The organism is Streptomyces sp. NPDC048462, from assembly GCF_043200175.1.
Classification (GTDB): domain Bacteria; phylum Actinomycetota; class Actinomycetes; order Streptomycetales; family Streptomycetaceae; genus Streptomyces.
Map to the genome: position 1 here is coordinate 520,817 of NZ_JBICXG010000002.1, position 57,112 is coordinate 577,928.

At 70.8% G+C, this 57,112-nt stretch carries 51 protein-coding genes and 1 pseudogene (1 of these 52 only partly in view); 28 read left to right on the plus strand and 24 right to left on the minus strand.

Features of this window, described 5'->3' with window-relative positions:
* Positions 1-134: 134 nt before the first annotated feature.
* The 4 genes from ACGFU6_RS05475 to ACGFU6_RS05490 form a co-directional block, all read right to left on the minus strand.
* On the minus strand, positions 135-2,423 hold the full coding sequence (locus ACGFU6_RS05475; RefSeq protein ID WP_393608192.1) for a glycosyl hydrolase family 18 protein: 2,289 nt from the start codon (positions 2,421-2,423) through the stop codon (positions 135-137).
* A 170-nt stretch (positions 2,424-2,593) separates the two neighbouring features.
* Positions 2,594-4,123, minus strand: a complete 1,530-nt coding sequence (locus ACGFU6_RS05480; protein WP_393608193.1) for a YfcC family protein — start codon at positions 4,121-4,123, stop codon at positions 2,594-2,596.
* A complete protein-coding gene (locus ACGFU6_RS05485; RefSeq protein WP_393608194.1) occupies positions 4,120-5,472 on the minus strand; it encodes a M20/M25/M40 family metallo-hydrolase in 1,353 nt (450 codons plus the stop codon). Before ACGFU6_RS05485 ends, ACGFU6_RS05480 begins: the two co-directional genes overlap by 4 nt.
* Positions 5,473-5,562: 90 nt before the next feature.
* Positions 5,563-6,555, minus strand: a complete 993-nt coding sequence (locus tag ACGFU6_RS05490; RefSeq protein ID WP_393608195.1) for a fibronectin type III domain-containing protein — start codon at positions 6,553-6,555, stop codon at positions 5,563-5,565.
* A gap of 160 nt (positions 6,556-6,715) precedes the next feature.
* On the opposite strand from ACGFU6_RS05490, the gene ACGFU6_RS05495 reads away from it, so the two are divergent.
* From ACGFU6_RS05495 to ACGFU6_RS05505, 3 genes are all read left to right on the plus strand, one after another.
* Complete coding sequence (locus ACGFU6_RS05495; RefSeq protein WP_393608196.1) at positions 6,716-7,321, plus strand: TIGR03086 family metal-binding protein; 606 nt, start codon at positions 6,716-6,718, stop codon at positions 7,319-7,321.
* Between the two features lie 89 nt (positions 7,322-7,410).
* Complete coding sequence (locus ACGFU6_RS05500; protein WP_393608197.1) at positions 7,411-8,247, plus strand: chitosanase; 837 nt, start codon at positions 7,411-7,413, stop codon at positions 8,245-8,247.
* Positions 8,248-8,390: 143 nt separating this feature from the next.
* Positions 8,391-9,251 carry a chitosanase gene (locus tag ACGFU6_RS05505; protein ID WP_393608198.1) on the plus strand — a complete coding sequence of 287 codons (861 nt, stop codon included), beginning with the start codon at positions 8,391-8,393 and terminating at the stop codon, positions 9,249-9,251.
* 78 nt (positions 9,252-9,329) lie between these two features.
* Here ACGFU6_RS05505 and ACGFU6_RS05510 read toward each other — a convergent pair whose 3' ends face one another.
* The 10 genes from ACGFU6_RS05510 to ACGFU6_RS05555 all read right to left on the minus strand — a co-directional run bounded on the left by ACGFU6_RS05510 (position 9,330) and on the right by ACGFU6_RS05555 (position 18,803).
* Positions 9,330-10,778: a nucleobase:cation symporter-2 family protein gene (locus ACGFU6_RS05510; protein WP_393608199.1), complete on the minus strand. Its 1,449-nt coding sequence runs from the start codon at positions 10,776-10,778 to the stop codon at positions 9,330-9,332.
* Between the two features lie 226 nt (positions 10,779-11,004).
* The gene (locus ACGFU6_RS05515; protein WP_393608200.1) at positions 11,005-12,402 is read right to left on the minus strand and encodes an 8-oxoguanine deaminase; all 1,398 of its coding nucleotides are present in this window, start codon (positions 12,400-12,402) and stop codon (positions 11,005-11,007) included.
* A gap of 42 nt (positions 12,403-12,444) precedes the next feature.
* Positions 12,445-13,842, minus strand: a complete 1,398-nt coding sequence (locus ACGFU6_RS05520) for a nucleobase:cation symporter-2 family protein (RefSeq protein ID WP_393608201.1) — start codon at positions 13,840-13,842, stop codon at positions 12,445-12,447.
* Positions 13,843-13,909: 67 nt separating this feature from the next.
* On the minus strand, positions 13,910-14,833 hold the full coding sequence (gene pucL / locus ACGFU6_RS05525; RefSeq protein WP_393608202.1) for a factor-independent urate hydroxylase: 924 nt from the start codon (positions 14,831-14,833) through the stop codon (positions 13,910-13,912).
* A gap of 7 nt (positions 14,834-14,840) precedes the next feature.
* Positions 14,841-15,233 (minus strand): hydroxyisourate hydrolase, encoded by a 393-nt coding sequence (gene uraH / locus ACGFU6_RS05530; RefSeq protein WP_393608203.1) that lies wholly within the window; start codon positions 15,231-15,233, stop codon positions 14,841-14,843.
* A gap of 28 nt (positions 15,234-15,261) precedes the next feature.
* Positions 15,262-15,771, minus strand: coding sequence for a 2-oxo-4-hydroxy-4-carboxy-5-ureidoimidazoline decarboxylase (gene uraD, locus ACGFU6_RS05535; protein ID WP_393608204.1), 510 nt, complete (start codon positions 15,769-15,771; stop codon positions 15,262-15,264).
* Positions 15,772-15,948: 177 nt separating this feature from the next.
* The gene (locus ACGFU6_RS05540; RefSeq protein WP_393608205.1) at positions 15,949-16,326 is read right to left on the minus strand and encodes a helix-turn-helix domain-containing protein; all 378 of its coding nucleotides are present in this window, start codon (positions 16,324-16,326) and stop codon (positions 15,949-15,951) included.
* The gene (locus tag ACGFU6_RS05545; protein WP_363071400.1) at positions 16,323-16,574 is read right to left on the minus strand and encodes a hypothetical protein; all 252 of its coding nucleotides are present in this window, start codon (positions 16,572-16,574) and stop codon (positions 16,323-16,325) included. Before ACGFU6_RS05545 ends, ACGFU6_RS05540 begins: the two co-directional genes overlap by 4 nt.
* 85 nt (positions 16,575-16,659) lie before the next feature.
* On the minus strand, positions 16,660-17,829 hold the full coding sequence (locus tag ACGFU6_RS05550; RefSeq protein ID WP_393608206.1) for a lactonase family protein: 1,170 nt from the start codon (positions 17,827-17,829) through the stop codon (positions 16,660-16,662).
* 134 nt (positions 17,830-17,963) lie between these two features.
* Entirely contained in the window at positions 17,964-18,803 is an 840-nt protein-coding gene (locus ACGFU6_RS05555; protein ID WP_393608207.1) for a GntR family transcriptional regulator, read from the minus strand.
* A 256-nt stretch (positions 18,804-19,059) separates the two neighbouring features.
* On the opposite strand from ACGFU6_RS05555, the gene ACGFU6_RS05560 reads away from it, so the two are divergent.
* The 15 genes from ACGFU6_RS05560 (at position 19,060) to ACGFU6_RS05630 (ending at position 36,797) form a co-directional block, all read left to right on the plus strand.
* Positions 19,060-20,328 (plus strand): extracellular solute-binding protein, encoded by a 1,269-nt coding sequence (locus tag ACGFU6_RS05560; RefSeq protein WP_393608208.1) that lies wholly within the window; start codon positions 19,060-19,062, stop codon positions 20,326-20,328.
* A gap of 41 nt (positions 20,329-20,369) precedes the next feature.
* Positions 20,370-21,353 carry a carbohydrate ABC transporter permease gene (locus ACGFU6_RS05565; RefSeq protein WP_393608209.1) on the plus strand — a complete coding sequence of 328 codons (984 nt, stop codon included), beginning with the start codon at positions 20,370-20,372 and terminating at the stop codon, positions 21,351-21,353.
* On the plus strand, positions 21,350-22,189 hold the full coding sequence (locus tag ACGFU6_RS05570) for a carbohydrate ABC transporter permease (protein ID WP_393608210.1): 840 nt from the start codon (positions 21,350-21,352) through the stop codon (positions 22,187-22,189). Before ACGFU6_RS05565 ends, ACGFU6_RS05570 begins: the two co-directional genes overlap by 4 nt.
* Before the next feature lie 30 nt (positions 22,190-22,219).
* Positions 22,220-23,812 (plus strand): beta-N-acetylhexosaminidase, encoded by a 1,593-nt coding sequence (locus tag ACGFU6_RS05575; protein WP_393608211.1) that lies wholly within the window; start codon positions 22,220-22,222, stop codon positions 23,810-23,812.
* 40 nt (positions 23,813-23,852) lie between these two features.
* Positions 23,853-25,286 (plus strand): cellulose binding domain-containing protein, encoded by a 1,434-nt coding sequence (locus ACGFU6_RS05580; RefSeq protein ID WP_393608212.1) that lies wholly within the window; start codon positions 23,853-23,855, stop codon positions 25,284-25,286.
* A gap of 167 nt (positions 25,287-25,453) precedes the next feature.
* Positions 25,454-26,293 (plus strand): TIM barrel protein, encoded by an 840-nt coding sequence (locus tag ACGFU6_RS05585; protein WP_393608213.1) that lies wholly within the window; start codon positions 25,454-25,456, stop codon positions 26,291-26,293.
* A 61-nt stretch (positions 26,294-26,354) separates the two neighbouring features.
* The gene (locus tag ACGFU6_RS05590; protein WP_393608214.1) at positions 26,355-27,254 is read left to right on the plus strand and encodes a 2-hydroxy-3-oxopropionate reductase; all 900 of its coding nucleotides are present in this window, start codon (positions 26,355-26,357) and stop codon (positions 27,252-27,254) included.
* 257 nt (positions 27,255-27,511) lie between these two features.
* Positions 27,512-28,969, plus strand: coding sequence for a catalase (locus ACGFU6_RS05595; RefSeq protein WP_393608215.1), 1,458 nt, complete (start codon positions 27,512-27,514; stop codon positions 28,967-28,969).
* 969 nt (positions 28,970-29,938) lie between these two features.
* Positions 29,939-31,138, plus strand: coding sequence for an ATP-binding protein (locus ACGFU6_RS05600; protein ID WP_393608216.1), 1,200 nt, complete (start codon positions 29,939-29,941; stop codon positions 31,136-31,138).
* Positions 31,135-31,533 (plus strand): roadblock/LC7 domain-containing protein, encoded by a 399-nt coding sequence (locus ACGFU6_RS05605; RefSeq protein WP_393608217.1) that lies wholly within the window; start codon positions 31,135-31,137, stop codon positions 31,531-31,533. The genes ACGFU6_RS05600 and ACGFU6_RS05605 overlap by 4 nt, the downstream gene beginning before the upstream one ends.
* Positions 31,530-31,919, plus strand: a complete 390-nt coding sequence (locus ACGFU6_RS05610) for a DUF742 domain-containing protein (RefSeq protein ID WP_393608218.1) — start codon at positions 31,530-31,532, stop codon at positions 31,917-31,919. The genes ACGFU6_RS05605 and ACGFU6_RS05610 overlap by 4 nt, the downstream gene beginning before the upstream one ends.
* Positions 31,894-32,499, plus strand: coding sequence for an ATP/GTP-binding protein (locus ACGFU6_RS05615; RefSeq protein WP_393608219.1), 606 nt, complete (start codon positions 31,894-31,896; stop codon positions 32,497-32,499). Before ACGFU6_RS05610 ends, ACGFU6_RS05615 begins: the two co-directional genes overlap by 26 nt.
* Complete coding sequence (locus tag ACGFU6_RS05620; protein WP_393608220.1) at positions 32,496-33,842, plus strand: cytochrome P450; 1,347 nt, start codon at positions 32,496-32,498, stop codon at positions 33,840-33,842. Before ACGFU6_RS05615 ends, ACGFU6_RS05620 begins: the two co-directional genes overlap by 4 nt.
* A 352-nt stretch (positions 33,843-34,194) precedes the next feature.
* Positions 34,195-35,451, plus strand: coding sequence for a tryptophan dimethylallyltransferase family protein (locus tag ACGFU6_RS05625; protein ID WP_393608221.1), 1,257 nt, complete (start codon positions 34,195-34,197; stop codon positions 35,449-35,451).
* Positions 35,424-36,797, plus strand: coding sequence for a tryptophanase (locus ACGFU6_RS05630; protein WP_393608222.1), 1,374 nt, complete (start codon positions 35,424-35,426; stop codon positions 36,795-36,797). The genes ACGFU6_RS05625 and ACGFU6_RS05630 overlap by 28 nt, the downstream gene beginning before the upstream one ends.
* Positions 36,798-37,162: 365 nt before the next feature.
* Here the strand turns inward: ACGFU6_RS05630 and gcl are convergent, their stop codons facing one another.
* On the minus strand, positions 37,163-38,947 hold the full coding sequence (gene gcl / locus ACGFU6_RS05635; protein ID WP_393608223.1) for a glyoxylate carboligase: 1,785 nt from the start codon (positions 38,945-38,947) through the stop codon (positions 37,163-37,165).
* A 301-nt stretch (positions 38,948-39,248) separates the two neighbouring features.
* Between gcl and ACGFU6_RS05640 the strand changes: the two genes are divergently transcribed.
* Positions 39,249-39,983 (plus strand): hypothetical protein, encoded by a 735-nt coding sequence (locus tag ACGFU6_RS05640; RefSeq protein WP_393608224.1) that lies wholly within the window; start codon positions 39,249-39,251, stop codon positions 39,981-39,983.
* Between the two features lie 182 nt (positions 39,984-40,165).
* The gene (locus tag ACGFU6_RS05645) at positions 40,166-40,408 is read left to right on the plus strand and encodes a hypothetical protein (RefSeq protein WP_393608225.1); all 243 of its coding nucleotides are present in this window, start codon (positions 40,166-40,168) and stop codon (positions 40,406-40,408) included.
* 30 nt (positions 40,409-40,438) lie between these two features.
* On the opposite strand, the gene ACGFU6_RS05650 is transcribed toward ACGFU6_RS05645, so the two are convergent.
* Positions 40,439-42,046 (minus strand): AMP-binding protein, encoded by a 1,608-nt coding sequence (locus tag ACGFU6_RS05650; RefSeq protein WP_393608226.1) that lies wholly within the window; start codon positions 42,044-42,046, stop codon positions 40,439-40,441.
* Positions 42,043-43,719: an AMP-binding protein gene (locus tag ACGFU6_RS05655; protein WP_393608228.1), complete on the minus strand. Its 1,677-nt coding sequence runs from the start codon at positions 43,717-43,719 to the stop codon at positions 42,043-42,045. Before ACGFU6_RS05655 ends, ACGFU6_RS05650 begins: the two co-directional genes overlap by 4 nt.
* A 137-nt stretch (positions 43,720-43,856) precedes the next feature.
* On the opposite strand from ACGFU6_RS05655, the gene ACGFU6_RS05660 reads away from it, so the two are divergent.
* Positions 43,857-44,699, plus strand: a complete 843-nt coding sequence (locus ACGFU6_RS05660; RefSeq protein WP_393608230.1) for a response regulator transcription factor — start codon at positions 43,857-43,859, stop codon at positions 44,697-44,699.
* 113 nt (positions 44,700-44,812) lie between these two features.
* Here the strand turns inward: ACGFU6_RS05660 and ACGFU6_RS05665 are convergent, their stop codons facing one another.
* A complete protein-coding gene (locus ACGFU6_RS05665) occupies positions 44,813-45,967 on the minus strand; it encodes a winged helix DNA-binding domain-containing protein (protein WP_393608231.1) in 1,155 nt (384 codons plus the stop codon).
* A gap of 146 nt (positions 45,968-46,113) precedes the next feature.
* On the opposite strand from ACGFU6_RS05665, the gene ACGFU6_RS05670 reads away from it, so the two are divergent.
* Entirely contained in the window at positions 46,114-46,995 is an 882-nt protein-coding gene (locus ACGFU6_RS05670; RefSeq protein WP_393608233.1) for a DMT family transporter, read from the plus strand.
* A gap of 65 nt (positions 46,996-47,060) precedes the next feature.
* Here ACGFU6_RS05670 and ACGFU6_RS05675 read toward each other — a convergent pair whose 3' ends face one another.
* Both ACGFU6_RS05675 and ACGFU6_RS05680 read right to left on the minus strand, forming a co-directional pair.
* Positions 47,061-47,645: a TerD family protein gene (locus tag ACGFU6_RS05675; RefSeq protein ID WP_123527449.1), complete on the minus strand. Its 585-nt coding sequence runs from the start codon at positions 47,643-47,645 to the stop codon at positions 47,061-47,063.
* Between the two features lie 221 nt (positions 47,646-47,866).
* A complete protein-coding gene (locus ACGFU6_RS05680; protein WP_123527448.1) occupies positions 47,867-48,097 on the minus strand; it encodes a DUF6296 family protein in 231 nt (76 codons plus the stop codon).
* 272 nt (positions 48,098-48,369) lie between these two features.
* Here ACGFU6_RS05680 and ACGFU6_RS05685 point away from each other — a divergent pair, with 272 nt between their 5' ends.
* The 3 genes from ACGFU6_RS05685 (at position 48,370) to ACGFU6_RS05695 (ending at position 50,255) form a co-directional block, all read left to right on the plus strand.
* A complete protein-coding gene (locus tag ACGFU6_RS05685) occupies positions 48,370-48,822 on the plus strand; it encodes a DUF5709 domain-containing protein (protein WP_393608389.1) in 453 nt (150 codons plus the stop codon).
* 93 nt (positions 48,823-48,915) lie between these two features.
* Positions 48,916-49,758, plus strand: a complete 843-nt coding sequence (locus ACGFU6_RS05690; protein WP_393608234.1) for an alpha/beta fold hydrolase — start codon at positions 48,916-48,918, stop codon at positions 49,756-49,758.
* Positions 49,759-49,886: 128 nt separating this feature from the next.
* Positions 49,887-50,255 (plus strand): nuclear transport factor 2 family protein, encoded by a 369-nt coding sequence (locus tag ACGFU6_RS05695; protein WP_393608236.1) that lies wholly within the window; start codon positions 49,887-49,889, stop codon positions 50,253-50,255.
* A gap of 78 nt (positions 50,256-50,333) precedes the next feature.
* Here the strand turns inward: ACGFU6_RS05695 and ACGFU6_RS05700 are convergent.
* A pseudogene (locus ACGFU6_RS05700) lies at positions 50,334-50,747 on the minus strand (hypothetical protein); the annotation flags it as partial.
* A gap of 81 nt (positions 50,748-50,828) precedes the next feature.
* On the opposite strand from ACGFU6_RS05700, the gene ACGFU6_RS05705 reads away from it, so the two are divergent.
* Positions 50,829-53,285, plus strand: a complete 2,457-nt coding sequence (locus ACGFU6_RS05705) for an endonuclease/exonuclease/phosphatase family protein (RefSeq protein WP_393608237.1) — start codon at positions 50,829-50,831, stop codon at positions 53,283-53,285.
* A 35-nt stretch (positions 53,286-53,320) separates the two neighbouring features.
* On the opposite strand, the gene ACGFU6_RS05710 is transcribed toward ACGFU6_RS05705, so the two are convergent.
* From ACGFU6_RS05710 to ACGFU6_RS05720, 3 genes are read right to left on the minus strand one after another with little or no spacing between them, the layout of a single operon-like run.
* The gene (locus ACGFU6_RS05710) at positions 53,321-54,241 is read right to left on the minus strand and encodes an alpha/beta fold hydrolase (RefSeq protein WP_393608238.1); all 921 of its coding nucleotides are present in this window, start codon (positions 54,239-54,241) and stop codon (positions 53,321-53,323) included.
* A gap of 28 nt (positions 54,242-54,269) precedes the next feature.
* Positions 54,270-55,517: a beta-ketoacyl-[acyl-carrier-protein] synthase family protein gene (locus ACGFU6_RS05715; RefSeq protein ID WP_393608240.1), complete on the minus strand. Its 1,248-nt coding sequence runs from the start codon at positions 55,515-55,517 to the stop codon at positions 54,270-54,272.
* Positions 55,514-55,747 (minus strand): acyl carrier protein, encoded by a 234-nt coding sequence (locus ACGFU6_RS05720; protein WP_393608242.1) that lies wholly within the window; start codon positions 55,745-55,747, stop codon positions 55,514-55,516. Before ACGFU6_RS05720 ends, ACGFU6_RS05715 begins: the two co-directional genes overlap by 4 nt.
* Before the next feature lie 245 nt (positions 55,748-55,992).
* On the opposite strand from ACGFU6_RS05720, the gene ACGFU6_RS05725 reads away from it, so the two are divergent.
* Both ACGFU6_RS05725 and ACGFU6_RS05730 read left to right on the plus strand, forming a co-directional pair.
* Positions 55,993-56,724: a nitroreductase family protein gene (locus ACGFU6_RS05725; protein WP_393608243.1), complete on the plus strand. Its 732-nt coding sequence runs from the start codon at positions 55,993-55,995 to the stop codon at positions 56,722-56,724.
* A 202-nt stretch (positions 56,725-56,926) separates the two neighbouring features.
* A protein-coding gene (locus ACGFU6_RS05730) for a peptidoglycan-binding protein (protein ID WP_393608245.1) crosses the window boundary here: on the plus strand, positions 56,927-57,112 show its beginning. It continues 1,368 nt past the right edge of the window; 186 of the gene's 1,554 nt are visible here — the first part of the coding sequence; it begins with the start codon at positions 56,927-56,929; its stop codon lies beyond the right edge, outside the window.

A 57,112-nucleotide genomic window follows, 5' to 3' on the forward strand; every position in this document is an offset into this window, starting at 1 on the left:
CTCCCCCCCGCGTTTGGCTTGTGCCTCCCCCCCCCCCCGGTCACCTTTCCGGCCCGCGGGCGCCCCCCCCCCCCGGGGGCCCCGGCGCCCCCCCCCCCCCCCCCCCCCCCCCCCCCCCGGCCCGGTCCCGGTTCCTACTTCAGCCCGGTATCGAGCGCTCCCAGCAACGTCCCCTGCGGAGTGTCGCCCGACATCTCCCAGACCATGACTCCCAGCAGGCCCCTGTCCTTCACGTAGGCCGTCTTCTTGCCGATGGACCAGGTGTCGTCGAAGGACCACCACTGGTTCCCGGTGTAGCCGTACGTGGACACGGACTGCTCGTCGTGATGGACCGTCATCGTCGGGTAGGCGCCGATGAGGTTGGAGTAGCCGCGGGTGCCGGCCTCCTCTGCGAACTGGCCGGGGGCGGCTCCGCCCGCGGACTGCCATTCGCCGGCCGCGCCGCCGTCGGTGACGTTCTGCCAGCCCCGGCCGTAGAACGGGATGCCCAGGGTCAGCTTGCGGGGTTCGACGCCCGCGTCGGTGTACGCCTTGATCGCGGTGTCGGCGCTGAAGTGGAAGCCGTACGGGTCCTGGTCGTCGTTGTAGAGGTTGGCCTGGTGGCCGGTGCGGTTGGGTTCCCAGGAGTTGTCGCTGCCGGAGCCGTGGAAGTCGTAGCCCTGGACGTTGGCCACGTCGAGGGAGTCGAAGACCTTGCTCAGGTCCCAGCCGTCACCGATCTTCTGGGGGTCGGCGGGGGTGAAGGCGGTGAGCAGACGGTGGCCGCCGCCCAGCGCGTCCAGTTGCTTGCGGAACTCGGCGAGGAGCAGGGTGAGGTTGCCCTTGTCGTTCGGCGAGTAGTGGTTGCCGGGGTGTCCGGTGCCGGTGCCCGGCCACTCCCAGTCGATGTCGAAGCCGTCGAAGATGCCTGCCGCGGTGCCGGGGCCGCCCGCGCCGCCGTACTCGGGCAGGTTGCCCTTGATGTACATGTCGATGCAGGACGAGACGAACTTCTTGCGGGCCGCGTCGGTGGCGGCCACGTCGGAGAAGTACTTCGAGTACGTCCAGCCGCCGAGCGAGACCACGATCTTCAGGTTCGGGTGGAGCTTCTTCAGCTTCTTCAGCTGGTTGAAGTTCCCGCGCAGTTTGCCCCAGCCGTCGTCCGCGACGCCGTCGACCGACTGGGCGGCGCTGAAGGGGCGGGTGTAGTCGGCGTCCGCGTCACCGGCGCCGGTGCCCTGCTCGGGGTCCTCGGGGTCGGCGGTGGTGCCCTTGGTGACGCCGTTCAGGCAGGTGAGGTTGTTGGGGTCGATGTTGGCGAAGGCGTAGTTGACGATGTCGAGCTTGCCGGCGGCCCCGGAGTCCTGGAGGTTCTTCACGAAGTACTGGCGGCCGTAGATGCCCCACTGGACGAAGTAGCCGACCTTCGCGTAGTTGCCGGCGCCGACGATGTCGTCGGTCTTCACCGTGAGCGTGTTGCTCGCCGCCGAGGCGTTGTCCGCCGGGTCGCGGGCCTTGACCGTGAAGGTGTACGGGGTCGAGGGGGACAGTCCGCCGATGGTGGCGGTGGTCGTGGTGCCGGAGACCGTGGTGGCCAGGGCGGATCCCTTGTAGATGTCGTACGCGGCGACCCGCTGGTTGTCCGTGGCGGCGGTCCAGGCCAGGGTGACGGACGAGGAGTCGGCGGCCGTCGAGTGCAGTGCGCCGGGGGCCGTCGGCGGGGAGGTGTCGGAGGCCGGGTCGACCGTGGTGACGGTCAGCGGGGCGCTCTCGGCGGAGGTGTTGCCCCGGGTGTCCTTGGCCCGGACGGTGAAGGAGTACGCGGTGGCGGGGGTCAGGCCGGTGACCGTGGCGGAGGTCGCGGCGGTGGCCGAGCCCAGCACCTTGCCGCCCGCCAGGATGTCGTACGAGGCCACGGGGAAGTCCCCCGCCATGGCGGCCGTCCAGGACAGCGAGGCGGTACGGGCGGTGACATCGGTCTTCTTCAGGCCGGCGGGCGCGCCCGGCGGGGCGTCCGCGGAGCCGTCGCACTTGTCGCCGTTGATCCGGCAGCCGGTGGGCGAGGTGATCGGCCCGGTGGCGACGAACCAGAAGCTGTACGGCTCGGTGGTGCTGTGCGCGGCGACCGTGCCGTTGTAGTGGGCGTTGACCGCGGTGATGTGCTTGCCCTGGGTGGTGACGGTGCCGTTGTAGGAGCTGCTGATCGCGACCCCGGCCGGCAGGTCGAATTCGAGGCTCCAGTTGGTGACGGCGGTGTCGGTGTCGTTGTGCAGGATGTATGTCCCCTTCCACCAGGGGCCGTTGTCGGCCGAGGTGAAGGTGGCCGTCAGCTTGCCCGCCGCGTGCGCGGGCGTGGCCTGGAGGGACAGCAGGGCGAGTAGGAGGGCGAGGGCGGCGACCAGCGCGGTCGCCGTTCTCCGTCTGAGAGGCATGTGCTCGAACATGGTTCTCCCTTGTGGCAGGGACCTGTGAGGAGGTCCTGAGGGGGGAGCTGGTGTCCTTCGTTCCATGGAGCACAGCGGAAACTAATTGGTCTGGACCATCCCGTCAATAGGTACAGACCAATTACGGTTCACCGGTCGGCCGCGCCCTCGGCCCCGCCTCGGCCCGCCCCTCACGTCCCCACCGCTCCCAGCGCGACGAACGCGCAGATCAGCACCGCGAGGACGGCGAGCAGCGGCCAGACGAAGCGCAGGTACTTGTCGTAACCGACCTTGGCCAGCGCCACCCCGCCGATCGTCACCGCCGTCGTGGGCACCCACAGGTTCATCCAGCCGCTCGCCGCCTGCCAGGCCGTGACGGCGACCGCGCGCGAGACGCCCGCGAAGTCGGCGAGCGGGGCGAGGATCGGCATGGCCAGGGTCGCGTGGCCGGAGGTGGACGGGATGAGGAAGGCCAGCGGGAGGTTGACGACGAACACGACGACCGCGAACACCGCGGAGGAGGTGCCGGAGACCAGGCCCTCGATGGAGTGCAGGACGGTGTCGGTGATCCGGGAGTTGTTCATGATGACCGTGACCCCGCGGGCCAGCACGATGACCAGTGCGGGCGAGATGAAGTCGGCGGCGCCCTGGACGACCGTCGCGCTGATCTTCTGCTCCCCGAACCGGGCGACGATGCCGACGAGGACCGCCGCGACCAGGAACAGCGCGGCCAGCTGCGGGAAGGACCAGCCCAGCTCGAAGCCGTACGGGGTGGCGTCCGCCTCCCCGGTCAGGGCGCTGGACCACGGGACCACCGAGAAGATCATGAAGGCGAAGGTCAGTCCGACCAGCACCAGGACGACCCGGTGGAGCGGGGTGAGTTCGGGCGGTTCGCCCGCGTCGGCCGCGGCGTGTTCGCGGTCGCCGGGCAGGAACCCGGACAGCGAGCGGCCGGGGTCCTTGCGCACGCGCTTGGCGTACCGGATGACGTAGCCGATCGTCACCGCCGTCAGGACGACCCACATCACCGCGCGCAGCGCGATCCCGTCGCCCAGCGAGATGTCGGCGGCGGCGGAGGCGACACCGGTGGCGAACGGGTTGACCGTGGAACAGAGCACGCCGACGCCGGCGCCGAGGATGATCGTGCCGGTGGCGACCATCCGGTCGTAGCCGAGGGCGAGCATCAGCGGGACGATCAGCCCGTAGAAGCCGAGGGTCTCCTCCGCGAAGCCCTCGACCGTGCCGAGCAGCGAGAAGACCAGCATCACGCCCGCGATCAGCAGTGCGCCGCGCTCGCGCAGCCGGTGGGCGAGGCGGCCGATCCCGAGGTCGAGCGCGCCGGTGGCGAAGACGACGGTGATGAAGGCGCCGATCGCGATGACGAAGAGGAACACGCCCGCGCTGCCGTACAGTTCACCGGCCAGGTCCGGGCCGACCTGGCCGGTCGCGCTGTCCTGCACCCCGTACAGGCCGTTGACCGGGGAGAGGAAGAGGTCGTTCAGCCGGTCGACGACGCTCTGCCCGGACGGGACGCGGTGGTACGTGCCCTGGATCGGCGCGCCGGCCCCGGTGCGGTCGTACGCGCCGGACGGGATCAGGAAGGCCAGCGCCCAGACGGCGAGCGTGACGACGACCAGCACGGTCAGGGCGCTGGGGAAGACGAACTTCCGTCCCCGCGACGGCTTCTCCTTCGGCGGGGTTCCGGTGTCCAGGGTGCTCACGCGGCGCTCCCGCCGAGGTGCGCCGCGGCGTACTCCCGCAGGAACGCGGCCTCCGCGATGACGGCCGAGCGGAGCTCCGAGAAGAGGACGCGCTCGTTGGGTGCGTGCAGGTTGCACATGCTGTCCTGGGCCCCGAAGAGCAGGATCTCGGCGTCCGGGACGGCTCTGGCCAGGCCGTTGACGAGCGGGATGGAGCCGCCGCTCGCGACGAAGGCGGGTTCCGCGCCCCAGCCCTCGCGCAGGGCAGTCCATGCGGCCCGGTAGGCGGGGCCGCCGGTCGCGGGCTCGAATCCGGGGCCGGTGTCGCCGGGGGTGACGGTGAGCGGGATTCCGAAGGGGCGCAGTGCCTCCAAGTGGGTGACGAGCAGCCCCAGCGCCTCCTCGGGGTCCTGTCGAGGATGGAAGCGCAGGTTCAGCTTGGCCCGCGCGTACGGGACGACGGCGGATGCGGCCTCGTCGACGCCCGGGGCGTCGATGCCGATGACCGTGACGGCGGGGCCGCTCCACAGCCGCTCGCCGAGGCTGCCGGAACCGGTCAGCGGTACCCCGTCACGGACCCCGGCCAGGGTGCGGAACTCCTCCTCGGTGTAGGTCGTACCGCTCCACTCCTCGCGGCGCAGGCCCTCGACGGCGACGTCCCCGTACACGTCGTGCAGGGTGGCCAGCGCGTTGACCAGGGCGAGCAGCGCGTCGGGGGCGGCGCCGCCGAACTCGCCGCTGTGACGCGGTTCGTCCAGGGTCCGCACCTCGACCACGAGCTCCGCGGCGCCGCGCAGGCCCGTGGTGAGGGTGGGGCTGCCGGGGCGGAGGTTTCCCATGTCCGCGATGACCATCGCGTCGCAGGCGAAGCGGGCGGGGTCGGTGGGCGGGTAGTCGTCGAAGGCGCTGCCGTACTCCTCCTGGCCCTCAAGGACGATTTTGAGGCCGGTCGGCGGCCGGCCCCCGTACGCCCTCAGTACTCCGAGGTGCACGATCAGGTTGGACTTGTCGTCCGCGATGCCCCGGGCGCGCAGCCCGCCCGCCACGGGGGTGGGTTCGAACGGCGGCGAGAGCCACAGGCTCTCGTCGCCGGGCGGCTGCACGTCGTAGTGGCCGTAGAGCAGCACGGTCGGGGCGTCCGGCGTCGGTGGCGGGACCTCGGCGACGACGACCGGTGCGGTGTCCGGCAGGTCGAGCCGTTCGATCCGTTCGACGCCGGCGCCGCGCAGCAGGTCCACGAGGAGGTCGTGGGCCTGCCGCACAGGTTCGGCGGGGAAGCCGGGGAACGCGACGGACGGGATGGCCGTCAGCCGCTCCAGGTCCGCGGTGAGCCCGTCCATCAGTGCGTCGACGCGGGAGCCCAGGTCCATCGCATCCCCTGTTCCTCGTGGAGTCCGTTCAATGAGGTTCTGGGGTCAAATGGATCATATGGGGCGCTCTCCCGCACGACTGAGGGGCGGTCAGCCTCCCAGTACCACCGTCCGCGAGGCGGAGAAGTCGCCCCACTTCCCGTCGGGGAGCTTGGCGCGGATCTTCATCGCGTAGCGGGTGCCGCGCGGGTCGCTGACGGTCAGCCGGTAGCTCGCCCGGCCGGTGGGCGGCTTGCCTCCCCAGACGATCGTGGTGGTCAGCCGGCCGTCCAGGTAGAGCTGGTAGGCGGGGATCTCGCCACCGGTGCGCGGCTGCTTCCAGCCCAGGTCGACCGCGTACTCCTTGCCCTGGGCGGTGCTGGTGATCCGCAGGTCGGTGGGGGCGGTGGAGGCGGGTGCGCCGGGGGCGGTGGCGGTGGTGAGGTCGAAGGCGTTGCTGTCCTTCGACGACGTGTCGGCGGCGTCGCGGGCGCGGACGGTGAAGGTGTAGACGGTGCCGGGCCGCAGCCCGGTCAGGCGAGCCGTGGTCTGCGCGCCGGGCACGGTGTGGATGCGCGAACCCTCCTGGTAGATGTCGTACGAGGTGACGCCGACGTCGTCCGTGGACCCACCCCAGGACAGCGTCGCCGCCCGGCTGCCGTCGGCCTTGCCGCGCAACTGAACCGGCCGGGTGGGGGCCTCGTGGTCGGCCGGGGTCGGGGCGGGCGTGGTGACGGACGCGGCGGCGCTCGGCGCGGAGAGGTTCCCGGCGGCGTCGCGGGCGCGGACGGTGAAGCTGTAGGCGGTCGAGGCCGTCAGCCCGTCGATGTCGATCATCACCCTGGCCGCCGGGACGGTCTTGACCTTCTTGCCCTTGCGGTAGATCTCGTACGCGGTGACGGCCTTGTCGTCGGTGGCCGCGTCCCACATCACGTGCGCGGAGGTGGCGCTGCCGGCCTGGACCGTCACCCCGCGCGGCGCCGTGGGGCTGCTGGTGTCGGCCTCGGCCTCGGAGCCGCAGGCGGTGAGGGTGGCGAGGAGCAGGGCGGCTGAGCAGGCCAACGCGGCCGTTGCGTGGGGGCGTTGCACGGTCTTGCCTTCCATCCGGCAGCAATGGTCCAGACCTGTATCGCACGGCGCGGGGGTCCGCGACAAGAGGACGGAGCGGAACCTTCCGCAATGTGCCGGTGTGCACCTCGGCCGGGCCGGGAAGTCCGCGTGTCCCCGGCCGATGAGTTCGGGGCGGCCGGGGAGTCTGCACTGTATGGACAACGAGACGAAGACCGCTCCCCCGCAGGACATGGAACCCGCGGCCAGGCAGATCGCCGGGCTGCTCGACGCGGTCGACGACACGCGGCTGTCGGCGCCGACCCCCTGTCCCGGCGTGACGGTGAGCGCGCTGCTCGCCCACATCGGCGGGCTCGCCGTCGCCTTCCGCGATGCCGCGCACAAGGAGCTGGGGGCGACGACGGACACGGCGCCCTCGGTGGCCGAGATGGTGCTGGAGGACGGCTGGCGCGACACACTGCCCTCGGCGCTCGACGCCATGGTCACCGCATGGCGCTCCCCCGAGGCCTGGCAGGGCATGAGCCGGGCGGGCAGCGTGGACCTGCCGGGCGAGGTCGCGGGCATGGTCGGGCTCAACGAGCTGGTGCTGCACGGCTGGGACCTGGCGAGGTCGACCGGGCAGCCGTTCCGGGCCGAGGAGGCGCACCTGCGCTCCACGCTGGCCCTGCTGGCCGAGCTGGGTGACAGCCCGCCGGCCGGTTCGCCGTTCGGCCCGCCGGTCCCGGTGCCGGAGGACGCGCCGCTGCTGGACCGGGCGGTCGCCCGGAGCGGCCGGCGGCCCGACTGGCAGCCGGGCGACTGACGCCCCCGGCGCCGGCGCGCGCTCACCTGACCAGCTGACGAACGCGTGGAACGGGCGCCACCGCTCCCTCGGCCTGGCAGGCTGGAGCGGTGAAGCTCAGCACGCGTTCCCTGATCGCATCGGCCGCCGCCCTCGCCCTGGCCGCGGCCGTCCTCTCCGGATGCTCCGGGGGCGGGCCGGACACCGCGTACGGCAAGGGGGCGGCGGCCGGACTGGACGATCCGGCGAAGAAGGACATCGCCATGCAACTGGTCTCCAGCGCGGAGAACTCCTCGCTGGACTGGAGATCCCAGTACAAGTACATCGAGGACATCCACGACGGCCGCGGCTACACGGCGGGCATCATCGGCTTCTGCTCCGGCACCGGCGACATGCGCCGGGTCGTCGAGCGGTACACGAAGGCCCGCCCCGGAAACCCGCTGGAGCGGTTCGAGCCGGCGCTGCGGGCGGTCGAGGGAACCGACGCGCACACCGGGCTGGGCAGCCGGTTCACCGAGGCCTGGGCGGACGCGGCCGGCGACGCCGCCTTCCGGTCGGCCCAGGACGCCGAACGTGACGCCTCGTACTTCGGCCCCTCGGTCGCGCAGGCCGAGGCGGACGGGCTCGGCGCGCTGGGCCAGTTCATCTACTACGACGCCTACGTGATGCACGGGTCCGGCGACGCGGAGGGCACGGTCGGCTTCCGCACCATGCGCGGCCGCGCGCTCGCGAAGGCCGACGCCCCCGCGCGGGGCGGCGACGAGACGGCGTACCTCGACGCGTTCCTGGACGTCCGGGTCGCGGCGATGCGCGAGGAGCCCTCGCACCACGACACCAGCCGGGTCGAGACGGCCCAGCGGGTCTTCCTGCGCGAGGGCAAGCTCGGCCTGGAGACGCCGCTGCGGTGGAAGGTATACGGCGACAGCTTCAGGATCGAAGGCCCGTAGCCGGCCGGGCCGGCCGCTCCACCGCATCTTTTGCGGGCCGTGCCCAACTCGTATGCGCCACAGGGGTGTACGACACTCGTTCGACTCTGATAGGAAAGCTTCCTAACAGATGAGTCGGAACGACGAACTCCCTTGGAGGACTGGTGAACGCTCCCCACAAGCGCACCGCACGTCGCAACACCCGCACCCTGCGCGTCGCTCTCGTCGCGCTCGGGCTGACACTCACGGCTGTTCCCGCCACCGCATTCGCCGGCACCCCCGCACCGCCGGCCGTTCACCACCAGGAGGCCGCCGCGACCGGGCTGGACGATCCCGCGAAGAAGGACATCGCCATGCAACTGGTCTCCAGCGCGGAGAACTCCTCGCTGGACTGGAAGTCCCAGTACCGGTACATCGAGGACATCGACGACGGCCGCGGCTACACCGCGGGCATCATCGGCTTCTGCTCCGGCACCGGCGACATGCTGGACCTCGTGGAGCTGTACACGCAGCGCGATCCGGGCAACCCGCTCGCCGAGTACCTGCCGGCCCTGCGCGAGGTGGACGGCACCGACTCGCACGAGGGGCTCGACCCGGGCTTCACCCGGGCCTGGGAGACGGCGGCCGAGGATCCGGCGTTCCAGCAGGCGCAGAACGACGAGCGCGACCGGGTGTACTTCGATCCGGCGGTCAGCCGGGGCAAGAGCGACGGGCTGGGCACGCTCGGCCAGTTCGCGTACTACGACGCCATCGTCATGCACGGCGACGGCGGCGACAGCACGAGCTTCAGCAGCATCCGCGAGCGCACCCTGGCGAAGGCGAAGCCGCCGGCCCAGGGCGGCGACGAGGTCGCCTACCTCAACGCCTTCCTGGACGCGCGAGTCTGGGCCATGCAGCAGGAGGAGGCCCACTCGGACACCAGCCGGGTGGACACCGCCCAGCGGGTCTTCCTGAAGAACGGCAATCTGAACCTGGACCCGCCGCTCGACTGGAAGGTCTACGGCGACAGCTTCCACATCGGCTGACGCCGCCGGAGACAGCTGTGGCGCGTAGGACCGCCCTCGCGGGCCGGGCCGTACGCGCCACAGTGCGGTGACGGGTGGTCAGTGCACCCCCACCGAAGCCGCCTTGACCGGATCGTTGATATCCGGTTCCACGTCAGGCTCGGTGTCCGGCTGCCGGCCGAGGTGGTTGAAGGCCAGGTTGAGGACGATCGCCACGACGCAGCCGGTGGATATCCCGGAGTCCAGGACGACGAGCATGTCCTTGGGGAACGCGTGGTAGAAGTCCGGCGCGGCGATCGGTATCAGGCCTATGCCGACGGCGGCGGCCACGATCAGCGCGTTCTCGCCCTTCTCCAGAGCGGCGGTCGCCAGGGTCTGGATGCCGCTCGCGGCGACCGACCCGAAGAGCACGATGCCGGCGCCGCCGAGCACGGGCAGCGGTACCAGCGCGATGACGGACGCGGCCACCGGGACCAGGCCGAGCACGATGAGGATGCCACCGCCCGTGGCCACGACGAAGCGGCTGCGGACCTTGGTCATCGCGACCAGCCCGATGTTCTGGGCGAAGGCGCTGCACATGAAACCGTTGAACAGCGGGCTGATGGCGCTGCCCAGGGTGTCGGCCCGCAGGCCTCCCTCGATGGTCCGCTCGTCGGCCGGGCGGTCGACGATCTTGCCGAGGGCGAGCATGTCAGCGGTCGACTCGGTCATGCAGACCAGCATGACGATGCACATCGAGACGATCGCGGCGATCTCGAACTGCGGTGCCCCGAAGTGGAACGGGGTGGGGAAGCCGATGGCGTCGGCGTCCTTGATGGCACCGAAGTCGGTGATGCCGACCGGGATCGCGATGAGTGTGCCGATGACGAGCCCGAGCAGGATCGCGATCTGCTGGAGGAAGCCGCGGAGCAGTTTCCTCAGCGCGAGGACGATCACCAGGGTGACCGCCGCCATGATGATGTTGGTGGTGGAGCCGTAGTCGTCGGCCGTGGCGTTGCCGCCCTGGGACCAGTTGAAGGCGACCGGCAGCAGCGAGACACCGATCAGGGTGATGACCGTGCCGGTGACCACGGGTGGGAAGAACCGGACCAGTTTACAGAAGTAGGGTGCGAGGACGAAGCCGAGGACGCTCGCGACGATGATCGCGCCGAAGATGACGGCGATCCCGTCGTGTCCCCGGTCCTTGCCTATCGCCACCATGGGCGTGACCCCGGCGAACGAGACGCCGTTGACGAACGGCAGCCGGGCGCCGATGCGCCAGAAGCCGAGGGTCTGGAGCAGGGTGGCGATGCCCGCGGTGAACAGGCTCGCCGCCACCAGGAAGGCGGTCTCCTTCGGGGTGAGGCCCACAGCGGGGCCCACCACCATGGGCGGGGCCACCACACCCGCGTACATCGCGGCCACGTGCTGAAGGCCGCTGGTGAACATCTTCAGTGGGGGAAGGGTCTCGTCGACCGGATGGCTCCGGCCGGACTGGACCGGCTCCGACGTGTCGTCGGGGTCGGATGCTGCGACTGCGTCATTGCGAAACCTGGGCGTAGCTGCCACGGCGGTTCCTCCGGTCGGGTACACGTCTGCGGTGACGTGGGTATCAGGGAGGTGGAGCGTTGGTGCAGGTCGTGCAGCTGGTGCGGGCAGCTTGGGTTCAGCGGTACGGGAGGCGCGTACGAATGGGTGCGCGTCTCCCGTACCGGTTGCCGTGGGCCCCGCTCGGGTCCACGGCGGCCGGTCGAGGGCCGTCCCCCTCGGCCGGCCAGTCGGGGGCGCCGGGCTGTCAGGCCCCGGCGGCGATCTGCGCGAGGCGGCGGGCCTCGTCGCGGGTGGCGCGGGCGATGGCGTCCTCGTCCACGGTGGTCAGGCGGGTGTCCTCGACGACCGGCTTGCCGTTGACGAGCGAGAGGGTGACGGGGGCCGCGGCGCCGAACACCAGGGCCGTGACCGGGTCGGCGATGGAGGCGTGGGCGATGGTGTCCAGCTTCCACAGGACCAGGTCCGCGAGCTTGCCGGGCTCCAGGGAGCCGATCTGGTCGGCGCGGCCGAGGACCTGGGCGCCGCCGTACGTGCCCAGGCGCAGGGCCTGACGGGCATTCAGGGCGCGCTCGCGGTGCGGGCCGAGGCGGTTGATGAGGAGGGCGTTGCGCAGTTCGGTGTGGAGCTCGCCGGACTCGTTGGACGCGGTGCCGTCGACGCCGAGGCCGACCGGGACGCCTGCGGCGAGCATGTCCGGGACCCGGGCGATACCGGCGGCGAGCCGGGCGTTGGAGGACGGGCAGTGCGCGACGCCGGTGCCGGTGCGGGCGAACGCGGCGATGTCGGAGTCGTTCATGTGGACGCAGTGCGCCATCCACACGTCCTCACCGAGCCAGCCGGTCGACTCGAAGTAGTCGGTCGGGCCCATGCCGAACAGCTCGTGGCAGAACTTCTCCTCCTCCACGGTCTCCGAGCCGTGGGTGTGCAGCCGCACTCCGCGACGGCGGGCCAGCTCGGCTCCCTGTCGCATCAGTTCGGTCGACACCGAGAACGGGGAGCAGGGGGCGACGGCGATCTGGGTCATCGCGTCGAAGGAGGCGTCGTGGTGCGCGTCGATGGTCGCCTCGGTGGCGGCGAGCGCGCCTTCGAGGGTCTCCACGGCGAAGTCCGGCGGCAGCCCGCCGTCCTTCTCGCTGCGGTCCATGGAGCCGCGGGCCAGGGTGAACCGTACGCCCGTCTCGCGGGCGGCGCCGATGATCGCGCCGGACAGGTCGCCGGAGCCGCGCGGGAACACGTAGTGGTGGTCCATCGCGGTGGTGACACCGCCGCGGGCGAGCATGGCGAGCGAGCCCTGCGCGGCGGCGCGGGCCATCGGCTCGTCGATGCGCGCCCAGGTCGGGTACAGGGCGACGAGCCACTCGAAGAGGTTGTGGTCGGTGGCCAGGCCGCGGGTGATCCACTGGTAGAAGTGGTGGTGCGTGTTGATCAGGCCGGGCGTGACGAGGTGGCCGGTGCCGTCGATCCGGCGTACGACGTTGTCCAGGCCCTCCGGTGCCCGTCCGGCGCCGACCGACTCGATGCGGTTGCCGGCGACGACGACATGGCCCGAGGCGTACTCGGTGTCGTCGGCGTCGACGGTCGCGATCGAACAGTTCTCGATGACGATGCGTTCCACGCGCTCGGTCGCTGCCTGTGCTGCCATGGTGCTTCCTTCTCTCATCAGCGATGTGGGCACGGCAGGACCCTAGGAGGATTTGAGTGCCACGGCCGTGCGGCTGTGGGTGCCGAGATGGTGGAAGAAGAGATTGAGCAGGACCGCGACCAGTGCTCCGGCGCTGATGCCGGAGCCCAGGACGGTCTGCGCCCAGGACGGGAATCCCGCGTAGAAGCCGGGCGCGGCGAGCGGGATGATGCCCGCACCGAGCGCCACGGCGACCAGGATGATGTTGGAGCTGTCGTCGAGCCCGGCCTCGGAGAGCGTACGGATGCCGCTCACCGCGATCGAGCCGAACAGGACGATGCCGGCGCCGCCGAGCACGGGCATCGGGACGAGCGAGACGACCGCGCCGAGCACCGGGAAGACGCCGAGGATCAGCAGGGCGCCGCCGGCGGTCGCGACGACGTAGCGGCTCCGTACCTTCGTGAGGGAGACGACACCGACGTTCTGTGCGAAGGCGCTCGTCGGGAAGCCGCCGAAGACCGGTCCGACGAGGGTGGCGATGCCGTCGGTGCGCAGACCTCGGGTGATGGTGCGGCCGTCGGTGGGCCGGTCGCAGATCTCACCGAGGGCCAGCATGCCGGCGGACGACTCGGTCATCAGGACGAGCATCACGATGCAGAGGGAGAGGACCGCGGCGGGCTGGAACTCCGGTGCGCCGAAGGCGAAGGGGGTGGGCAGTGCGGCGAGCGGAGCGGAGCGCAGGGCCGAGAAGTCCGCGAGGCCGAAGGGGATGGCGGCCAAGGTACCTATCAACAGCCCCATCAGCAAAGCGACTTGCTTGAGGAATCCACGGCCGAACCGCTGGATGACCAGGATGACGGCCAGCGTGAAGGCGGCCAGCGCGAGGTACTTCATCGCGCCGAAGTCGGTCGCCGTCTTGTCGCCGCCCTGCGCCCAGGAGACCGGGACCGGCATCAGGGTGACGCCGATGAGGGTGATGACGACGCCGGTGACGAGCGGTGGGAAGAATCTGAGCAGCCTGCCGAAGAACGGGCCGACGAGCAGGCAGAACACGCCTGCGACGAGCACCGCCCCGTAGATCGCGGGGAGCTGGCGGCCGGGCGCACTGGTCTCGGCGATGGCGAGCATCGGGGCGATCCCGGCGGACGAGGCGGCGTTGACGAACGGCAGCCGGTTGCCGGCGAAGCCGCCGATGCCGAGGGTCTGCAGGATGGTGGCGCAGCCGGCGATGAGCAGGCTCGCCGCGATCAGCCGGGTCAGTCCGGCCGTGTCGAGGCCGACGGCCTGCCCGATGATGAGCGGAGGGGTGACGACGCCCGCGTACATAGCGGCGATGTGCTGGAGCGCGGCGGGCAGAAGCCGCGACGGGGCGAGCTTCTCGTCCACCGGATGGATCGAGCCGTCCGGCGGGGTGGGACATGGACCTATCGCCGCATCAGGCCCAAGTGCAGGCTGTGCCATGGGAGTTCCCTCCGGCCCGGCCGGTCCCCGTCCGCTGTGGACGGACGGGGACCGGCGCGGCGCCGCGTCAGAGGTTGGTCAGATCGACCGGGATCTGCGGCTCGACGCCGTCGCGCAGCACGGTGCCCTCGATGAGCCCGTAAGGACGGTCGGCGGCGAAGTAGACCTCGTTGTCGTTCTTGAGGCCGAACGGCTCAAGGTCCACAAGGAAGTTGTGGTTGTTCGGCAGCGAGAACCGGATCTCGTCGATCTCGCTGCGGCTGTTGATGATCCGCGAACCCATCTGGTACAGGGTCTGCTGGAGCGAGAGGGAGTACGTCTCGGCGAAGGCGTGGAGCATGTGCTTGCGCGCCTGCTCGTAGGACTTCTCCCAGTTCGGCATCCGCTGCTCGTCGCTGGTCCAGTTGTAGCGCCAGCGGGCGGAGACGTCGGTGCACAGGATGCGGTCGTACGCCTCCTTGAGCGTCGTGTACCTGTCCTTGACGTAGCCCCAGAACTCGGAGTTGGTCGAGTTCATCACCGTGAGGTCCTTGAGACCCGAGATGACCTGCCACGACTCGCCGTCGTAGGTGATCTGAGTGGTGCGGGTCTCCTGGTTCTTACGGACGAAGGAGTGCTTGACCTCGTCGGCACCGATGAACTGGGAGTTGCCGCCGGAGGTCGCGATGCGGTCCCAGGCGTACTCCTCGATCCGGATCCGGGCGATCTTGATCGGCTCCTGGCTCGTCACGAAGTGACGTGCCAGGTGGATGCCGAACTGCTCGGCGGACTCGATGCCGTGCTCCTTGGCGAACGCGAACACCGTGTTCTTGGTGGTGTCCGTGGGAAGGACGTTCGCGTTCGAGCCGGAGTAGTGCACGTCCTCCATGTCACCCGACAGGGCGACCGAGACGTTCAGGTCCTTGATGTGGTGGGTGTCGCCGTCCCGCGTGATCTTGACGACGCGGTTCTCTGCTTTGCCGTACTGGTTCTGGCCGAGAATCGTGGGCATGTGTCTGCTAGCTCCCTCGGTATACGGAGTAGCCGAACGGGTTGAGCAGCAGCGGTACGTGATAGTGCTCGCCCGGAGTGACGGCGAAAGTGATCGCCACCTCCGGGAAGAACGCACCGCTGTCCCTTACGCGGGGGGCGTCCTGCTGCGCCTCGGCTTGCTTCTTGCTGGCGAAGTACGACTCGGTCCGGAAGTCGAGCCGTACGTGGGTGGTGCCCTCCGGCAGGGCCGGCAGGTCTTTGCAACGCCCGTCCGCATCGGTCGCGGAACCGCCGAGCGCCACCCACTGCGCGTCACTGCCCGAGCGGGCCGCTAGCGAGATGGCGACGTCCGCGGCGGGGCGGCCGATGCTGGTGTCCAGGATGTGGGTGGACACCGATGCGGTGGCGAAGGTGCTCAAGACCTTCACTCTCCTTCGGTTGCGAGTCTTACGCGTCTTCCGTGACGAGACGGGTCAGCCTGATGCGGTTGATCTTGCCCAGTTCGGTGCGGACGTGTCCGCGCTCCTGCTCGGGCGAGTTCCGGGACCGGGTCCTCAGCGCGTCGCGCATCTGCTCACCGGTGGCCCCGGTGGCGCAGATCAGGAAGACGTGTCCGAACCGCTCCTGGTAGGCCAGGTTGAGTTCGAGCATTTCGGCCTTGAGCTCCTCGGTGGCGCCGGCCATCCCCCGCTGTTCGCGGGAGGAGGTCGGGTCCCCGGGCTTCGGGCGGCCGATCGGCGGGTGGCCGGCCATGGCTTCGGCCAGGTCCTGCGCGTCGAGGGCCGCCGTGGCGGTGTCGCTCGCGCGGAACAGGGCTTCCGTCGTGGCGTAGGGGCGCCCGGAGAGGATCGCTCCTCCCCAGGCCGCACTGGCACACACCTCGTGCAGTGCGGCGGCCGCCTCGCGGTCCGCCAGGGTGTTGAACCGGGACAGGCCCGGTGTGGAGCTCGAAGTCACGGGAGCCTCCGTGGCTGTTTTTCGCTGTGCGTTGGTCGGGCTGCGGATAGCTAACGCCTTCCACAACACCACGTCAACACTTTGTTGAAATTACGTTCATGTAAAAGGCCGTCGCCCGATGATCCGGACGACGGCCTTCCGTGGCGCTGCGCGGACCGTGACCGCCCGCGGACCCAACTACTCGTTCTTCGGGCCGATATCCCTGTTCAGGTAGTTGTAGACGGTGAACCGGCTGACGCCAAGGGCCCCCGCCACCGTCTCCACGCCGTGCCGTACGGAGAAGGCACCGCGTGCCTCCAGGGTCCGGACGACCGCCTGTTTGGTCCTGCGGTCCAGCTCGGCGAGCGGCATGCCGTGCCGGCGCTCCATGGCGGCCAGGATGTGATCCAGCGAGTCCGAGAGCTGGGGCAGCCGGACCGCTATGACGTCCAGGCCCTCCCACGCCAGCACGACGTCGTCGGGGAGCGCCTGCTCCGGCCCGAGCAGCTCGGCGCCCATGGCGTCGACGAGCGGCTTGACCGCGGCGACGAGGGGGTGGTCCGCGGGCTCGGTCACTTGGAGTCCTCCCCGATCACGTTGACCTGGAGGGAGACCCGGGTGGCACCCGATGCCAGGGCCTTGCGCAGGAGGGAGTCCACCGCGGTGAGCACCTCGTCGGCGCCGCCCTCGGCCGTGTTGCCGAAGGGGCCGACGTCGACCGCGTCCAGATCGGCCGACTGGACGACCTCGCGGGCGACGACCGCGTGGGCCGGCGCCTCGTCGAGATCGAAGGGCTCGGTGGTGAACTCCACTCTCAAGCGCACGGTGCCTCCATGGTGCGTGTCGCCGCGGCGGGGAACCCCCGCAGCTCGGGCACGACCCTAACGGACGGGCACCCCCGCGCAGGCCTCAGAGCGGCAGCACGCAGACCGCCGCCGGCGCGGCGAAGGGCGTCCCCACGGACTCCAGGGCGCCGCTCTCCGCGTCGACCCGGAACACCGTGACCGTGCCGGACTTCTGGTTCGCGGCCAGGAGCAGCGTCCCGTCGGGCGAGAAGGCGATGTGCCTGGGGAAGTCGCCGCCCACCGGCACGGTGTCCAGCAGCCGCAGCGTGGCCCCGCCGTCCTCGACTGCGTACCTGGTGAGGCTGTTGTGCCCCCGGTTGGCCAGGTAGGCGAAGCGGCCGTCCCCGGTGATCAGCAGCTGGGCGGGGTAGCTGGTGCCGCCGCCCGTTCCGGTGGACTGCGGGTCGCCCGGGGTCAGCGCGCCGGTGGCGGGGTCGTAGCCGCAGACCACGACCGTGTTGTCGAGCTCGCAGGCCAGGTAGGCGTAGTGGCCGCCGGGGTGGAAGGTGAGGGAGCGCGGTCCGGCGCCGGGGCGCAGCGCGGCGTGGGAGAGCTGCTCCAGGGTGCCCCGGTCCTCGTCGAGCCGGTAGGTGTACACCGTGTCGTTGCCCAGGTCGACGGCGAGAACGTGGTCCCCGTCCGGCGCGGTGATGATCTGGTGGGCGTGCGGCCCGTCCTGGCCGGGTCCGGGCGCGGGGGTGGAGTGGGCGACCAGGTCGGTGCGCTCCCCCGGTGTGCCGTCGGCGGCGAGGGGGTGCACGGCGACGCTGCCGGAGGTGTAGTTGGCGCTGAGCAGCCAATTTCCGCCGGGGTGGACGGAGAGGTGGCAGGGGCCGGCGCCGCCGGTGTCCCGGGTCGCCAGCACCCGGAAGGTGCCGTCAGCGGCGAGCGCCACCGCGGTGACACCGCCCTGCTGCTGCTCGTCGACGGCGTAGAGCGTGGCGCCGGTGGGGTGCAGCGCGAGGAACGAGGGGTTCTCGACGCCGGTGACGACGGTGCGGCCGGTGATGGTGCCGGCCGCCGGGTCGTACGAGGCGACACCGATGCCGGTGCCTCCCGGCGTCGTCGAGGTGTAGGTGCCGAGGAACAGCGTCGCGGCCTTGCGCGCCGCCTCTCCGGCGGTGCGCGCCGCCGGCCCCGGATGTCCGGAGCGGGGCAGCGAGGGGGCGGCGGCGAGGGCGCCGCCCGCCAGGAGTGCTCCGAGAAGGGTGCGGCGGCTTGTGGGGGTGGTCATGCGAGGCACCTCGTGGGGTCGGCTGCGTCGGATGTGTCAGTCACAGTGGCCTTCCCCGACGAGCGGCGCAAGACTCGCATCGGTCATTGCGCAGGATGCAACGCAGGGGCGGGCGGAACGGCGGGCGCACGGCGTCAGCCGCCGGACTGGATGTCGCCCCGGGTGGAGGAGGTGATCGGGTCCCGGTGGGCGAAGTCGCCCGGCGGGATTCCCGGGTGGTGCCCGCCCTCGACCGGCCGTACGGCCGCGGCGGGCCCGAGGGCCAGCCGGGAGACGATCCGGTAGCGGTCGCCCCGGTAGAGCGAGTGCACGTACTCCACGGGGCGGCCTGCGGTGTCCGAGGTCAGCCGCTCGAAGAGCAGGGCCGGGGAGAGCTCGGGCACGTCGAGGAGCCTGGCCTCGGCGCGGGTCACCACGGTCGGCTCGATCGCCTGGACCGCTTCGTGGACGTGCACGTCGTGGCGCTCGCGCAGGTGCTCGTACAGGTCGCCGTCCTCCAGCTCCTGGGCGGACAGGCCCGGCACCAGTTCGGCCCTGATGTGCAGGTGCTCGATCGCCATCGGGGCGCCGTCGACCAGCCGCAGCCGGGCGACGTACACGATGTCGGCGGCCGGTGACATGCGCAGCTTGCGGCCGACCCGGGCCCCGGCCTGGAGGGTGGTGAACTCCAGCAGCCTGCTCGACCAGGCCCCGGCGGCCGGCGGGACGGACAGGGCCAGGTCGGCCGAGATCAGTTCCTGGGTGATCTTCGCGGGTGCGACGAACATCCCCCGGCCGTGCTCGCGCACCAGCAGCCCGGCGGCCACCAGCTCGTCGACCGCGGCGCGCAGGGTGGGCCGGGAGACGCCGAGCGTGGCGCACAGGGACCGCTCCGAGGGGATGGCGTCACCCGGCCTGCGCGACTCGATCAGCTCCAGCACGGCGTCGCGGGCCCGTTCCCGTTTGAGCACCGTCCCCGGTGCGTCGGCGTCCATGTGATGCCCCTCCTGACACATCTCTTATTGACCAGTTGAGCAACCAGTTGCGTCAACTGCGCCACTGGTCAGGTGGATTGTAGCCGCTGTTGCGCGAATCTTCGCGAGCCGATTTTCCCGTAGATCGCCAAAGCCCTTTGCCACCAAGGGTCTTGACGGTCCCATTGGTCTATGCCACCTTCATCCACCATCAAGAGGTGAGCTGTCCAGTGGGCTTCACTGGTCAGGTGGTCAGGTTGTTCTCCAGAGGTGAACCGTGAAGTACCGCTTGCTTGCCGGTGGGTCCGCGCTCGTGATGGCCGCCGTCCTCAGTGCCTGCAGCTCGTCCTCCGACTCGACCGGGACATCCGGTGGCGGGCGGACGGACATCGACGTGTGGCTGATGCGCGACAGCGTCTCCGCACAGTTCCAGAAGGAGTTCGTGAAGGGCTTCCAGGCCCAGCACCCCGACATCGGGGTGCGGGTGCAGATCCAGGAGTGGGACGGCATCGGCGAGAAGATCACCGCCGCGCTGGCCAGTAACGACGCGCCGGACGTCATCGAGAGCGGCAACACCCAGGTCGCGCAGTTCGCCCAGAGCGGCGGGCTCCTCGACCTCAGCGACAAGGTCGCCGAGCTGAACGGCAAGGACTGGCTCAAGGGGCTGGCCGAGCCGGGCGCGTACGAGGGCAAGCAGTACGGCATCCCGTACTACGCGGCCAACCGCGTCGTCGTCTACCGCACCGACCTGTTCGAGAAGGCCGGGGTCGACGCCTCCGCGATCAAGACGCGCGAGCAGTGGCTCGCCGCCACCGCGAAGCTCAACAAGGGCGGCACACAGGGCATCTACCTCCCCGGGCAGATGTGGTACGCGCTGGCCGGGTTCATCTGGGACGAGGGCGGCGACCTCGCCACCGAGTCCGACGGGAAGTGGAAGGGCGCCCTGGACACCCCGGAGGCGCTGCGGGGGATGAAGTTCTACGGGCAGCTCCAGGCGCTGGGCAAGGGTCCGAGGGACTCCGACGAGGACGATCCGCCGCAGGCCGACGTCATGGCGAAGGGGCATGTGGCCCAGGTGATCTCCACCCCGGGCGGCGCCGGCATCGTCGCCGAGAAGAACGCGGAGCTCAAGGGGAAGCTCGGCTTCTTCCCGGTCCCGGGACCGAGCGCGGACACCCCGGGCGCCGTCTTCACCGGCGGCTCCGACCTGGTGATCCCCACGGCCTCCGGCCACCAGGAGGCGGCGCTCACCTTCGTCAAGGAGCTCACCTCAGACGCCTGGCAGAAGAAGCTGGCCGTGGCCATGAGCTATGTGCCGAACCGGACGACCCTCGCCTCCGCGGTGGCGGACGACCCGGGCGCGGCGGCTATGGCGGCCGGTGCGGCGAACGGCCACGCGACGCCCAACACGCCCGGCTGGGCGGCCGTCGAGGCGGAGAACCCGATCAAGGACTACATGGCCGCCGTCCTCACGGGCGGCGATCCGGCGAAGGAGGCCGCCAAGGCCTCCGAAGACATCACCCGGGCCATGAACACCGCGTCCTGACCCGCTCAGCCACCCGTCCGACCACCGAGAGGAGGCGTGCCGTGTCGGTCATCCGGGAACGGACCGCACCCCCCAGACCCCGGCTCCGGCCGGCACCGCCCACTCCGGCACCCGCCCGCCGGCGGCGGGCCGGGGAGCCGCGCGGCCCCTGGCCGTACCTGCTGATCGCACCCGCCGTCGGCGGCATGCTCTACCTGCTGCTCTACCCGCTGCTGCGGGCCGTGCTCATCTCGCTCCAGGACTTCAGGCTGCGCCAGCTGATCGTGGGCAACGCGGAGTTCGTCGGTCTGCGCAACTACCGCACACTGCTGTCCGACCCCCGGTTCTGGGAAGTGGTCCGGCGCACCTTCGTGTTCATGGCGATCAACGTCGCCCTGATCATGGCCATCGCGACATTGGTCGCCCTGATGACCGAACGGCTCGGCCGGTTCGGCCGGGGGATGGTGCTCAGCTCACTGGTGCTGGCCTGGGCCATGCCCGTGATCGCGGCCACCACGGTCTTCCAGTGGCTGTTCCACTCCGAGTTCGGCATCGTCAACCGGCTGCTGACCGAGGCCGGCTTCTCCTCGTTCGACCGCTATCCCTGGTTCGCGCACGGCACCGCCGCGTTCTCGATCCTGGTCCTGCTGATCGTCTGGCAGTCGGTGCCGTTCGCGGCGATCACCATCTACTCGGCCCTCACCACCGTGCCGGCGGAACTCTACGAATCGGCCCGGCTGGACGGGGCGAGCGCCTCCCGGATCTTCCGCTCGGTCACCTTCCCGATCCTGCGGCCGATCTTCCTGCTGGTCTTCTCGCTCGAAGTCATCTGGACGTTCAAGGCGTTCGTGCAGATCTGGGTGATGACACGCGGCGGTCCCGGCGACGCCACGACGATCCTGCCCGTGTACGCCGTGCAGACCGCCCTCGCCGGGCAGCGCTACGACCTGGGATCGGCCGCCTCGATGGTCACCGTGGTCCTGATGTCCGGGGTGCTCGTCATGTACTTCCGCCAGATGCTGCGCCAGGAGGACGAGACCCGATGACCCTGCTGCGCCCGAGACCGCGGCGAATCCCGCTGAACGCCGCCGCCGTAGTGACCGTCCTGGTCTGCCTGTTCCCCGTCTACTGGATGATCTCGACCGCGTTCAAACCGTCCCGCGACATCCAGTCCACCGATCCGGACCTCTTCCCGCACACCTGGACCCTCGACCACTTCCGCACGGCCGTGCAGGCCGACGGGTTCGGGATGTTCTGGCGCAACAGCATCCTGGTGACGCTCAGCGCGATCCTGCTGGCCCTGCTGGTCGCCATCGCATCCGCCTACGCGGTGGCCCGGATGCGCTGGAAGGGGCGGCGCCAGTTCATGCTCATGGTCTTCGTCGCCCAGATGGCGCCCTGGGAATCGCTGATCATCCCGATCTACATCATCTCCCGCGACACGGACATGCTGGACCGGCTGCCGACACTCACCCTCGTCTACTTCATGGTCACGCTGCCGTTCTCGATCGTGGTGCTGCGCGGCTTCATCGCCACCATCCCGCCGGAGCTGGAGGAGGCCGCGCAGGTCGACGGGTGCACCAGGACCGGCGCCTTCCGGCGGGTGGCGCTGCCACTGCTGGCACCGGGGCTGCTGGCCACCTCGCTGTTCGGCTTCATCACCGCGTGGAACGAGTTCGCCTACGCCAACTTCCTGATCATCAAGCACCAGGACAGCCGCACGCTGCCGGTCTGGCTGTCCTCGTTCCAGAACACCTTCGGCACCGACTGGGGCGCCACGATGGCCGCCTCGACCCTGTTCGCCCTGCCCGCGCTGGTGGTCTTCCTGCTGCTCCAGCGCCATGTCACCTCCGGCTTCGCGGCCGGTGCCGTCAAGGGCTGACCGCCCCAGACCCGAATCCGGAGGCACCCCGTGCCCGCATCACGCCCCGAACACACGCTCGTCCCCCGGCCCAGCAAGGTGTCGCCCCGCCCCGGCCGGTTCATCCTCGACCGCGAGACCACCGTCCGGGCCTACCCCGGGGCTCAGAGCGCCGCCGACCTGCTGCGCACGCTGCTCGCCCCCGCCACCGGGCTGCCGCTCGCCCCGTCCGCCGCCGGCCGGGTCGTGCTGGCGCTCGACCCGCAGCTCGGCGGGCTCGGCGAGGAGGGCTACGGGCTCACCATCGGCCCGGACTCGCTGCTGCTGCGGGCTGCGCGGCTCCCCGGCCTGCTCCGCGGCGTGCAGACGATCCGGCAGCTGCTGCCCGCCGAGGCCCTGTCGGACGTGGCACAGCGGGAGGAGCCGTGGCTGCTGCCCTGCGTCGAGATCAGCGACGTGCCCGCGCACCCGTGGCGCGGCACGATGCTGGATGTCGCCCGGCACTTCCAGCCGGTCTCCTACCTGCGCCGGTACGTGGACCTGATGGCGTTGCACAAGCTCAACACCCTGCACCTCCACCTCACCGACGACCAGGGCTGGCGCATGCCCGTCGCCGCGTACCCGAGGCTGACCGGCATCGGCGGCCACCGCACCCAGTCGGCGTCCGGGCCGCCGGGCAGCGCCCCCGAGACGTACGACGGGATTCCGCACTCGGGCGCGTACACCCGGCGGGAGCTGAGGGAGCTGGTGAGCTACGCGGCGGGCCTCGGGGTGCGGGTGGTGCCCGAGATCGAGATGCCCGGCCATGCGCGCGCGGCCCTCGCCGCCCACCCCGAGCTGGGCAACGACCCCTCACGGCGGCTGGGCGTGTGGACCCGCTGGGGAGTCTGCGACACGATCTTCGGCGTCCACGAGGAGGTCTTCGACTTCTGCCGGACGGTGCTCGAGGAGGTCATGGACGTCTTCCCGTCCCCGTACATCCACATCGGCGGCGAGGAGTGCCCGACCACCGAGTGGGAGAACAGCCCGGCCGCCCGGGAGCGGGCCGCCGCCGAGGGGCTGCCCGACGCCCGCGCCCTGCACGGCTGGTTCATGGGCCGGATCGGGTCGTTCCTGGCCGAGCAGGGCAGGCGGCCCGTCGGCTGGGCGGAGACCGGGGCCGAACTGCCCCTCGAATTCACGGTGATGACCTGGCGCGGCGCGGCCCAAGCCCGCGCCGCCGCCCGCCGCGGCCACCACGTCGTCGCCGCACACCACCGGACCACCTACCTCGACTACGCCCAGTCCCCGGACCCCGGCGAACCGGCGACGCAGCCGGGCCCGCCGGTCGACCTGCGGGCGGTGCACGGGCACCGGCCGCTGACGGACGACTGGGACGCGGCCGAGACCGGCAGACTCCTGGGCACCCAGGCCCAGTTGTGGACCGAGTACGCGAGCACGCCGGACCGGATCGAGTACCAGACCTATCCCCGGCTGTGCGCCCTCGCCGACCGGGCCTGGTCCGGTGGCGGCGGCGACTGGCCCGGGTTCCTGTCCCGCCTCGGCGGACACACGGCGCGGCTCGACGCACTCGGCGTCCGCTACCGCCCCCTCGTCCCCCGGCCGCTCGCGGCCCCCTCCCCAGGAACAGCGCCGACCCCGTAGGCACCACTCCCCCACGACCGTTCCGGAGAGGAACAGGTTCATGAAGTCACTCGCTAAGAGCCGAATCCGTGCGGTGGCCGCAGCCGCCGCCACCGTGGCCCTCGGCTGTACGGCGCTCGCCGCCGTCCCGTCGACGGCGAGCGCCGCCGACGGCTCGCTCGCCGTGCAGTACCGCACCGGCGCCGCCGGGGCGACGGCCGACCAGAGCGAGCCCTGGCTGAAGGTGCGCAACACCGGCAGCGGGGCCGTACAGCTCAGCGACGTCAAGATCCGCTACTACTTCAAGGGCGAGGCGGCCGCCGACGCCTACCGGTTCGCCTGCTCCTGGGCGGTGAAGGGCTGCGCGAACATCACCGGGACGTTCGGCACGCTCGCCTCGCCCACCGCCACCGCCGACCGCTATCTGGAGATCGGCTTCACCGCCGGCGCGGGCTCGCTCGCACCGGGCGCCGACACGGGCGACATGCAGCTGCGCTTCTACCGGTCGAACTGGCAGCCGCTGGTGCAGAGCGACGACTACTCCTTCGGCGCGGGTGCGAGCGCGTACGGCGACTGGGCGAAGGTGACGGCGCGGCTGGGCGGGGCCCAGGTCTGGGGCGAGGCCCCGCAGGGCAACGGCCCCACCGATCCGACCGACCCCACAGACCCGACCGACCCGCCGGACGGCGCGCCCACGCTCTTCGACGACTTCAACTACAGCGGCCACACCGATCCGCAGATAGCCGCCCACGGCTGGAGTGTCCGCTCGAACTCCGGCGGTCCCGGCGTGCCGGGGGCGACCTGGGCCCCGGAGAACGTCACGTTCGCCGCCCAGAGCGGCAACTCGGTGATGAACCTGGAGACGTCGACGGCGGGCAGCGGCGAGTCGACGAAGCAGACCGAGATCCTCACCCAGTCCATGAAGTTCCGCAACGGCACCTACGCGGCGCGAGTGAAGTTCAACGACGCGCCGGTCTCCGGCCCCGACGGCGACCACCTGGTCCAGACGTTCTTCACCATCAACGACCTCAAGGCGCCGATGGCCGACGACTACGCCGAGTACGACTTCGAGTACCTGCCCAACGGCGGCTGGGGCGAGAGCGGCAACATCCTCTACACGACCTCGTGGGAGACCTACCGGCCCGACCCCTGGGAGGCGGTCAACGCGCACACCGAGTCCCGGCAGAGCTACGCCGGCTGGCACGACCTGGTCGTGACCATCGACGACAGCGCGATCACGTACTACATCGACGGGCAGCTGTTCGGCACCCACGGGGCGGCCTATCTGCCGGAGCGCGGGATGTCGATCAACTTCAACCAGTGGCTGATCGACCTGGCCGGGCAGACGAGCACGACGCCCCGCTCGTACGACCAGCAGGTGGACTACGTCCTGCACGTGAAGGACCAGGTCCTCACCCCGGCACAGGTGAACGCCCGGGTGAGCGCCTACCGCGCGGCGGGGACCACCTTCCAGGACACGGTCCCGGCCGGGTGACCCGGTAGCTGAAGCGAGGAGGCGGGGCGGACGGGCCGACGGGCCCCCGCCCCGCCTTCCGTATGCCCCAATTTCGGGCACCCCCTTGACAGCCCGCCCACCCGCCGGGCAATCTTCCGTTAAGCAGAAACTAACTTCCGCAATACGGAAGGAGCGCCGAAACCCTCATGGGCTACCCGGACCAGCGCTTCGATGTAAACCTTTCGATCCTCTTCACGGAACTCCCGCTCCTGGAGCGCCCTGCGGCAGCGGCCGCGGCGGGCTTCACGGCGGTCGAGCTGTGGTGGCCCTGGATCGAGACCCCCACCCCTCCGCAGGCGGAGCTCGACGCCCTCAAGAAGGCACTCGACGATGCCGGCACCGAACTGGTGGGGCTGAACTTCTACGCAGGACAACTGCCCGGCCCCGACCGAGGCGCGCTCTCCGTGCCCGGCACGGAGTCGGACCGCTTCCGCGCCAACATCGAGGTGGCGGCCGACTTCGCCGCCTCGGTCGGCTGCAAGGCGCTCAACGCGCTCTACGGCAACCGGATCGACGGCGTGGACCCCGGTGTCCAGGACGAACTCGCCCTGGAGAACCTGGTTCTCGCCGCCCACGCGGCGGACCGGGTCGGGGCGGTCCTGCTCATCGAGACCTTGAACGCGCCGGAGTCGCCGAGCTACCCGCTCGTCAGCGCACCGGCCGGGATCGAGGTCGTCGACCGGATCAACGCGGCGACGGGCCTGGGCAACGCGAAGTTCCTGATGGACCTGTACCACCTGTCGATGAACGGCGAGGACCTCAGCCAGGTCATCACCGCCTACGCCGGCAAGACCGGGCACGTCCAGATCGCGGACAACCCGGGGCGCGGCGCGCCCGGCACCGGGTCGCTCCCCCTGGAGCAGCTCCTGGACGAGCTGACGAAGGCCGGTTACGACGGCTGGGTCGGCCTGGAGTACAAGCCGGGCGAGCGGCCGAGCGCCGAGTCGTTCGAGTGGCTCCCGGCCACCGCGCGGGCCGCCCGCTGAGCACGGCGGACACCCCGGGGCCCGTCGGCCCCAGTACACACGCTTATCGGAAGGCACCCTCATGAGCAACAACCTCCCCAAGGTTGCGTGGATCGGGCTCGGCATCATGGGTTCGCCCATGTCCGAGAACCTGATCAAGGCCGGTTACGACGTCACCGGTTACACGCTGGAGCAGGACAAGGTCGACCGGCTGGCCGCGGCCGGCGGCACCGGCGCCTCCTCGATCGCCGAAGCGGTCAAGGACGCCGACGTGATCATCACGATGGTGCCCGCCTCCCCGCAGGTCGAGGCCATCGCGTACGGCTCCGAGGGCATCCTGGAGAACGCCAAGCGCGGCGCGCTGCTGGTCGACATGTCCTCGATCACCCCGCAGACCTCCGTGGACCTCGCGAAGAACGCGAAGGACAAGGGCCTCCGGGTACTGGACGCCCCCGTGTCCGGCGGCGAGGCCGGCGCCATCGAGGCCGTGCTGTCGATCATGGTCGGCGGCGAGCAGGCCGACTTCGAGGCCGCCAAGCCGGTGCTGGACGCGCTCGGCAAGACCATCGTGCTCTGCGGTCCGCACGGCTCCGGCCAGACGGTGAAGGCCGCCAACCAGCTGATCGTCGCGGTCAACATCCAGGCCTGCGCCGAGGCCGTCGTCTTCCTGGAGAAGTCCGGGGTCGACCTCGCCGCCGCGCTCGACGTCCTCAACGGCGGGCTGGCCGGCTCGACCGTGCTGACCCGCAAGAAGAACAACTTCCTGAACCGGGACTTCGCCCCGGGCTTCCGGATCGACCTGCACCACAAGGACATGGGCATCGTCACCGACGCCGCCCGCAACGTCGGTGCGGCGCTGCCCGTCGGCGGAGTCGTCGCCCAGCTCGTCGCCTCGCTGCGTGCGCAGGGCGACGGCGGCCTGGACCACTCCGCGCTGCTGCGCTCGGTCGAGCGCCTGTCCGGCCAGCCCGTCAAGGACTGATCCGATGCGGCCGGGCCCCACCGCGGGCCCGGCCGGCACCACCTTCGCCGGGTGCCCACCCCCCGGCCCCACAGACTTCCGGACGGCGTCGGCGCTGACACCTGTCCTGTCGCGCCCAGGCGCCGGCGCCGTCCGGAACACCTCTCCACCACGAATTTCAACAAACTGTTGACGTCGGGTTCGGAGCGTACTTACGCTCCTGGAGCCAAGGGACGTGGCAGTTCAGCAGCTCCAGTACGGAAGGTCGCCCCGACACCATGACGCAGCGCGTGCTTACGACCGAGTCAGGCGCCCCGGTCGCCGACAACCAGAACTCCGCCACCGCCGGCGTCGGTGGCCCGATCCTCCTCCAGGACGGTCACCTCCTGGAGAAGCTCGCCCGCTTCAACCGGGAGCGCATCCCGGAGCGCGTGGTGCACGCCCGGGGCTCCGGCGCGTACGGCTACTTCGAGGTCACCGACGACGTCACCGGCTTCACCCGCGCCGACTTCCTCTCCGAGGTGGGCCGCCGCACCGAGACGTTCATCCGGTTCTCGACGGTGGCCGACTCGCTCGGCGGCGCGGACGCGGTACGCGACCCGCGCGGGTTCGCCCTCAAGTTCTACACGGACGAGGGCAATTACGACCTGGTCGGCAACAACACCCCGGTGTTCTTCATCAAGGACCCGATCAAGTTCCCCGACTTCATCCACTCCCAGAAGCGCGACCCGTTCACGGGCCGTCAGGAGCCGGACAACGTCTGGGACTTCTGGGCCCACGCCCCCGAGGCGACGCACCAGGTGACCTGGCTGATGGGCGACCGGGGCATCCCCGCCTCGTACCGCCACATGAACGGCTACGGCTCGCACACCTACCAGTGGACGAACGCCGCGGGCGAGGCCTTCTTCGTCAAGTACCACTTCAAGACCAACCAGGGCGTGCGCTCGCTCTCCGCCGACCAGGGCGCCGAGCTCGTCGGCAAGGACGCCTCCTCGCACCAGACGGACCTGCTGCAGGCCATCGAGCGCGGCATGAACCCGTCCTGGACCCTGCACGTGCAGGTGATGCCGGCCGCCGACGCCGCGGACTACCGCTTCAACCCGTTCGACCTGACCAAGGTGTGGCCGCACAGCGACTACCCGCTCCAGCGGGTGGGCAGGCTCGTGCTGGACCGCAACCCGGACAACGTCTTCGCCGAGGTCGAGCAGGCCGCGTTCTCCCCGAACAACTTCGTCCCCGGCATCGGTCCCTCCCCGGACAAGATGCTCCAGGGCCGGCTGTTCGCCTACGCGGACGCACACCGCTACCGCCTGGGCGTCAACCACACCCAGCTGCCGGTGAACGCCCCGCGCAAGGCCGTCGTCGACAACTACGGCCGCGACGGACTGCACGCCACCCGCTACGGCGCCCGCCACGACAAGAACTACGAGCCCAACTCGTACGCGGGCCCGGGCCAGACGGACTCCGCGTTCTCCGCGCCGATGGCCGTCCAGGGCTGGACCGGCACCCACGAGGCGCCCGCCCACAACAAGGACGACGACTTCTTCCAGGCGGGCGAGCTGTACCGGCTGATGTCGGACGACGAGAAGGGCCGGCTGATCGCCAACATCGCGGGCGGCCTGTCCCAGGTCACCCGGGACGACGTGATCGAGAAGAACCTCGCCCACTTCCACGCCGCGGACGCCGAGTACGGCAAGCGCGTGGAGGAGGCCGTCCGCGCCCTGCGCGAGGACTAGCCTCCCCAAGGCCCTGCCCGCACGCTGCGCCCGCCCGGATGAGGGGTTGCGCGGGGTGCGGGCAGGACGAGGCCGCGGCGGTTGTGCGACGCCAGTGCGGTGGTGTGGGTGGAGGTCCCGTCTCCTGACCTGAAGGAGCCGGAAACCCCCGCCCCCGTCGCCCTCCGCCGCGGCCCCTGTCATTCCCTGAACCAGGGCGTGGAGTACGGATTACGGTCCCGTACTCCACGCCCTTTCGGTGCGCCACGGGTGAATCGTTGGCGAAGTCGAGGATCAGACCGCGCCTTTCGGCGACATCATCAGTCCCGCTCGGCATCCGGTGATCGTCCTTCCCTGACCGGGATTCTCTCGGCGACGCCACCGCGCACCGACCACTCGGACAGCCCGCTGCGGCGGACGCGTGCGGGGCCCTCGACGAGAAGCGGACAGGCAGTCGCGCATGCGGCAGCGCGATGTACACATCAGTTGCCCGGCAGGGCCGAGCCTGTCGACGCGGTGGTCCGGTGCAGCGTGTCCGCAAGGAGCAGCGCTTCGGCGGCATCCAGGCAGCCGAAGTGGACGGTGGCGACCGGCAAGTCCACGCTCGCCGCCCCCACCGCGTCGTCGCGTTCCGGACAGGCTGCCGGCGACAAGGGAGCCGAGACCGTGAGGCGGCGGTCACATGTCCTGGGTCGCAGTTCGCGTCGCTGTCCTCAGGTGCGCGCTCCGCCACTGTGGGCCTCCACCTCACAGGCACACCTTCCTCACTGACATGAACATGCATTACTCGCCAACGGGGCAACGAAGTGGCGAACTTGACAGAGCCTCATGATCGTCCGGTGATACGCTCCCGTGCACATGCCACGTGAGCTTTCACCTTGGCATGGCTACAGCCAGGGGGGCTCTCCGGGCGGTGACGTCTGCCCACAGCCGAGGGTCCGCTTGGACAGATTTCGAGAGCTGGAATCCAGCCGCTCAATAGAGAGTCACATGACGAATTTTTGGCAGGATCCGACAGTCTGGGCGCTTGTCGTCGGCGTCGCTGTCGCCGCCACGGTAATCACTCGCCAGCGAAAAACGATCAAGGCGCTACGTCGTCAAAAGCAGGGCCTTCAAGGTGAGCTGACCGCATCGCAGGGCAGAGCCGCCGGCTTCGAGTCCACCGTCACCGAGCTGCGCAGCGGCTACGACGAGGTGGTCCGCCAGGCCAAGGAAGAGGCGGAGGAGGCCACAAACACCGTACTGAAGTCGGCTATGCGGACCCTCCAAGGCCTCGCGGCGGAGCAGCAGCGGGCCATCTCCGGGCTCCAGAAGAAGTACGGCGACTCGGCCGTGTTGCGGGACATGCTGGGCATCGACCACATGAACTCGCAATTCAACCGGCGTGCGCAGTCCATTGCGGTGCTGTGCGGCGGGTGGCTCGGCCGGCAGCGGGAGCCTGCGTCGGTCTATGACGTGATCCGCGGAGCGCAGGGCCGTATCCGGCACTACCAGCGCATCGAAATAGCCTCCCGGGTCGATTTCGCGGTGACCAGCCGTGCCGTCGAACCGATCGCGCTGACGGTGGCCGAGCTGCTCGACAACGCGACCAGCTATTCCGAGCCGTCCACCATGGTCGAGGTCGAGGTGCGGACGGTGCCCCGGGGCATCTGCATCGTGATCGACGACGCCGGTGTCGGCATGAGCGAGGAAGAGCGGACGAACGCCACCGCTCTGCTGTCCAGCGGGTCTGCGGTGAGCGTTTCGGAGCTCGGCAACCCTCCCGCGTTCGGCTTCGCGGTGATCGGTGCCCTGTGCGCGCGGTTCGGGTTCACGGTCGCCATCGACAGCACCTCTCCCTACGGCGGCGTCCGCGCGGTGGTGATGGTGCCGAAGGAGTTGTTGACCGAGATGCCCGAGCCCAAGACGCCCGCTTCCACGCAAGAGGTCAATGCCGCCGCCGAGAGCCGCGGTTCGGCTCCTGCGGCGACAGAGGGCGGGCTGCCCCGGCGACGGAACAAGCGCGGCATGGCGCTCGTGCCGGACGGAGGCCGCAGGTCTGATGCAGCGCCGCCGGCCCGGTCAGCAGAGGCACGGGTGGCGGCCATGGGCGCGTTTCAGCGTGGCACTCTCAGCGGCCGAGGTGCGGGGGTACCGGCCGCCGATGGTGACACCACTGCCGATTCAGACGAAGGATTCGATGCCCCGTGAACGACGACCTGTCCTGGATGCTTGAGGACGCGCTGGAGATACCGCATGCTCTCCACGCGGTCCTGATTTCTGCCGACGGCCTCCAGATGTCCCGTACTGCGGAGATCGACAGGGGCGATGCCGACAAGGTGGCCGCCGCCGTCTCCGGCCTGCAGTCGCTCAGCCGGGCCGTCAGCTTCTTCTGCGGTGAGCGCGGAGCGAACTGGCGCCAGACCCTCATCGAGTTCGACGGGGGCTGGGTGTTCCTGAACGCTGCGGGCGGCGGCAGCTACCTTGCCGTGGCGGCGTCGGCCGAGGTCGACATGCAGGACATCACGTACCGGATGCAGCAACTGGTCAGCCGGCTGGGCAAGGCGATGTCGACCGGCCTGCGCGGCGACACGGTCACCTCATGACGGAACCCGGCCGTCCCGAGCCCGAGTTCGTGTCCGAGGCCGGAGAACTGGTCCGGCCCTACGTCATCACCCGTGGCCGTGACCTGCCCGATGAGGACGAGTTCGCCCTCATCACCCTCGTTACGACGGCCACCGACGAGCAGCAGCGCCCCCAGCGGCTCTCGCCCGAGGAGCAGCAGATCCTGGAGATGTGCTCCAGTGGCTACCTCTCGGTCGCGGAGATCGCCGCGCACTCCCAGCTGCCGCTCGGGGTGGTCAAGGCGCTGCTCAGTTCCCTCGCCGAGGGGGGCTATCTCATGACCCGGGCGCCGGTGCCCTCGGCCCGTCCCACCAACAAGGCCTTGCTCAAGGAGGTGCTCGATGGCCTCAAGGCTCTCTCTGTCTGAGGCTGCCTACGTGCCCAGCGGCGCACAGCAGACTGCAGTGAAAATCCTGGTCGTCGGGCATTTCGCCGTCGGCAAGACCACCCTGATCGGCTCACTTTCCGAGATCACGCCGTTGTCCACCGAGGAGCGGATGACAACGCTCTCGGAGCGCGTCGACGACCTCAAAGGGGTTCAGGGAAAAACCACCACCACCGTCGCCCTGGACTTTGGCCGGCTGACGCTGAGCGAGCGCATCGTCTTGTATCTGTTCGGCTCCCCCGGACAGCAGCGCTTCGTGAGTCTGTGGGACGACACGGCCCGCGGAGCGCTGGGCGCCCTGGTCCTGGTGGACCCCGAGCGCCTGGCCGACTCCTTCGACGTCATGGATCTGGTCGAGAGCTACGGCCTCGATTTCGCCGTGGCCATCAATCACTTCGACGGCAGTACGGTCCACACCCCGGAGGACGTCCGGGAGGCACTCGACCTGCTGCCCGACACCCCCGTCGTCACCATCGACGCACGCGACGAGAAGTCGTCCGTTGACGCCCTGATCACCTTGGTCCGCTATCTGCACGAGCGCGCCGACCTGGAGCACGCATGACAACCCCCTCTGTACCTCCGCCCGGCTGCCCCGCACACGGCAGCGGGCAGCGCATACCCCTGGACAGCGCGGAGTTCGCTGCCAATCCGCACGCGTACTACCGCTACATGCGCGAGCTCGGCCCCACCGCTGCGGTCACCATCGCCCCCGGCGTGGAGGCGACGCTGGTGACGGATTACAACGCGGCTCTGGAACTGCTGCAGGATTCGACGACCTTTCGCAAGGACTCACGCCGCTGGCGTGCACTGACTGAGGGCCGCGTCCGCCCCGACAGCCCGGTCCTGCCGCTGCTGGCCTACCGGCCGAACGCGATGTTCACCGACGGCGCCGAGCATGTGCGGCTGCGGCAGGCCATCACCGACTCCTTCGCCCGCGTCAGCAACAAGCGGCTGAGCCGGATCGTCAGCCAGGCAGCCCAGTTCCTGATCAACCAGTTCAGCGCCCGCGGCAGCGCCGACCTGCTCCGCGACTACGCCCAGCAGCTCCCGCTGTACGTGTTCAACGAGCTGTTCGGCTGCCCGGCAGAGATCGGTGACCGGGTGCTGTTCGGCATCTCCGGCATGTTCGACGGAGTCAACGCCGAGGCGGCCAGCCAGGTCCTGCTCGGAGCGGTCAGCGAGCTGGTGGCGCTCAAGCGCGCCCAGCCCGGGGAGGACGTCACGTCCTACCTGATGCAGCATCCGGCGCAGCTGAACGACGAGGAACTGGCGCACACGCTGGTGTTGCTCCTCGGTGCGGGCGGCGAGCCGGAAGGCAACCTGATCGGCAACGCTTTCTACACGATGCTGACCAACGAGGAGTTCGCGCGCCTGGGGCAGTTCGACAGGGCTGTGGACGACACTCTGTGGCGCAATGCGCCGATGTCCAACTACGCCCCCCATTACCCGGTCGTCGACACGGACGTGGCCGGCGACAAGGTGCGCGCCGGTGACCTGGTGCTGGTGTCCTTCGGCGCCGCCAACACGGCGCTCGCGGACCGCGGTGCCGACACCCGCGGTCACCTCGCCTGGAGCGCGGGCCCGCACGCCTGCCCGTCGAAGGAGCCGGCCAGGCTGATCGCCCTGACGGGCCTGGAGACGCTGTTCAACGCCCTGCCCGACGTTGAACTCGCCGTTCCCGCGGACAGCCTCGCCTGGCGGCCCGGCCCCTTCAACCGGGCCCTGGCCTCCCTGCCCGTCCGGTTCAGCGCGGCCACCCCGCGCGCCGCGGCCGCACCGGAGCCGACGGCCGCGCCCGGCTACCAGGCGCCCCCCGGCGCGGCCGCACCCGCGCACGCGGCGCCGCAGCCCGCCGGCAAAGCGGGGCGCTGGAGCGGCTTCAAGAAGTGGCTGACGGGCCAGTAGCCCACACCCCCTGTGATGCATGTGACACAGGCAGTTGATATAGCCTGCATGAAAGATCAACTTCCTGGGTAGGACGGCGCGGAGTTTCTGGAGTGACACAAGATGAAGGAGAGGCAGTGGACCTCGCAAACATCTCCGCGCCCCTATCCGCAAGCGCCCGACCGGGCCCACAGCGCACCACCCCCACTAGACGGAACCCGTGCGGGGGCGGCGACCCCGACCAGCCGCAGGACCGAATACCCGCCGCTCCCGGCAGCGGATCGGCCCTCGTCCCCTGCCTTGTCGGCAGAGCACGTCCCCGTACTACCGCACCGTCCGGACGCGATACGCACCACGACGTGCGAGGCACACGATGACCTCGCGCCCGAGCCCCGGCATACCGGCAACCAGCCCCGGTGAGACGACGCTCGGCGACCACGTACTCGGTCAACTCCGGCGCCTGGGCGCCACGGTGGGCCTGAGCGAGGCGGACACCGAGCTGTACGGGCAGGTCCTGACCGACTCCCTCGCAGGCTCCGCGCACCGGCCGCTGTCCCTGCCGCCGGCCTCGCCCACCTTCCTCTCCGATGACCACACCCCCGTCGAGTTCTCCCTCGCCAGCGCTCCGGACGCCGCCCCGGCCCTGCGCGTGCTCGTGGAGCCCGGGTGGGCCCACAGCGACATGGCCGACAGCGGCCGCGCCGGGCTTGCGGTCATCCGCGCAATGGGCGCCCGCTGGGGCTTCGCCACCGACCAGCTCGACGCCATCGCCGACCTGTTCTTCCCTGCTGCGGCCCAGGGCCCGCTGGCCCTGTGGTACGCGCTCGATCTGCGCGCCGGAGGGGTCCCAGGGGTCAAGGTCTACCTGAACCCCTCCGCCTCCGGCCCGGAAAACGCGGGCCGCACCGTGCGCGAGGCACTGCGGCGGCTCGGCTACGGCCAGGCCTTCGAACAACTGCCCCCGGCGGCCGGCTATCCGTTCCTCGCTCTGGACCTGGGGGCCTGGGCGTCCCCCCGCGTCAAGGTCTACGTGAGACACCCGCGCATGTCAGCCGATGACGCCTGCGCACTCAGCCGTACCTCCGGAGCCACAGCGGGCGACATCCGCTACTTCTTCCACGCGACCGCGGGCTCCCTCACGCCGTCCGAGCGCGGCGGAAACGACCCCCTGCGACTGGTGCGGCGGCCGGCGCTCACCTGCCACTCCTTCACCGAAGGCGACAACAACCCGAGCGGCTTCACGCTCCACATTCCCAGTCGTGACTACGTGCGCGATGACGAAGAGACCCTCGCCCGCGCCACAGCCCTGCTGGCCCGGGCCGGCATGGACCCCACCGTCCTGAACCGAAGTCTGGGAGCACTCACACGGCGACCCCTCGCCGACGGCGTGGGGCTGATCGCCTACCTGGCCCTGGTGTACGAGCGCAACCGGCCGCCCCGGCTCACCACCTACCTGAGTTCCGAGGCCTACCGCGTCCGGCCACCGCAGGAGCAGTACCCGCAGGGCACCTGGATGCGTGCGCAACGCGCCCAGAGCGTCCTGGACCTCGGGCACCAGGCCGTCGGCCATGTCAGCCCGCACACCGCACAGAAGGAAGTCACATGGAGCCCTACCGCATCAAGGTCGTAGAACCTCTTGCTTTCACCACCCGGGAGGAGCGCGAGGCCGCGCTGAAGCGGGTCGCCTACAACCCCTTCGAGCTGCGGGCCGACGAGGTCACCATCGACCTGTTGAGCGACTCCGGGACCGGTGCCATCTCCGCGGACCAGCTCGCCGCAGGAATGCAGGGCGACGAGTCCTACGCCGGCAGCCGCTCCTTCTACCGGTGGCACGAGGTCGTCTCCGAACTGACCGGCTACCCCCACATCCTGCCGGCCCACCAGGGCCGGGCGGCCGAGCGCATCCTCTTCTCCTCGCTGCTCCGGCCCGGCACGAGTGTGCTGTCCAACACGCACTTCGACACCACCCGCGCCAACGTCGAACTGACTGGCTGCACGGCGCACGACCTGCCCTGCGCCGAGGCGAAGGACCTCGACAGCGACTTTCCGTTCAAGGGCAACATCGACCTGATCGCCCTCGAACAGGCCCTGGAGAACGCGGACCGGACACCCGTTGCGGCCGTACTGATGACCATCACCAACAACGGTGGCGGGGGCCAGCCGGTCAGCATGGAGAACCTGCACCGCACCGCCGAACTGTGCCGCCGCCACAACGTGCCGATGATCCTCGACGCGGCCCGGTTCGCGGAGAACGCCTGGCTGGTGACCCAGCGCGAACCCGGCTACGCCGACCGCACCCCGCGCCAGGTCGCAGAGGAAGCCTTCCGCCTCGCCGACGGCTGCGTCATGAGCGCGAAGAAGGACGGGATCGTCCACATCGGCGGCTTCATCGGCCTGAAGGACCCCGAACTCGCCGAGCGGTGCGGGGGTCTGCTCATCGCCACCGAAGGATTCACCACCTACGGCGGTCTGTCCGGACGTGACCTCGACATGATGGCCCGCGGCCTCCTCGAAGTGACCGAGCCGGCCTACCTCGCCGAGCGCGCCGACATAGCCGCCTACCTCGCCGCACGCATCCGTGAGGCCGGCGTCGACATCGTGGAACCCGCCGGTCTGCACGCCCTCTACATCAACGCCGGGCGCCTCCTGCCCCACATCCCCCCGCACCAGTACCCCGGCACCGCACTCGTCTGCGAGCTCTACCTGCGCGGAGGCATCCGCTCGGCGGAGCTGGGGTCGCTGTACCTCGGTGAAGAGGACGAGCACGGCAACCCGGTCAAGACGGCGCCCTACGAACTTGTACGGCTGGCTCTCCCCCGACGGGTCTACACCCGCAGCCACTACGACCACGTCGCCGCCACCCTGGCAGATATCGCGAAGAACCCTGAATCAGTCCGTGGCTACCGGGTTACGGGCCAGTCCCCGATCCTCCGGCACTTCAGCATCAAACTGGAGCCCGTGAAGTCCGGCGGCTGATCAGCACTCTTCGTTCGTCACGACGCGAGCCCGGCCATCAGAATCCTGAGGCGGTGCAGATCTATTCGGCTGCACCGGTCCAGCGAGAGTCCGGCGGCCACGGGAAGGCCCCACCCCGGTGGGCGGATTCCAGCGGTCGTCGCGACACGTGATCACTGACGTGTGGTGGCGAGCAGTCCGGACAGACGCCCGGCCGGGGTTTCCCAGCCGGGCGTCTTGCGTGGGCGGGCGATTCGAGGCGGCAGCCCCGGATCGAACTGACAGAGCGAGTGCCGCAGGTTCGCTTCATGCTGGGGCAAAAGCCGAAGAGCACCTACGGACCTCCGCAGGTGCTCTTCGGCAACGGGACCGCAGGCTCCGAGGCGTCAGGCCTTCGTGAGCGGGCGGATCGCCGTAGGCGCGTGGCCCGGCTCCGACGCGATGTCCTCGAACTCGTTGACCGAGGCGATGTCCGAACCGCTCATCGAGATGTTCGTGACGCGCTCCAGGATCGCCTCGACGACGACCGGCACCCGGAACTCCGCCGCCAGCTTCTTGGCCTCCTCGAAGGCCGGCAGCAGCTGGTCCGGCTCGGTGACCCGGATCGCCTTGCAGCCCAGGCCCTCGACGACCTTGACGTGGTCCACGCCGTAGGCGCCCAGCTCCGGCGAGTTGATGTTCTCGAACTCCAGGTTGACCTGGAAGTCGATGTCGAAGTTGCGCTGCGCCTGGCGGATCAGCCCCAGGTAGGAGTTGTTGACCAGGACGTGCACGTACGGGATGCGGTGCTGGGCGCCGACCGCGAGCTCCTCCAGCATGAACTGGAAGTCGTAGTCGCCGGAGAGCGCGACGACGGAGCCCTCGGGGTCGGCCGTGGCGACGCCCAGCGCGGCCGGGATGGTCCAGCCGAGCGGACCGGCCTGGCCGGCGTTGATCCAGTGGCGCGGGCGGTAGACGTGCAGCATCTGCGCGCCCGCGATCTGGGAGAGGCCGATGGTGGTGACGTAGCGGGTCTCGGGGCCGAACGCCCGGTTCATCTCCTCGTACACGCGCTGCGGCTTCAGCGGCACGTTGTCGAAGTGCGTGCGCCGCTGGAGGGTCGCCTTGCGCTCCTGGGTGGACGCGGCCCACTGCGAGCGGTCCTTCAGCTTGCCGGCCGCCTTCAGCTCGCGCGCCACCTCGACAAACAGCTCCAGCGCCGCCTTGGCGTCGGAGGCGATGCCGAGGTCGGGGGCGAAGATCTTGCCCAGCTGGGTCGGCTCGATGTCGACGTGGACGAACTTCCGGCCCTGCGTGTAGACGTCCAGCTTGCCGGTGTGGCGGTTGGCCCAGCGGTTGCCGATGCCGATGACGAAGTCGGACTCCAGGAAGGTCGCGTTGGCGTAGCGGTGCGAGGTCTGCAGACCCACCATGCCGGCGTTCAGCTCGTGGTCGTCGGCGAGGATGCCCCAGCCCATCAGGGTGGGGACGACCGGGACGCCGGTCAGCTCGGCGAACTCCACCAGGAGCTCGGAGGCGTCGGCGTTGATGATGCCGCCGCCGGCGACGAGCAGGGGGCGCTCGGAGGCGTTCAGCATCTCGACGGCCCGCTCGATCTGCTTACGGGTGGCGGTGGGCTTGTGCACCGGCAGCGGCTCGTACAGATCGGGGTCGAACTCGATCTCGGTGAGCTGCACGTCGATCGGCAGGTCGATGAGGACGGGGCCGGGACGGCCGGTGCGCATCAGGTGGAAGGCCTGCTGGAAGACGCCGGGGACCTGAGCGGCCTCCAGGACGGTGGTGGCCGCCTTGGTGACCGGCTTGGCGATCGACGCGATGTCGACGGCCTGGAAGTCCTCCTTGTGGAGGGCCGCGGTCGGGGCCTGGCCGGTGATGCACAGGATCGGGATCGAGTCCGCGATGGCCGAGTACAGACCGGTGATCATGTCGGTGCCCGCCGGACCCGACGTGCCGATGCAGACGCCGATGTTGCCCGCCTTGGCCCGGGTGTACCCCTCGGCCATGTGCGATGCGCCCTCGACGTGACGGGCGAGCGTGTGATGAACCCCGCCGGAGGCCTTGAGGGCCGCGTAGAAGGGGTTGATCGCCGCGCCCGGCACACCGAACGCGTTGCTGACGCCTTCGCGCTTGAGGATCTCAACTGCCGCTCGGGCAGCGGTCATTCGAGGCATTGAGTGCTCCTGCTCGGACCTGGGTGGAGTCGGGCTCTGTCGCGCCACCTGAGAGCGCCAATTCCGCATTACGGAAAGTTGATTCTGCTATACGGAAGCAAATCTAAAGTGTGCCCGGACAGCCGTCAAGGGAGGGGCCGAGCGCGGGCGGGTGCGGGCCCGTGCGGACAAGCGGAGGGAGCACCTCGAAGTGGCTCAACTCCCTCCCCCGGACCTCGCTCTTGGTGGAGCATGGGGGTACGGAGCGGAGTCGGCCCGGAATCCGGGCCGCCCGCGGTCCGTGCGGCGGAAGGAGCCCAGGGTGGAGTCAGTGCCGGTACGGTGCCCGGCCTGCCGTCGCGACCACGTGTACGTCACACCCGCCTACCCGTGCCCGTGCGGCTCCCCGACCGCCCCGCCGCTGCTGCGCGGCGCCCCCGTCACGACGATCACCCACCGCACCTGGAACGACGACTGGGTGACGGTGCGCTGCCGCGCCTGCGGGCGGCACGACCAGTGGCCGCAGCCCGAGCTGTGCTGCCCCTGCGGTGCGGTGCTGCGGATCCCGGTCCGCCCGGTGGCGTCTTTGGGCCGCGCGGCGGGCACGGGCCCCCACCGGGCGGAGCGGCCGCTGCGGCCGTCGCACATCCCGCTGCCCCGTACGGCCGCCACCCCCAGACCGGCGTTCCGGCCACTGACGATCCGTACCGCGCGTGACGCGGTCGGCGCCGCAGCGCTGTATCTGAAGTGGCTCGGCTACCGCGATGTCGTCCAGCCCGCCGAGCGCCCCTCGTCCCGGATCGACCTGCGGGCGGCGGGGCTGATCGCCCAGGTCGACTCCACCACCAGGGCCACCACGCTGCGCGACGTCGAATGCCTGTGGCTCAACGCGCTGAGCACCTCGGTGTCGGGGGTGATCTTCTCGCTCGCCGGATACGCGCCGGACGCCCGGGAGCGCGCGGACGGGCTCGCCATCCCGCTCTTCGTCATGGACCTCACCGGAACCCCGCAGCCGGTGAACAGCCCTGCGGACGAACTGGTCAGCACGGGCGCCTGAGCGCGGCCGTGCGCGTACTCACGAAGAACACGGGCCGGACCGGCGGCCGAGGGGCTGTGTGCGGCGCGACGTGCCGCACCTCACAGAAATCAACCGGCCACAGTGAGTGCTATCGGTCACGTTCGGGCCAGGGGCCACAGATGTTCGGTCGGTTGTCGGTGGCGGGCCTTACAGTGGGGCGCATGGCCTTAACTCCACGGCATTCTCCACCCAATGCGCCGGCGCACCCCCCGCAGCCCGCTCGCGTCGCCCAGCCGGCCCATCCCGCCGCCGTCGAGGCGAACGAGGCGATCCGCGCCCTCGTGGACGCGCGCGCCGGGCAGGACTGGTCATCCGTGGAGTCCGCCGCGTACGAGGTACTCCTCATCGAATGGGCGGCCGCCACCCGGAGCGCCGCGACGGGCGACATCATCGAAGCCGCCTGACGGCGCCCCGGGCCCGGCCGGCCGCAGGCTCTACCGGCCGTAGCTCTCCCGCAGTTCGATCTTCCGGACCTTCCCGCTGACCGTCATCGGGAAGGCGTCCAGGATCTCCAGCAGGCGCGGCACCTTGTAGTGCGCCAGCTGCCCGCGGCAGAACGCCGCCACCTCCTCCAGGACCGGCGGGTCCGCCGGGTCCACGGGGATGACGCAGGCCAGGATCTCCTCGCCGTACCGCTCGTCCGGCACTCCCACGACCTGCACGTCCGCGATCTTGGGGTGGCTGTAGAGGAACTCCTCGATCTCACGCGGATAGACGTTCTCACCACCACGGATGATCATGTCCTTGATCCGGCCGACGATCTGTACGTAGCCGTCCTCGCGCATCACCGCGAGGTCTCCGGTGTGCATCCAGCGCCCCGCGTCGATCACCTCGGCGGTCCGCTCGGGCTGCTCCCAGTAGCCGAGCATCACGCTGTAGCCGCGGGTGCAGAGTTCGCCCGAGTTGCCGCGCTCCAGCGTCACGCCCGTCGCCGGGTCGATGACCTTGACCTCGATGTGCGGCATCACGCGGCCGACGGTGCCGGTACGGCGCTCCAGGTCGTCGTCGCGGCGGGTCTGCGTGGAGACCGGTGAGGTCTCCGTCATCCCGTAGCAGATGGACACCTCGTCCATGTGCATCTCCGCGACGACCCGCTTCATCACCTCGACCGGGCAGGGTGATCCGGCCATGATGCCGGTGCGCAGCGAGGAGAGGTCGTACGAGGCGAAGCCGGGGAGGTTGAGCTCCGCGATGAACATGGTGGGGACCCCGTACAGCGAGGTGCAGCGCTCCTGCTGGACGGCGGCGAGCACGGCCGTCGGGTCGAAGGCGGGGGCCGGGATCACGATGCAGGCGCCGTGCGAGGTGGCGCCGAGGTTGCCCATGACCATGCCGAAGCAGTGGTAGAAGGGCACCGGCAGGCAGACCCGGTCCCGTTCGGTGTAGGCGACCAGCTCCCCCACGAAGTAGCCGTTGTTGAGGATGTTGTGATGGGAGAGGGTGGCCCCCTTGGGGAAGCCCGTGGTGCCGGAGGTGTACTGGATGTTGATCGGGTCGTCGCAGGACAGCCCGGCCTCGCGCGCGGCGAGTTGATCGTCCGTCACCGATCCGGCGGCCGCTGTGAGCTCGTCCCAGCTGGGGTCGCCGATGTAGTGCACGGCGCGCAGCGCGGGGCAGTTCGCGCGGACCTCGTCCACCAGCGCCCGGTAGTCGCTGGTGCGGTGCGAGAGGGTGGCGACCAGGAGCGAGATCCCGGCCTGCTTCAGTACGTACTCCAGCTCGTGCGCCCGGTACGCCGGGTTGATGTTGACCATGACGGCGCCGATACGGGCGGTGGCGTACTGGACGAGCACCCACTCGGGGCAGTTGAGCGCCCAGATGCCGACCCGGTCGCCCTTGGCAACGCCGGACGCCATCAGCGCACGGGCCAGCTCCCCGACGGCCGAGCCGAACTCCGCGTACGTCCAGCGCCGCCCGGAGACGACGTCGACCAGCGCCTCGCGCTCGCCGTACGCCTCGATCGTCCGGTCGAGACTGCGCCCGATGGTGTCGCCCAGCAGCGGGGTGGTGCCGGTGCCATGGGCGTAGGACAGCTCGGTCATGTCAGGTCCCCCTCGGCGTACTCGGTCCCGGTGCCCCGGGCCGTGGCCTCGCGCAGTTCGATCCGGCGGATCTTGCCCGAGACGGTCTTGGGCAGCTCGGCGAACTCCAGCCGGCGGACCCGCTTGTACGGGGCGAGGACCGCGCGGGAGTGGGCGAAGAGCACCTTGGCCGTGTCGGGTCCGGGCTCCCAGCCCTCGGCGAGCACGACGTACGCCTTCGGGACGGCGAGCCGGACGGGGTCGGGGGCCGGTACGACGGCGGCCTCGGCGACGGCCTCGTGTTCCAGCAGGGCGCTCTCCAGCTCGAACGGCGAGATCTTGTAGTCGGAGGCCTTGAAGACGTCGTCAGCGCGGCCGACGTAGGTGATGTAGCCGTCCTCGTCGCGCGAGCCGATGTCCCCGGTGCGGTAGTAGCCGCCCGCCATCGCCTCCGCGGTGCGGTCGGGGTCACCGTGGTAGCCGGTCATCAGCCCGACCGGATGGGCCGACAGATCGAGGGAGATCTCGCCCTCGACGGCGCCGGGCTCCCCGCTGACCGGGTCCAGGAGCACCACCTCGAAGCCGGGGCTCGGGCGCCCCATCGAGCCGGCCTTCAGGGTCTGGCCGGGGGTGTTGGCGACCTGGACGGCCGTCTCGGTCTGACCGAACCCGTCGCGGATGGTGACGCCCCACGCGCGCCGGACCGACTCGATGACCTCCGGGTTGAGCGGTTCGCCGGCCGCGACGACCTCGCGCGGCGGGGTCTTCAGCTGGGTCAGGTCGGCCTGGATGAGCATCCGCCAGACGGTGGGCGGCGCGCAGAAGCTGGTGATCCGCGAGCGGTCCATCTCGGCCATCAGCCGGGCCGCGTCGAAGCGCGTGTAGTTGAAGATGAAGACGGTCGCCTCGGCGGTCCACGGGGCGAAGAGATTGGACCAGGCGTGCTTGGCCCAGCCGGGCGAGGAGATGTTGAGGTGGACGTCGCCGGGCTTGAGACCGATCCAGTACATCGTCGACAAGTGGCCCACGGGGTAGGACACATGGGTGTGCTCGACCAGCTTGGGGCTGGCGGTGGTGCCCGAGGTGAAGTAGAGCATCAGCGGTTCGTCGGCGTCGGTCTCCCGGTCCGCCGTGAAGGTGTCCGGCGCTTCGTCGGCCCCGGTGTAGGAGAGCCAGCCCTCGGTGTCCGCGCCGACGACGATCCGGGTGTAGCGGCCGGGTACCTCGTCGAACTTGGCGGTGTCCGCGTCCCGGACCAGCACGTGGCGCACCCGGCCGCGCTCCACCCGGTCGCGCAGGTCGGCCGGGCCCAGCAGCGGGGTCGCGGGGATGACGACGGCGCGCAGCTTCATCGCGGCGAGCGCGGTCTCCCACAGCTCCACCTGGTTGCCGAGCATGACGAGGATGCGGTCGCCCTCCCGGACGCCCTGGGCGCGCAGCCAGTTCGCGGCGCGGTTGGAGCGGGCGGACATCCTGGCGAAGGACATCTCGGTGCGCCCGCCGTCCTCCTCCACGATGTGCAGGGCGGTGCGGTCGTTGTCCCGGGCGATGACGTCGAACCAGTCCAGGGCCCAGTTGAAGTGGTCGCTGCGGGGCCAGCGGAAGCCCTCGTAGGCGGCTTGGTAGTCCTCGCGGTGCCTCAGCAGGAAATCCCGGGCGGCCCGGAACGTCTCCGTCGCACTGGTTGCCGGCATGTGCCCTCCTCGTTGCGGACCGGACCCGTCTCTCCGGGATCCTGACATGATGTAAACAGTGACCCGGGTCTCACCACCCCCGAACGGGGGTGCTCCGGAGACAGCGAACCCCTGGGACCGGGCAGAGAGGCGTCATCGTGCCGGAATCCGTCGATGCGGTGGAGATGCAGGCCGCGCTGCTGCGGCTGCGCCGTACGAGCGGGCTGCCCGTGGCGTTCGGCGGGCTGCTCTCCGACACCCGTCATGCCAGGATCGCCGAGCTGAACGGGGCGCACACCGCGGCGCTGCGCGGGCTGGTGATCTCGGCCGGCAGCGGTCTGGGCGGCAAGGCGATCGCGCTGTCCCGGCCGTGCGCGGTGACCGATTACCACTCCTCGCGCCACATCAGCCACGAGTACGACGTGGCCGTGGCGGCGGAGGGGCTCCGCTCGGTCGTCGCGGTCCCCGTCGTCGTACGCCGCAAGGTGCGCGGGGTGCTGTACGGGGCGCTGCGCGAGCCCCTCACCCTCGGGGACCGCACGTTCGACGCGGCGGTGGCGGCGGCCCGCGACGTGGAGCAGGCGCTGGCCGTCCGGGACGAGGTGCAGCAGCTGCTCGCCGTGACCCGCGAGGAGGTGACCGACCCGCGGGCCGCACCGGAGGCCTGGGAGGACGTCAGGTCGGCGCACCGGGAACTGCGCGCCCTGGTGCCGAAGGTCCTCGACCCGGCGCTGCGCGACGAGCTGCTCGCGGTGTGCGGGCGGCTCGCCTCGGCGGCCGGTGCGCGGGCGCAGGGGTCCGGGGAGGTGCAGCTGGCGCCCCGTGAGCTCGATGTCCTGGCCTGCGTCGCGGCGGGCGCGACGAACGCGTTGGCGGCGGGCCGGCTGGGGCTGCGCCCCGAGACGGTGAAGGGCTATCTGCGCTCCGCGATGCGCAAGCTCGGCGCGCACACCCGGCTGGAGGCGGTCGTCGCCGCCCGGCGGGCGGGGCTGCTGCCGTAACGCGTGCGCGGCCACGCCTGTACCGGCTCGCTCGTGACGCGTGCACGCCTATGCCTGTGCTCGCTCGCTCGTGACGCCTGCACGCCTGCGCCTGTACTCGCTCGCTCATCCGCTCACTCGCCGAAGTCGATGAACGGGGCGAACCTGACGTCGTGTCCGCTGCCGCCGCCGGCCGCATCCGTCATCACGGAGAGCAGCGCGACGGCCTCCGCCGTGACGGCGTCGCGCCCGGCCGCGCCCAGCGGGCGCAGCTCCTGCACGGTGACGGTCGCCGGTGCGCCGCCCCGGCCGGCGTCCAGCCGCCACAGGGCGGCGAGGAAGCCGTCGAACAGCACGCTCCCGTAGTTCTGGTTCCCCACCCCGTTGCGCCCCTTGAACCGGGGCGGGATGACCCGGGTACGGTCCGCGTGGCCGAGCAGTACGTTGTCGAACTCGGGCAGGAAGCGGGGCGGCGCGGGGGTGTCCTCGGCGGGGCGCGGGGCGTCGGGCAGGTCGAACAGCTCGACGCCGTTCTCGTCCCGGAAGGTGACCAGTCGCGGCCGGAGCCGGTCGAACACCTCCCCCAGCCGGGTCAGTCCGGCCCATGCCTGCATGTCCCGCACGGACGCGGGGCCGAAGGCGCCGAGGTAGCGCAGCACGGTGGCGTCGGGCGCGGGCACCGGCTCGGAGGGCCTGGCGAGCCAGTGCTCGACGGTGGTCAGCGCCACCCGGCCGCTCCTGCCCCACACCCCGCGCGGGGTCACCTGGACCAGCGGCAGCACACAGCGGGCCGCCGTGCTCAGGGCCTGCGGATCGGCGTCGGGCCACTCGGTGAGCAGCCTCTCGCGGATCTCCTTCGGGGTGCGGGGCGCCTCCTGGACGTACTCCCGGCTGATGTCACGGAGCCGGTCCAGGTCCACGCCCACGAGCCCCTTCCGGAACGTGCGCAGCTCCCGGTCGCGGGCCTCCTGGACGAGGGGGCGCAGGGTGAGGGCGTCGTCGGCGGTGTGGGTGTGGATGGTGGAGCGCAGGCTGACGATGCGGACGGCCTCGCGCGACTCCATCAGAGCGGCGAGTTCGGCCGGCTCGAAGCCCTCCAGCCGGGCGAGCAGCTGGAAGTAGGGCGGCCGGGTGTTCTGTGCCTGGAGGCCGACGAGGTGCCGGATCGCTTCGGCGGCCGGCATCCCGGCCCGGCGGAGCAGCAGTTGGCGTTCCAGCGTCGCGCGCCCCAGTGCCCGCGGCGAGAGCACCGCGGGGGCCGGGGCGGAGGTCTTCTTCTTCTCGGCCATGGCGGCACGGTACGCGGCCTCGGGGACGGACTGCCGTCCTGATGGGGCGACAGTTCGCCCAGTACCGCCTGCGGCCCTTCACGCGCCCGCCGGGCCGCCGGGCGCGGGACCCGGGCACCGGCTCCGTCCGCCCGCATCATGGACCGGTGATCAGTGTCCTCTTCGCCGTCCTGACCGCGCTCAGCAACGGGTCCGCCTCCGTCCTCCAGCGCCGCGCAGCCCTCGACGTCCCGGACCGGGAGGCGATGCGGATGTCGCTGATCGGTCATCTGCTGCGTCAGAAGGTGTGGCTCGCGGGCATCGCGCTGGTGATCGTCGCGGCCGTGTGCCAGGCCGTCGCGCTGGCCACCGGGCCGATCGCGGTGGTCCAGCCGATCTTCGTGATCGAGCTGCCGGCGACACTGCTCCTCGCCGGGTTCGTGATGCGGGTGCGGGTGCCCCGGCCCGTCTGGCTCGGGGCGGCCGCCGTGACGGCCGGTCTGGCGCTCGGTATGGCGTCGGCCGCTCCGGGCGGCGGGAGCGAGACGGTGCGCGGGGTGGCGTGGGTTCCGGCGCTGGTCCTCACCGGTCTCTTCGAGGCGGCGCTGATCGCCGGGGCGCGGGCCACCCGGGGCAACTCGCGGGCCGCGCTGCTCGGTCTGGCCGCCGCCTGCGGGTACGCGCTCACCGCCGCCCTCATGAAGGACGCCATGGCGCGGCTCAGTGACGGCGACGGGGTGGTGGTGCTCTTCGAGTCCTGGCAGCTCTACGCCACGGCCGCGGCGGGCGTCGGCGCGCTGTTCCTCCTCCAGAACGCGCTCCAGGCGGGCACGCTGGTCGCGGTCCAGCCGTGCCTGACGCTGGGCGACGCCCTGATCAGCGTCCTGTACGGGGTGACCCTGTTCGGCGAGCAACTGCGCACCGGCTGGTGGCTGCTTCCCGAACTGCTGGCCCTGGGCCTGATCACCGCGGGCTGTGTCGAACTGGCCCGGTCACCGCTGGCCGCCGGAAACGCGGCGTCCCCGTCCCGCGGGCGCCGGGTGGACTGAACACCACCGCGCGCATGCGGGACGGGGACGCCGGGTTCCAGGAACACGCCCCGGCTGTCAGCCGGTTACTTGCTGACGGCGAAGCGCATCAGGGCCTGCTCGTCGCCCTGCTTGATCTTCCCGGTCTCGTTGATCACCTCGAGCTTCCAGCTCCCGCCGACCCGGAACGCCTTGGCCACGGCGCAGCCGTTGTCGTTGCTGAGCAGGCTCGGCCAGATGTCGGCCACCTGCTGGGTGGTGCCGCCCGTCGCGTCGTACACCTTGAAGCTGATGTTGCGCGCGCTCTGGAAGGAGCTGTGCTTCTTGTACGCGGCGGCGATGAAGACGATGGCCGTGATGTTGGACGGCACCCGGGCGAAGTCGACGGTCACGGTCTCGTCGTCGCCGTCGCCCTTCCCGGTCTGGTTGTCGCCACTGTGCGCCAGAGAACCGTTGCCCAGCGGGTCCAGGGAGTCCAGACCGGCCAGCCGCACCGGCTCCGCGCCCTGCATCGCGATGGCGATGAGGTCGAGGTCGGTGCCCTTCTTCTGACGGAGCTTCCCCATCAGCCCGCCACTGCTGCCGACAGTGGGATCCCAGGACACCCCGATGGACAGATGGGTCACCCCGTCCAGATCCGCCGGGCCGTCTTCCTTCTTCAACGTGATCATGCGTGATCCTCTTCGTGGCGAGATTCCTACAGGTCGAGTGTGCCTGGTGTCTCCCCCGCGCATCCCACCAGGGGCAAAATTTCGACCAAGTGTTTGACGTCTCGCGACGGATTGTCCTGCGTCGGCAGGATGTCACCGGACATGAGCACGTGATAGGGGTCCACGAAGTCTGTTCGCTTTCCGGCCTTCGCGGAGGGCGGGCCGGCGTCGGCGGCCCCGTCTCATCCGGCCGGTTCGGGCACCACCAGCGGCGTCCCGAGGACCTGGTGCCCGCCACTGGCGAGCATGCGCACCTCTCCGCGCTCACTGATCTCCGCACGGACGATCCCGGTCTCGTCCTCGTAGACCGGGTATCCGCCGGCCCCGGCCTGCGCGGTCCGCCGGACGATCACGGCGTCGTCCTCCACAGCGGACGACTGAAACACCAGTTGGTAGCTCTCCGGGTAATCCATGACGGCCTCTCCGTGGCTGCGTCTGCGGACGGCCTCTCCACGCGGTTCTCCGTGCCGTTCCCGCCCTGTGGGGCACTGCGGCCCACACTTCCCATCGTCCCTCACTCCCGCCCCGGCCGCCCACCCGGACCCGCAGGGCTGCGGGTCCGGTACCGGGCCCCCTATCCTGAAGAGGTACGGGAAGTTCGAAGGCTCATGGGCTGCTGTGCCCCCTTCTCCCGCGTCGTACGGTGGGCATGACCGGGATCCCCGACATCGGGAAGGGACTCATCATGAAGGATGCCGACCGGGGCGACGAGGTCTACCAGCCCCAGCAGCCGGAGGCCTCCGACCCCGCCGAACAGCTCGACGTGGAAGACACCCTGGACGACCGCGACCTCACGGACGTGCTCGACGAGGGATACTCCCCGCCCGAGCGGCCGTGGGCCGTGGAGGACCGGGGCACCACCGCGTCCGAGCAGCACAGCGGCGAGGCCCTGGAGGGCCGGCTCGCCCGGGAACTGCCCGAGGTCGCCGACGGGCCCGGTGACGGCGTGGGCGACCTCGCGGACGGGGACGGCGAGCCCTGGGACGACGAGGTCGGGGACGTCCGTGCCGGGCGCCTCACCAGGGAGCTGGACCGCGACGACCCGGACACCACGGCGGGCGAGGACGTCGGGATCGACGGCGCGGCGGCGTCTGCCGAGGAGGCCGCCATGCACGTCGTCCCGGACGGCCAGATGTAGGCGCGGGCCCACCCCGCCGCGCTGCCCCGCCGCCGAGCCACGACACCCACGTACCGACGTACCCACGTACCCACGTACCGAGGGAGAGCCAACATGCCGTTCATCACCGTCGGGCAGGAGAACTCCGCCGGCATCGAGCTGTACTACGAGGACCACGGCGAGGGCAGGCCCGTCGTCCTGATCCACGGGTTCCCGCTGAGCGGCGCGTCCTGGGAGAAACAGCTCCCGGTCCTGCTCGGCGCCGGGTACCGGGTCATCACGTACGACCGGCGCGGTTTCGGCCGGTCCAGCAGGCCCGTCACCGGGTACGACTACGACACGTTCGCAGCTGACCTGAACACCGTGATGGAGAAGCTCGACCTCCAGGACGCGGTTCTGGCCGGGTTCTCCATGGGCACCGGTGAGGTCACCCGCTACCTCGGCAACCACGGCTCGCGCCGGGTCGGCCTGGCCGTCCTGGTGGCCCCCGTACCGCCCTACCTGCTGCTGGCGGACGACAACCCCGCCGGCGTCGACCGGAGCGTCTTCGACGGGATCATGAGCGCGATCGTCGCCGACCGGCCCGCCTATCTGACCGATTTCCTTGATGCGTTCAACAACACCGACAAGCTCGGCGGCACCCGGATCAGCGAACAGGCCCTGCGGATGCAGTGGAACGTCGCGGCGGACGCCTCGGCCCACGCCACCCTGGCGTGCGTCCCGACCTGGCTGACGGACTTCCGCGACGACCTGCCGAAGAACGACGTGCCGACGCTGGTCGTGCAGGGCGACGAGGACCGCATCCTGCCCATCGACTCCACCGGGCGGCGGCTGCCGGACCTCATCCGTGACAGCCGCCTCGTGGAGATCGCCGGCGGCCCGCACAACATCGGCTGGACCCATGCCGAGGAGCTCAACACCGCACTGATGGGCTTCCTGGACGAGCACCGGCGCTGAGCGCGGTCCGGTCCGCCCGACCGTGCTTACCCCGGAGGTAATCGACCCGGTCCACGCCGTCGGACATCGTGTTCCTCACCAGCACAACGCGCCCGGCCCACCCGCCGGGTCCGACGAGAGGACCCACGATGACCTCCTACGACGACGCCGTCGAGCGCTACTTCGCCGCCTGGAACGCCGCCACCCCCCAGGAGCTGGCGAAGGCCGTCGCCGCGGCGTTCACCGAGGAAGCCACCTACACCGACCCGCTGGCCTCCGTGCAGGGGCACGAGGGTCTCGCGGCCGCGATCGGCGGCGCCCAGCAGCAGTTCCCCGGCTTCGCCTTCCGCCTGACCGGGGCCGTGGACGGACACCACTCCCTCGCCCGCTTCAGCTGGGAACTGGTCGCCGCGGCGGACGGGTCCGCGCCGGTCGCCGGTTCGGACGTGGCGATCCTCGCGGACGACGGGCGGATCAGCGCGGTGGCCGGATTCCTGGACCGGGTACCGGCCGTCTGACTCCGGTACCCGGCGCGGCGCGCGGACGGCCGGAGGCGGCGCTTCGGCCGTCGCGGCCGCTCCGGTCCGGACCGGCCGTCACCCGGCCTGCGCCAGCGCGATGCCGAAGTGGCCCTCGGCGCTGTCGACGTTCTCGAACAGCCGGTTGGCGGGCCGGGGCAGCCCGTAGTGCCCGCGCAGGGTGCTCGCGGTGTACTCGGTACGGAACAGGCCCCGCTCCTGGAGGATCGGCACCACCCGGTCGCCGAACACCTCCAGGCCGGAGGGGAGGACGGCGGGCATGATGTTGAAGCCGTCGGCGGCCCCGCTGTCGTACCAGTGCCCGATGGTGTCCGCGACCTGCTCGGCCGTGCCGGCGAAGGTGCGGTGGCCGCGTCCGCCGCCGAGCCGGCCGATGGCCTCGGCCCGCCGCTTCACGTCCTTGTAGAAAGTGATGCCCTCCTCCAGGGTCTGCTGAGCGGTGAACACCGCCTCCGCGTACCGGGCGGAGAAAATTAACCTCTGATGCCTTGTCATGGCCGGTTCTACGCGCATAGCTTGTGCTCCCTCATCACACTCTGAGGGGCAGTTTCCGTGCGCATATCCAGACCACGTTCCGTCCTGCTGGCCGGCGCGGTCGCCGTGACCCTCTCGGCCACCGCGCTGCCCGCCGCCTTCGCGGCCCCGTCCGCGTCCGCCGTGATCTCCGAGGTGTACGGGGGCGGCGGGAACTCCGGTGCGACGCTCACCCGCGACTTCGTCGAGCTGGCCAACGCCGGCTCCGCCGCGTACGACCTGTCCGGGTTCAGCGTCCAGTACCTGCCCGGGGCACCGTCCGCCGGCTCGCAGTGGCAGGTGTCCCCGCTCACCGGTGCCGTGGCGCCCGGCGGCCGCTATCTGGTGGCCCAGGCCGCGGGCACCGGCGGTACCGTCGCCCTGCCCGCCCCCGACGCCACCGGCACGGTCGCCATGTCCGCCGCGAGCGGCACGGTCGCGCTGGTCTCCGGCACCACGGCGCTGACCTGCAAGACCGCGGCCGACTGTGCCTCGGACACCCGGGTCGTGGACCTGGTGGGCTACGGCTCCGCGGTCGTCCGGGAGGGCGGCGGACCGGCGACCGGCGCCTCCGCCACCGCCTCCGTGGCGCGCGCGGCCTCCCTGGCGGACACCGACGACAACGCAGCCGACCTCTCCGCCGGCGCGCCCACCCCGGTGAACGCGGCCGGTGAGACCTCCGGCGGCGGCGAGGACCCCGGCGACCCGGGCAACCCCACCGAGCCCGGCACCGTGCGCGTGCACGACATCCAGGGCGCCACCCGGGTCTCCCCGCTGGACGGCAAGGCGGTGACCGGGGTCCCCGGCATCGTCACGGCGGTACGCACCACGGGTTCGCGCGGCTTCTGGATCCAGGACCCCTCGCCGGACGCGGACCCCCGCACCTCCGAGGGCGTCCTCGTCTACACCGGCTCCGCCGCCCCGGCCGTGTCGGTGGGCGACTCGGTCCTGGTCAGCGGCACGGTGGACGAGTACTATCCCTCGGCCACCACCCAGTCCGTCACCGAGATCACCGCCCCCAGGACCACCGTCCTCTCCTCAGGCAACGCGCTGCCCGCGCCGGTGGCGCTCAACGCGAAGGCGGTTCCGGGCGGTTACGCCCCCTCGGCGGACGGTGGTTCGATCGACGCGCTGCCCCTCGAACCGGCGAAGTACGCGCTCGACCTGTACGAGTCCCTCGAAGGCAGCCGGGTCGAGACCGCCGACACCCGGGTCACCGGCGCCACCAGCTCGTACGGCGAGGTCTGGGTGACCGTCGAGCCGAAGCAGAACCCGACCCGGCGCGGCGGCACCCTGTACTCCTCGTACACCGACCAGAACACCGGCCGGATCAAGGTGATGTCGCTCGACGCCACCCGGCCCGTACCGGTGGGAGACGTGGGCGACGTGCTGTCCGGCACCACCGACGGCGTGCTGGACTACGACTCCTTCGGCGGCTACAGCCTCCAGGCCACCCGGCTCGGCACGCTCACCGACCGGCACCTGAAGCGCGAGGTCACCAGGAAGCAGAAGCGCGACGAACTCGCCGTCTCCACCTACAACGTGGAGAACCTCGACGCGCTCGACGAGCAGGGCAAGTTCGACACCCTCGCCAAGGGCGTCGCGGTCAACCTGGCCTCCCCCGACATCGTGTCGCTGGAGGAGATCCAGGACGACAACGGTGCGGTCAACGACGGCACGGTCGGCTCCGAGGCGACCCTGAAGCGGTTCACCGACGCGATCGTCGCGGCGGGCGGACCGCGCTACTCCTGGCGCTACGTCGCTCCGCAGGACGGCAAGGACGGCGGCGAGCCCGGCGGCAACATCCGTAACGTCTTCCTCTTCAACCCCGCCCGGGTCTCCTTCGTGGACCGCGCGGGCGGCGACGCGACCACCGCGGTGCAGGCCGTGAAGATCAGGCACGGCGTCACCCTGTCGGCCTCGCCCGCCCGGATCAGCCCGCTGGACGAGTCCTGGGCGGACAGCCGCAAGCCGCTGGTCGGTGAGTTCCGCTTCCGCGGCGAGCCGGTGTTCGTCATCGGCAACCACTTCACCTCCAAGGGCGGCGACCAGCCGCTGCACGGCCGCTACCAGCCGCCCGTGCGCAGCTCGGAGACGAAGCGGGTCAAACAGGCGGCGCAGGTCAACACCTTCGTCAAGTCCCTGCTGGCGGCCGACAAGTCGGCCCGGGTGATCACCCTCGGCGACCTGAACGACTTCGCGTTCTCACCGACCATGTCCGCGCTCACCGCCGGGAAGGCACTCAAGCCGCTCATCAACACGCTGCCGGCGAACGAGCGGTACAGCTATGTGTACGAGGGCAACTCGCAGACGCTGGACCACATCCTGACGAGCCCCGGCATCCGGCGCCTGGACTACGACGTGGTGCACATCAACGCGGAGTTCGCGGACCAGGCGAGCGACCACGACCCGCAGATCGTGCGGGTGCGGGCCGACGCGTCCGGCCACGGAAGCCACGACGACCACGGTGACCACGGGCATCACGGCCACCACTGATCCCGCGCGGGCGGGCGGCCGAGGTCACCGGACGCTCAGCCGCCCGCCCTCGGCAGGGCCGCCCCCACCGTGCGGGCACGCGGACGCGGCAGCGCGGCCAGCGGCCACAGCGCGGGCGCCGGTTCCAGGGGGAGGTCGCTGAAGAAGCGGGCGACCAGGTCCGCGACGTCGTCGGGGCGCTCCAGCACGACCCAGTGGTCGGAGTCCCCGATGGTCAGGAAACGGCTGCCCTCGATCGTCGCGGCGAAGGCCCGCTGCCGTTCGGGCGAGGTCACCGTGTCATGCTCGCCCGCGAAGACGAGTGCGGGCACGCCGCTCAGCCCGCCGGAGAAGTCCGGCCGGTGGCCCAGGGCCCGGCGCAGCGACTGCGCGGCGTGCGGGGAGTGGGTGAGCGCGTGCAGGAAGGAGCGCCGGACGTAGCGCCGGGCGAGCTCCCTGCGGTGCACGTTGCGGTCCGGGTCCAGGCACATCAGGGCCTCGGCGGTCAGGGTGGCGAGCCCCTCCATGTCACCGGCTCCCAGCCGGTCGACCGCCCGGCCCCACTGGGTGCGCTGGGCGTCGCTGATGTGGGCCGGTACGCCGCCGAGCACCAGCCGGGCGATGCGGCCGGGGTTGCGCCGGGCACAGCCGAACGCGATCGACGTGCCGTAGGAGAAGCCGAAGAGGTTGACCCGGGGCACGCCCAGGTCGTTGATGATCCCGGTGACGGCCGCGTACAGGATGTCGTCGCCGGTGCCGGGCGGCAGCGGGTCGGCGCCGCCCATGCCGGGCAGGTCGGCGGTGACGACGTGGGCCCGGGGCCCCAGGTGCTCGTCCATCTGCGGCCAGCCGTACATCCCCTGGAGCGCGCCGCCGAGGACGATGACCGGATCGGTGCGGGGCGAGGGCTGCGGGAGGATCCGGTAGCTGTAGCGCAGCCCGTTCACCGACAGGTTCCGGATGATCTCGTCGGGCATGGTGGCCATCCTTAGACTGACCGCACGGTCAGGCCCTGGTGAGGACGAGTGCGGCGTTGTGGCCGCCGAAGCCGAGCGAGGTCTTGACGGCCGCGTCGAACGCGCCGGGCCGGGCCTCCTTGCTCACCACTTCGAGCGGGATCTCCGGGTCGGGGGCGTCCAGGTTGACGGTGGGCGGCACCAGTTGGTGCTGGAGGGCCAGCACGGTCAGGGCGGTCTCGATGCCACCCGCGGCGCCGAGGGTGTGCCCGGTCATCGCCTTCGTGGACGTGACGAGGGGATGGGTGCCGAGCACCCGGCGCAGCATCACCGTCTCGATCAGGTCGTTCGCCACGGTGGAGGTGCCGTGGGCGTTGACGTGTCCGATGTCCGCCGCGCCGATTCCGGCGTCCGCGAGGGCGGCGCGCAGGGCCCGTTCGATGCCGAGGCCGTCCGGGTCGGGTGCGACGGCGGAGTACGCGTCGCTGGACGCGCCGTATCCGGCGACGTGCGCGCGGACGGTGGCGCCGCGGGCGCGGGCGTGTTCGGGGCGTTCCAGTACGAGGAGCCCGGCGCCCTCGCCGACGACGAAGCCGTCGCGGTGGGTGTCGAAGGGGCGGCAGGCCGACTCGGGGTCGTCCCTGCGGGTGGAGACGGCCTTCAGCTGGCAGGCGCTGGCGATCAGCAGCCGGGAGCAGACCGATTCGGCGCCGCCCGCGACGACGATGTCGCAGGCCCCGGTGCGCAGCATCTGGTGTGCGGTGCCGATGGCGACGGTGCCGGACGAGCAGGCGGTGGAGACGGCCTGGCTGGGACCGTGCGCGCCGAGGTCGGTCGCGACGCTGCTGGCGGCGCCGTTGACGACGGTGAGCGGGGCGAGTTTGGGTGAGACCCGGCGGGCGCCGCGCTCGGTGAGCGCGGTGTGCTGCTGGTCGTAGAAGGGCAGTCCGCCGTGGGCGGAGCCGATGACGACGGCGACGCGGGAGCTGTCCCAGACCGAGGGGTCGAGTCCGGCGTCCGCGACGGCCTCGCGGGCGGCGATGACGGCGAGCTGCGAGAAGCGGTCCATGAGCCGGTGGGCCGCCACCCCCAGGACCGCCTTCGTGTCGAGGTCCGTGATGGTGTACATGAAGTCGCAGGGCAGGCCCTCGAGTTCGGGCCGGTGCGGGACCGAGGGCGCGGTGGCCGCCTCGGACACCCCGCGCCAGGTGGCTCCGGTGCCCGTGCCGGCCGCGGTGACGAGGCCGATCCCGGTGACGGCGGCGGCGAACGGCTCGGGGCGGTACCGGCCGGTCATGCGGCGGCCTTGGCGCTTACGGCGTCGACCAGTTGGCCGACGGTGTCGCGCGAGGTGAGCTGGACGTCGTCCAGGTCGACGCCCATCCGGTCCTCGATGAGGAGCCGCAGTTCCTCCAGGGCCAGGGAATCCAGCCTGAGCTGACGGAGCGACACTTCGGGCCGGATCGCCACGGGATCGGTTCCGAATTTCGTCACCAGCAAGGTGCTGATCTCGTCTGCCGTGCTCATGGGCACTCCTCCGCTGTCGTACGCGGTGACGCCTTGCCGCGTGAGAGGTCACACTGCCGTCGGGGGACGCCGGCCGGTCCGGAGGGACCCTTTATACGCCCTGTGGGAGTCGGCTCCGGTCCGCGTTCCCCCGTGCGGTGGGCGGCTGGGCAGATGTACGAATCCCCTGGTGTTGCACCTCGGACCGAATCGACGGGGCGCGACGGGTCCGTCCGTAAGAATCCTCGCCCGTAAACTCCGCGATCATGAACACCGAATCCACACAGGCCGCCGAGGTCTCCGCCGACGCCCGCGCCCTGTTCTCCACCATGTCCACGATGCGCGCCATGCGCCGCCTCCGGCCCGAACCCGTGCCTGACGAGACGCTTGAGCAGCTCATACAGGCAGCTGTCTGGGGCCCCAGTGGCGGCAACATGCAGTGTTACGAGTACGTCGTGGTGACCGACCGTGAGGTGATGGCACGTCTGGCGCCGCTGTGGAAGCGGTGCGTGGACGCGTATCTGGCGACGACCGGTAAGTACGCGCCGAAGGGCATGGACGACGCGGCGTACGGCCGGATGGTGGCCGCGATCGAGTACCAGCGCGACCACTTCGCCGATACGCCGGCGCTGGTCGTGCCCTGCTACCGGTTCCCGGAGCCCCGGATCGACGAGGAGGGCCTGGCCGCGTACGCGCAGGCGCTCGGCCCGGCGGGCGTCGAGCACATGACGGCCACTCAGGCCCGGTTCCAGACCCTCGCCGAGGGCTCCTGCGTCTATCCCGGGGTGCAGAACCTCCTGCTCGCCGCCCGTGCGCTGGGGCTCGCGGCGAACGTCACCATCTGGCACCTGATGCTGGAGCGGGAGTGGAAAGAGGCCCTCGGTATCCCCGAGGACATGCAGACCTTCGCCGCTGTTCCGATCGGGTGGCCGAAGGGCAACTTCGGTCCGATCCGTCGCCGCCCGGTGGCCGACGTCATCCACCGCGACCGCTGGTAGGCCGGTGGCCGGGGCCCGGGACCTCCGGGCCCGGGCCCACGTCCACAAGCCCCAACTCCATTGGAGTGAAAGCAATTTCGACACGCGATTGGATGATTGTCATGCCCTGAACAGATAGATAGCCTGAGCGGGCTTCGCGGCCCCCTGCCCACCCCAACCGGGCCCGGGGGCCGTTCTTCTCCCCCACAGAGCAGGAGCAGGTATGCCCAGCCGCCCGGCAGCCCACACCAAGGCCCGCGCATCCGTGCTGGCGGCCCTCACCGCCACCGTCCTGACCGTCACCGGCACCCCGGCCCTGGCCGCGGCGGACCCCGGCCACCCGATGAACCGGGCCTTCGAGCGGGCGGCGAGCCGGTTCGGCGTACCGCGCGATCTGCTCGCCGCCGTC

Bases quoted from the DNA above. Each gene is read 5' to 3' on its own strand.
- ACGFU6_RS05475 (WP_393608192.1), bottom strand. From the start codon at position 2,423: ATGTTCGAGCACATGCCTCTCAGACGGAGAACGGCGACCGCGCTGGTC.
- ACGFU6_RS05485 (WP_393608194.1), bottom strand. From the start codon at position 5,472: ATGGACCTGGGCTCCCGCGTCGACGCACTGATGGACGGGCTCACCGCG.
- ACGFU6_RS05490 (WP_393608195.1), bottom strand. From the start codon at position 6,555: ATGGAAGGCAAGACCGTGCAACGCCCCCACGCAACGGCCGCGTTGGCC.
- ACGFU6_RS05495 (WP_393608196.1), top strand. From the start codon at position 6,716: ATGGACAACGAGACGAAGACCGCTCCCCCGCAGGACATGGAACCCGCG.
- ACGFU6_RS05515 (WP_393608200.1), bottom strand. From the start codon at position 12,402: ATGGCAGCACAGGCAGCGACCGAGCGCGTGGAACGCATCGTCATCGAG.
- ACGFU6_RS05520 (WP_393608201.1), bottom strand. From the start codon at position 13,842: ATGGCACAGCCTGCACTTGGGCCTGATGCGGCGATAGGTCCATGTCCC.
- pucL (WP_393608202.1), bottom strand. From the start codon at position 14,833: ATGCCCACGATTCTCGGCCAGAACCAGTACGGCAAAGCAGAGAACCGC.
- ACGFU6_RS05550 (WP_393608206.1), bottom strand. From the start codon at position 17,829: ATGACCACCCCCACAAGCCGCCGCACCCTTCTCGGAGCACTCCTGGCG.
- ACGFU6_RS05555 (WP_393608207.1), bottom strand. From the start codon at position 18,803: ATGGACGCCGACGCACCGGGGACGGTGCTCAAACGGGAACGGGCCCGC.
- ACGFU6_RS05570 (WP_393608210.1), top strand. From the start codon at position 21,350: ATGACCCTGCTGCGCCCGAGACCGCGGCGAATCCCGCTGAACGCCGCC.
- ACGFU6_RS05580 (WP_393608212.1), top strand. From the start codon at position 23,853: ATGAAGTCACTCGCTAAGAGCCGAATCCGTGCGGTGGCCGCAGCCGCC.
- ACGFU6_RS05585 (WP_393608213.1), top strand. From the start codon at position 25,454: ATGGGCTACCCGGACCAGCGCTTCGATGTAAACCTTTCGATCCTCTTC.
- ACGFU6_RS05590 (WP_393608214.1), top strand. From the start codon at position 26,355: ATGAGCAACAACCTCCCCAAGGTTGCGTGGATCGGGCTCGGCATCATG.
- ACGFU6_RS05595 (WP_393608215.1), top strand. From the start codon at position 27,512: ATGACGCAGCGCGTGCTTACGACCGAGTCAGGCGCCCCGGTCGCCGAC.
- ACGFU6_RS05600 (WP_393608216.1), top strand. From the start codon at position 29,939: ATGACGAATTTTTGGCAGGATCCGACAGTCTGGGCGCTTGTCGTCGGC.
- ACGFU6_RS05610 (WP_393608218.1), top strand. From the start codon at position 31,530: ATGACGGAACCCGGCCGTCCCGAGCCCGAGTTCGTGTCCGAGGCCGGA.
- ACGFU6_RS05615 (WP_393608219.1), top strand. From the start codon at position 31,894: ATGGCCTCAAGGCTCTCTCTGTCTGAGGCTGCCTACGTGCCCAGCGGC.
- ACGFU6_RS05620 (WP_393608220.1), top strand. From the start codon at position 32,496: ATGACAACCCCCTCTGTACCTCCGCCCGGCTGCCCCGCACACGGCAGC.
- ACGFU6_RS05625 (WP_393608221.1), top strand. From the start codon at position 34,195: ATGACCTCGCGCCCGAGCCCCGGCATACCGGCAACCAGCCCCGGTGAG.
- ACGFU6_RS05630 (WP_393608222.1), top strand. From the start codon at position 35,424: ATGGAGCCCTACCGCATCAAGGTCGTAGAACCTCTTGCTTTCACCACC.
- gcl (WP_393608223.1), bottom strand. From the start codon at position 38,947: ATGCCTCGAATGACCGCTGCCCGAGCGGCAGTTGAGATCCTCAAGCGC.
- ACGFU6_RS05645 (WP_393608225.1), top strand. From the start codon at position 40,166: ATGGCCTTAACTCCACGGCATTCTCCACCCAATGCGCCGGCGCACCCC.
- ACGFU6_RS05650 (WP_393608226.1), bottom strand. From the start codon at position 42,046: ATGACCGAGCTGTCCTACGCCCATGGCACCGGCACCACCCCGCTGCTG.
- ACGFU6_RS05655 (WP_393608228.1), bottom strand. From the start codon at position 43,719: ATGCCGGCAACCAGTGCGACGGAGACGTTCCGGGCCGCCCGGGATTTC.
- ACGFU6_RS05665 (WP_393608231.1), bottom strand. From the start codon at position 45,967: ATGGCCGAGAAGAAGAAGACCTCCGCCCCGGCCCCCGCGGTGCTCTCG.
- ACGFU6_RS05675 (WP_123527449.1), bottom strand. From the start codon at position 47,645: ATGATCACGTTGAAGAAGGAAGACGGCCCGGCGGATCTGGACGGGGTG.
- ACGFU6_RS05680 (WP_123527448.1), bottom strand. From the start codon at position 48,097: ATGGATTACCCGGAGAGCTACCAACTGGTGTTTCAGTCGTCCGCTGTG.
- ACGFU6_RS05685 (WP_393608389.1), top strand. From the start codon at position 48,370: ATGAAGGATGCCGACCGGGGCGACGAGGTCTACCAGCCCCAGCAGCCG.
- ACGFU6_RS05690 (WP_393608234.1), top strand. From the start codon at position 48,916: ATGCCGTTCATCACCGTCGGGCAGGAGAACTCCGCCGGCATCGAGCTG.
- ACGFU6_RS05695 (WP_393608236.1), top strand. From the start codon at position 49,887: ATGACCTCCTACGACGACGCCGTCGAGCGCTACTTCGCCGCCTGGAAC.
- ACGFU6_RS05710 (WP_393608238.1), bottom strand. From the start codon at position 54,241: ATGCCCGACGAGATCATCCGGAACCTGTCGGTGAACGGGCTGCGCTAC.
- ACGFU6_RS05715 (WP_393608240.1), bottom strand. From the start codon at position 55,517: ATGACCGGCCGGTACCGCCCCGAGCCGTTCGCCGCCGCCGTCACCGGG.
- ACGFU6_RS05720 (WP_393608242.1), bottom strand. From the start codon at position 55,747: ATGAGCACGGCAGACGAGATCAGCACCTTGCTGGTGACGAAATTCGGA.
- ACGFU6_RS05725 (WP_393608243.1), top strand. From the start codon at position 55,993: ATGAACACCGAATCCACACAGGCCGCCGAGGTCTCCGCCGACGCCCGC.